The 50,848-nt window shown below is 73.8% G+C and carries 44 protein-coding genes; 17 read left to right on the top strand and 27 right to left on the bottom strand.

Annotated elements, in window-relative coordinates:
- Nucleotides 1-49: 49 nt before the first annotated feature.
- The 6 genes from ACFVU9_RS13965 to ACFVU9_RS13940 form a co-directional block, all read right to left on the bottom strand.
- A complete protein-coding gene (locus tag ACFVU9_RS13965) occupies nucleotides 50-493 on the bottom strand; it encodes an SHOCT domain-containing protein (RefSeq protein ID WP_380437542.1) in 444 nt (147 codons plus the stop codon).
- A 98-nt stretch (nucleotides 494-591) separates the two neighbouring features.
- The gene (locus tag ACFVU9_RS13960) at nucleotides 592-1,182 is read right to left on the bottom strand and encodes an NUDIX domain-containing protein (RefSeq protein WP_380498272.1); all 591 of its coding nucleotides are present in this window, start codon (nucleotides 1,180-1,182) and stop codon (nucleotides 592-594) included.
- Nucleotides 1,179-2,339 carry a type III polyketide synthase gene (locus ACFVU9_RS13955; protein WP_380437538.1) on the bottom strand — a complete coding sequence of 387 codons (1,161 nt, stop codon included), beginning with the start codon at nucleotides 2,337-2,339 and terminating at the stop codon, nucleotides 1,179-1,181. The genes ACFVU9_RS13960 and ACFVU9_RS13955 overlap by 4 nt, the downstream gene beginning before the upstream one ends.
- Nucleotides 2,340-2,464: 125 nt before the next feature.
- A complete protein-coding gene (locus ACFVU9_RS13950) occupies nucleotides 2,465-3,670 on the bottom strand; it encodes a cytochrome P450 (RefSeq protein ID WP_387593244.1) in 1,206 nt (401 codons plus the stop codon).
- 188 nt (nucleotides 3,671-3,858) lie between these two features.
- On the bottom strand, nucleotides 3,859-4,473 hold the full coding sequence (locus ACFVU9_RS13945) for a response regulator (RefSeq protein WP_380437572.1): 615 nt from the start codon (nucleotides 4,471-4,473) through the stop codon (nucleotides 3,859-3,861).
- A 98-nt stretch (nucleotides 4,474-4,571) separates the two neighbouring features.
- The gene (locus ACFVU9_RS13940) at nucleotides 4,572-5,399 is read right to left on the bottom strand and encodes a sensor histidine kinase (protein ID WP_380437535.1); all 828 of its coding nucleotides are present in this window, start codon (nucleotides 5,397-5,399) and stop codon (nucleotides 4,572-4,574) included.
- 138 nt (nucleotides 5,400-5,537) lie between these two features.
- Here ACFVU9_RS13940 and ACFVU9_RS13935 point away from each other — a divergent pair, with 138 nt between their 5' ends.
- The 6 genes from ACFVU9_RS13935 (at nucleotide 5,538) to ACFVU9_RS13910 (ending at nucleotide 13,057) form a co-directional block, all read left to right on the top strand.
- On the top strand, nucleotides 5,538-6,263 hold the full coding sequence (locus ACFVU9_RS13935) for an ABC transporter ATP-binding protein (RefSeq protein WP_380437533.1): 726 nt from the start codon (nucleotides 5,538-5,540) through the stop codon (nucleotides 6,261-6,263).
- A 73-nt stretch (nucleotides 6,264-6,336) separates the two neighbouring features.
- Complete coding sequence (locus ACFVU9_RS13930) at nucleotides 6,337-8,646, top strand: ABC transporter permease (RefSeq protein ID WP_387593239.1); 2,310 nt, start codon at nucleotides 6,337-6,339, stop codon at nucleotides 8,644-8,646.
- Between the two features lie 122 nt (nucleotides 8,647-8,768).
- On the top strand, nucleotides 8,769-9,704 hold the full coding sequence (gene hemC / locus ACFVU9_RS13925; protein ID WP_380437529.1) for a hydroxymethylbilane synthase: 936 nt from the start codon (nucleotides 8,769-8,771) through the stop codon (nucleotides 9,702-9,704).
- 148 nt (nucleotides 9,705-9,852) lie between these two features.
- Nucleotides 9,853-11,700 carry a protein kinase gene (locus tag ACFVU9_RS13920; RefSeq protein ID WP_387593236.1) on the top strand — a complete coding sequence of 616 codons (1,848 nt, stop codon included), beginning with the start codon at nucleotides 9,853-9,855 and terminating at the stop codon, nucleotides 11,698-11,700.
- A gap of 102 nt (nucleotides 11,701-11,802) precedes the next feature.
- Nucleotides 11,803-12,447: a class I SAM-dependent methyltransferase gene (locus ACFVU9_RS13915; RefSeq protein ID WP_380505306.1), complete on the top strand. Its 645-nt coding sequence runs from the start codon at nucleotides 11,803-11,805 to the stop codon at nucleotides 12,445-12,447.
- 79 nt (nucleotides 12,448-12,526) lie between these two features.
- Nucleotides 12,527-13,057, top strand: coding sequence for a hypothetical protein (locus ACFVU9_RS13910; protein WP_380505309.1), 531 nt, complete (start codon nucleotides 12,527-12,529; stop codon nucleotides 13,055-13,057).
- A 174-nt stretch (nucleotides 13,058-13,231) separates the two neighbouring features.
- On the opposite strand, the gene ACFVU9_RS13905 is transcribed toward ACFVU9_RS13910, so the two are convergent.
- Entirely contained in the window at nucleotides 13,232-13,837 is a 606-nt protein-coding gene (locus ACFVU9_RS13905; RefSeq protein WP_380437521.1) for a TetR/AcrR family transcriptional regulator, read from the bottom strand.
- Nucleotides 13,838-13,965: 128 nt separating this feature from the next.
- On the opposite strand from ACFVU9_RS13905, the gene ACFVU9_RS13900 reads away from it, so the two are divergent.
- Nucleotides 13,966-14,709 carry an SDR family oxidoreductase gene (locus ACFVU9_RS13900; RefSeq protein WP_387593231.1) on the top strand — a complete coding sequence of 248 codons (744 nt, stop codon included), beginning with the start codon at nucleotides 13,966-13,968 and terminating at the stop codon, nucleotides 14,707-14,709.
- Nucleotides 14,710-14,848: 139 nt separating this feature from the next.
- On the opposite strand, the gene ACFVU9_RS13895 is transcribed toward ACFVU9_RS13900, so the two are convergent.
- The 3 genes from ACFVU9_RS13895 to ACFVU9_RS13885 all read right to left on the bottom strand — a co-directional run bounded on the left by ACFVU9_RS13895 (nucleotide 14,849) and on the right by ACFVU9_RS13885 (nucleotide 18,686).
- Entirely contained in the window at nucleotides 14,849-15,481 is a 633-nt protein-coding gene (locus ACFVU9_RS13895) for a GNAT family N-acetyltransferase (RefSeq protein ID WP_387593228.1), read from the bottom strand.
- A 48-nt stretch (nucleotides 15,482-15,529) separates the two neighbouring features.
- Nucleotides 15,530-16,999, bottom strand: coding sequence for an SDR family oxidoreductase (locus ACFVU9_RS13890; protein ID WP_387593225.1), 1,470 nt, complete (start codon nucleotides 16,997-16,999; stop codon nucleotides 15,530-15,532).
- Between the two features lie 169 nt (nucleotides 17,000-17,168).
- Nucleotides 17,169-18,686: a carbohydrate binding domain-containing protein gene (locus ACFVU9_RS13885; protein ID WP_387593222.1), complete on the bottom strand. Its 1,518-nt coding sequence runs from the start codon at nucleotides 18,684-18,686 to the stop codon at nucleotides 17,169-17,171.
- A gap of 379 nt (nucleotides 18,687-19,065) precedes the next feature.
- On the opposite strand from ACFVU9_RS13885, the gene ACFVU9_RS13880 reads away from it, so the two are divergent.
- On the top strand, nucleotides 19,066-20,019 hold the full coding sequence (locus tag ACFVU9_RS13880) for an aldo/keto reductase (RefSeq protein ID WP_380505322.1): 954 nt from the start codon (nucleotides 19,066-19,068) through the stop codon (nucleotides 20,017-20,019).
- Between the two features lie 12 nt (nucleotides 20,020-20,031).
- On the opposite strand, the gene ACFVU9_RS13875 is transcribed toward ACFVU9_RS13880, so the two are convergent.
- From ACFVU9_RS13875 to ACFVU9_RS13860, 4 genes are all read right to left on the bottom strand, one after another.
- A complete protein-coding gene (locus ACFVU9_RS13875) occupies nucleotides 20,032-20,637 on the bottom strand; it encodes a GNAT family N-acetyltransferase (protein ID WP_380437509.1) in 606 nt (201 codons plus the stop codon).
- A gap of 104 nt (nucleotides 20,638-20,741) precedes the next feature.
- Nucleotides 20,742-21,425: a nitroreductase family protein gene (locus ACFVU9_RS13870; RefSeq protein WP_380437507.1), complete on the bottom strand. Its 684-nt coding sequence runs from the start codon at nucleotides 21,423-21,425 to the stop codon at nucleotides 20,742-20,744.
- 118 nt (nucleotides 21,426-21,543) lie between these two features.
- On the bottom strand, nucleotides 21,544-23,199 hold the full coding sequence (locus tag ACFVU9_RS13865; RefSeq protein WP_380437505.1) for an ABC-F family ATP-binding cassette domain-containing protein: 1,656 nt from the start codon (nucleotides 23,197-23,199) through the stop codon (nucleotides 21,544-21,546).
- A 173-nt stretch (nucleotides 23,200-23,372) separates the two neighbouring features.
- Entirely contained in the window at nucleotides 23,373-24,602 is a 1,230-nt protein-coding gene (locus ACFVU9_RS13860) for a trypsin-like serine peptidase (protein ID WP_380437503.1), read from the bottom strand.
- 571 nt (nucleotides 24,603-25,173) lie between these two features.
- On the opposite strand from ACFVU9_RS13860, the gene ACFVU9_RS13855 reads away from it, so the two are divergent.
- From ACFVU9_RS13855 to ACFVU9_RS13845, 3 genes are all read left to right on the top strand, one after another.
- Nucleotides 25,174-26,781: an ABC-F family ATP-binding cassette domain-containing protein gene (locus ACFVU9_RS13855; protein WP_380437501.1), complete on the top strand. Its 1,608-nt coding sequence runs from the start codon at nucleotides 25,174-25,176 to the stop codon at nucleotides 26,779-26,781.
- A 212-nt stretch (nucleotides 26,782-26,993) separates the two neighbouring features.
- A complete protein-coding gene (locus ACFVU9_RS13850) occupies nucleotides 26,994-27,206 on the top strand; it encodes a hypothetical protein (RefSeq protein WP_380437499.1) in 213 nt (70 codons plus the stop codon).
- 10 nt (nucleotides 27,207-27,216) lie between these two features.
- On the top strand, nucleotides 27,217-27,591 hold the full coding sequence (locus tag ACFVU9_RS13845; protein ID WP_380437497.1) for a toxin Doc: 375 nt from the start codon (nucleotides 27,217-27,219) through the stop codon (nucleotides 27,589-27,591).
- 51 nt (nucleotides 27,592-27,642) lie between these two features.
- Here the strand turns inward: ACFVU9_RS13845 and ACFVU9_RS13840 are convergent, their stop codons facing one another.
- The 5 genes from ACFVU9_RS13840 to ACFVU9_RS13820 form a co-directional block, all read right to left on the bottom strand.
- Entirely contained in the window at nucleotides 27,643-28,296 is a 654-nt protein-coding gene (locus ACFVU9_RS13840; RefSeq protein ID WP_380437495.1) for a Pr6Pr family membrane protein, read from the bottom strand.
- Nucleotides 28,297-28,446: 150 nt separating this feature from the next.
- On the bottom strand, nucleotides 28,447-29,118 hold the full coding sequence (locus ACFVU9_RS13835; RefSeq protein WP_380437493.1) for a response regulator: 672 nt from the start codon (nucleotides 29,116-29,118) through the stop codon (nucleotides 28,447-28,449).
- Between the two features lie 164 nt (nucleotides 29,119-29,282).
- On the bottom strand, nucleotides 29,283-30,554 hold the full coding sequence (locus ACFVU9_RS13830; RefSeq protein WP_380437491.1) for a histidine kinase: 1,272 nt from the start codon (nucleotides 30,552-30,554) through the stop codon (nucleotides 29,283-29,285).
- Nucleotides 30,555-30,570: 16 nt separating this feature from the next.
- Nucleotides 30,571-31,563: a hypothetical protein gene (locus ACFVU9_RS13825; RefSeq protein WP_380437489.1), complete on the bottom strand. Its 993-nt coding sequence runs from the start codon at nucleotides 31,561-31,563 to the stop codon at nucleotides 30,571-30,573.
- 163 nt (nucleotides 31,564-31,726) lie between these two features.
- Nucleotides 31,727-32,251 carry a GNAT family N-acetyltransferase gene (locus tag ACFVU9_RS13820; RefSeq protein ID WP_380437487.1) on the bottom strand — a complete coding sequence of 175 codons (525 nt, stop codon included), beginning with the start codon at nucleotides 32,249-32,251 and terminating at the stop codon, nucleotides 31,727-31,729.
- Between the two features lie 339 nt (nucleotides 32,252-32,590).
- Between ACFVU9_RS13820 and ACFVU9_RS13815 the strand changes: the two genes are divergently transcribed.
- From ACFVU9_RS13815 to ACFVU9_RS13800, 4 genes are all read left to right on the top strand, one after another.
- Nucleotides 32,591-33,769, top strand: a complete 1,179-nt coding sequence (locus ACFVU9_RS13815; protein ID WP_380437485.1) for a CaiB/BaiF CoA transferase family protein — start codon at nucleotides 32,591-32,593, stop codon at nucleotides 33,767-33,769.
- A 2-nt stretch (nucleotides 33,770-33,771) separates the two neighbouring features.
- The gene (locus ACFVU9_RS13810) at nucleotides 33,772-34,914 is read left to right on the top strand and encodes an acyl-CoA dehydrogenase family protein (RefSeq protein ID WP_380437483.1); all 1,143 of its coding nucleotides are present in this window, start codon (nucleotides 33,772-33,774) and stop codon (nucleotides 34,912-34,914) included.
- 133 nt (nucleotides 34,915-35,047) lie between these two features.
- A complete protein-coding gene (locus tag ACFVU9_RS13805) occupies nucleotides 35,048-36,262 on the top strand; it encodes an acetyl-CoA C-acetyltransferase (RefSeq protein ID WP_380437481.1) in 1,215 nt (404 codons plus the stop codon).
- Nucleotides 36,263-36,299: 37 nt separating this feature from the next.
- On the top strand, nucleotides 36,300-38,477 hold the full coding sequence (locus tag ACFVU9_RS13800) for a 3-hydroxyacyl-CoA dehydrogenase NAD-binding domain-containing protein (protein ID WP_380437479.1): 2,178 nt from the start codon (nucleotides 36,300-36,302) through the stop codon (nucleotides 38,475-38,477).
- Nucleotides 38,478-38,621: 144 nt separating this feature from the next.
- Here ACFVU9_RS13800 and ACFVU9_RS13795 read toward each other — a convergent pair whose 3' ends face one another.
- The 4 genes from ACFVU9_RS13795 to ACFVU9_RS13780 all read right to left on the bottom strand — a co-directional run bounded on the left by ACFVU9_RS13795 (nucleotide 38,622) and on the right by ACFVU9_RS13780 (nucleotide 43,173).
- A complete protein-coding gene (locus ACFVU9_RS13795) occupies nucleotides 38,622-39,377 on the bottom strand; it encodes a MerR family transcriptional regulator (RefSeq protein WP_380437477.1) in 756 nt (251 codons plus the stop codon).
- A gap of 215 nt (nucleotides 39,378-39,592) precedes the next feature.
- Nucleotides 39,593-40,627 (bottom strand): isopenicillin N synthase family dioxygenase, encoded by a 1,035-nt coding sequence (locus ACFVU9_RS13790; protein ID WP_387593210.1) that lies wholly within the window; start codon nucleotides 40,625-40,627, stop codon nucleotides 39,593-39,595.
- 468 nt (nucleotides 40,628-41,095) lie between these two features.
- The gene (locus ACFVU9_RS13785; protein ID WP_380437475.1) at nucleotides 41,096-41,755 is read right to left on the bottom strand and encodes a response regulator transcription factor; all 660 of its coding nucleotides are present in this window, start codon (nucleotides 41,753-41,755) and stop codon (nucleotides 41,096-41,098) included.
- Nucleotides 41,707-43,173 carry a histidine kinase gene (locus ACFVU9_RS13780; protein WP_387593207.1) on the bottom strand — a complete coding sequence of 489 codons (1,467 nt, stop codon included), beginning with the start codon at nucleotides 43,171-43,173 and terminating at the stop codon, nucleotides 41,707-41,709. Before ACFVU9_RS13780 ends, ACFVU9_RS13785 begins: the two co-directional genes overlap by 49 nt.
- A gap of 238 nt (nucleotides 43,174-43,411) precedes the next feature.
- Between ACFVU9_RS13780 and ACFVU9_RS13775 the strand changes: the two genes are divergently transcribed.
- Entirely contained in the window at nucleotides 43,412-44,122 is a 711-nt protein-coding gene (locus ACFVU9_RS13775) for an ABC transporter ATP-binding protein (protein WP_380437471.1), read from the top strand.
- Between the two features lie 100 nt (nucleotides 44,123-44,222).
- Nucleotides 44,223-46,610 (top strand): FtsX-like permease family protein, encoded by a 2,388-nt coding sequence (locus ACFVU9_RS13770; RefSeq protein ID WP_387593204.1) that lies wholly within the window; start codon nucleotides 44,223-44,225, stop codon nucleotides 46,608-46,610.
- A gap of 241 nt (nucleotides 46,611-46,851) precedes the next feature.
- On the opposite strand, the gene ACFVU9_RS13765 is transcribed toward ACFVU9_RS13770, so the two are convergent.
- From ACFVU9_RS13765 to ACFVU9_RS13750, 4 genes are all read right to left on the bottom strand, one after another.
- Nucleotides 46,852-47,613, bottom strand: coding sequence for a MerR family transcriptional regulator (locus tag ACFVU9_RS13765; RefSeq protein WP_387593258.1), 762 nt, complete (start codon nucleotides 47,611-47,613; stop codon nucleotides 46,852-46,854).
- Nucleotides 47,614-47,911: 298 nt separating this feature from the next.
- Entirely contained in the window at nucleotides 47,912-48,286 is a 375-nt protein-coding gene (locus tag ACFVU9_RS13760; protein ID WP_380437465.1) for a hypothetical protein, read from the bottom strand.
- 224 nt (nucleotides 48,287-48,510) lie between these two features.
- Nucleotides 48,511-49,725, bottom strand: a complete 1,215-nt coding sequence (locus ACFVU9_RS13755) for an SUKH-4 family immunity protein (protein ID WP_387593202.1) — start codon at nucleotides 49,723-49,725, stop codon at nucleotides 48,511-48,513.
- Nucleotides 49,726-49,818: 93 nt separating this feature from the next.
- The gene (locus ACFVU9_RS13750; RefSeq protein WP_387593199.1) at nucleotides 49,819-50,817 is read right to left on the bottom strand and encodes a hypothetical protein; all 999 of its coding nucleotides are present in this window, start codon (nucleotides 50,815-50,817) and stop codon (nucleotides 49,819-49,821) included.
- Nucleotides 50,818-50,848: the final 31 nt, after the last annotated feature.

Here is a 50,848-nt window from a genome sequence, read left to right as displayed (position 1 = left end):
CCCGCCGGCCCCGGCCGTTCCGCCGTTTCCGCTCACACCGGTCACACGCTCACACCAGGAGCTTGTCCTTGGCCCGCTGGTACTCCTCGGCGGAGATGAGGCCCTTGTCCTTCAGGTCCGCCAGCGTCGCCAGGTCGTCGACGTGGCTGCGCCCGGCGCCGTCCGCCGTGGCCCCGGAGGTCCCGGCCGCGTCCCGGATGTACGCCTGGACGGCTGCCTCGGCCTGCTGTGCCTGGGCGACGTCCCGTTTCCCCATGCCCTCGCCGCGCGCGATCAGGTAGGCGAGCACGCCGATCAGCGGCAGGATGATCACCAGGACCAGCCAGCCGGCCTTGCCCCAGCCGCTCAGGTCGTGGCTGCGGAAGATGTCCGTGATGATCTTGAACAGCAGGAAGAACCAGAGCACCCAGAGGAACAGCTCCAGCATCGTCCAGAAGATGTTGAGCACCGGGTAGTCCACGGCCAGCGAGGCGGCCAACGAAGAGGTGTCCATGGCCGAGTCATATCATCGCAAAACGGACGGTGCGCACTGCTGCTGGGCCGTTCCGGTGATCTTCGCCCGGGGTGGGAATACCGCTGCGGGACGCGGTCTCAGCCGAGCCCCGCCCGCCGCCGCAGCTCCACCGCGAGCCCGATCAGCTCGCCCCACCAGGCCTCGTGCGAGTCCACCAGGAGCCGCTGCGCCTCGGCCGCCGGCAGTGCGCGGACCTCGACGACCTGCTCGCCGTCCGAGGGGTTGGTCGGCGCGGAGTCCAGCGCGACCTCCGCCCAGCCCCACAGCCACGCCTTCTCCGGGTGCGGCTGCCAGGGCCGGTAGGGCGTCGGGTCGTCCGTGCGGCAGCGGTGCGCGCCGAGCCAGGCCGGCTCGCCGAGCAGCCGGGCGCCCGCCTCCTCCCTGAGCTCGCGCCGCAGGCAGTCGGCGACGGTCTCGTCCTGTTCGCGCGTGCCGCCGGGCAGGAACCAGTGGTCCCGGTCGTCCCGGCAGAGCACCACGCCGCCGTCCGCGAAGCCCACCAGGTGGATGTTGGTCACCAGGCCGTCCGGCGGCAGCTCGGTCGAGAACTGCGCGTCGTACCTCCCCCAGGCCCAGTACTGCGGCGCGTGCAACGCGGGGAAGAGCGCGGCGAGTTCGGCGGCTCTGGCGGAGGGGGCGGTGTCGGTGCGGTCCGTGGTATCGGTCATTCGGTGATCGTAGTGCCGGCCGGGAAACGGCGGGGGACACCGGGGTGGACGCGAGAGAGGTCGGCGGTGGCGATGGCGCGCGGCCGCCGGGGCTGCGCGACGCCGCGCGGCGCGGACACCCAACTCCCCAGCGAGATCTCGGCGGTGATGCCGGGACCGAAGCCGGCGATCAGCCCGTGGGTGCCGTCGGCCGCGCCGCCGTCGGCGAACAGCCGGGCGAGGGCGTCGAAGACGACGGCGCTCGCGATGTTGCCGCGCTCGGTCAGCGTGGCCCGGCTGTAACGGAACATCGCCGGTTCGAGGTTGAGGAAGTGGCACAGGTCGTCGAGGATGCGCGGGCCCCCGGCGTGGACGATGTAGAAGCCGAGCCCCGACACGTCCCAGCCGTGCTCGCCGGCCAGGCCGCGCAGGGCGGGTGCGAGCATCTCCATCGTGCCGGGCACGCGCCGGTCGAGCTGGAAGTGGAAGCCGGTGTCCCTGACCCCGTAGGAGATCCAGTTCTCGGTGTCCGGGACGAGGTGCGAGCCGTTGCGCTCGACCGACACCCCGGTGCCGCCGTGCCCGCGCATCACCACGGCGGCGACGGCGTCCCCGAAGAGGCCGTTGGAGAGCAGCGAGCCGACGCCGAGGTCGGTCGGCTGGTAGCACAACGAGCAGAACTCGCAGGCGACGATGAGCACGTTGGCGCCCGGGTAGGCGCGGCAGAAGTCGTGCGCGCGGTTGACGGCGGCGCCGCCGGCCGCGCAGCCGAGCTGGGCGATCGGCATCTGGCGGGTGTCCGGGCGCAGGCCCATGGTGTTGATGAGCCAGGCGGTCATCGACGGCATCATGAAGCCGGTGCACGACACGTAGATCAGGAGGTCGATGTCCTGGGCGCCCAACTGGGCGTTGCGCAGGGCCGCTTCGACCACCTCGGGGACGCGGCGCTTGGCCTCCCGCTCGTAGACGGCGTTGCGGGCGGTGAAGCCGGGGTGGCGCAGGGTCTGCTCGATGGGCTGGACCAGGTGCCGGGTCCGCACGCCGGTGTTCTCGATCAGCCGTAGCGCGAGGCCGAGTTGGGGGTGGCCGGCGTGCATCGCGCGGGCCAGGTCGAGGGTCTCGTCGAGGGTGATGACGTGCTCGGGCACGGCGATGGCGGGGCGGCAGAGTGTTGCCATGGGTACGCGGTCTCCCCTGGGTGGCCCGTGGGTGGGCCGACGGGCGGCCGGGCCCGGCGCGCGGGGCGGCCGGTGCCCGGTGGTGGTGGCGGTGGACGGACGGGCGCGCGCGGTGGCGCGGCGGGTCACCAGGCGAGCGGCAGGACCCGCGGGTAGCGCCAGATGGAGCCCGTCCGCCAGTCGAGCTCGGCCGGCGGCACGGCCAGGCGCAGCCCGGGGAACCGCCGCAGCAGCGTGCCGATGGCGACCTGGAGCTCCATCCGGGCCAGGTGGGCGCCGAGGCAGTGGTGCTGGCCGTACCCGAAGGTCATGTGGGTGGGCGCGCCGCGGTCGAGGTCGAGCTCGTCGGGCCGCTCGTAGAACGCCGGGTCGCGGTTGGCGGCCAGGTAGGAGACGTGCACCGGCTCGCCGGCCCGGACGAGCACCCCGCCCAGCTCGACGTCCTCGGTGGCGACCCGGGCGATGCCGACGCCCTGGCGGAACGGGATGAAGCGCAGCAGCTCCTCCAGGGCGCGGGGCAGGAGGTCGGGCTGGGCGCGGAGCTTGGCGAGCTGCTCGGGGTGGGTGAGCAGGGTGTAGGTGATGTTGCTGAGCTGGTAGGTGCTGGTGTCGTGGCCGGTGACCAGGAGCACCATCGCCATGACGGCGAGCTCGTCGTCGTCCAGCAGTTCGTCGCCGTCGCGGGCGATGGCGAGGGCACTGATCAGGTCCTCGCCGGGGGCGCGGCGGCGGGCGGCGGTCAGCTCGGTGAAGTAGGCGCGCAGCGCGGCCTTGGCGCGCTCCTGGCCCTCGCGGCCGTCCGGGCTCATGGCCATCATCGCGACGGCGTGGCCGCGCAGTTCGGCGCGGTCCTGCTCGGGGATGTCGAGCATCTCGCAGATGGTGGTGAGCGGGAGCCGGGAGGAGAGGAAGTGCACGAGGTCGGCGGGGGCGCCGTGTTCGGCCATCTCGTCGAGGTACCCGTCGACGATCCGCTGGGTGTGTGCCCGCATCCGCTCGACCTGGCGGTTGGTGAAGCCCTGGGCGACGAGGCGGCGCAGCCGGTTGTGGGCGGGCGGGTCCATCAGGTTGATCGCCTCGGCCTGGGCGATCGGGGCGGGCGTCATGCGGGGGAGGTCCCGCCCGATGCCGGCGGCGCGGCTGAAGCGGCGGTCGGTGGTGACGGTCCGGACGTCCTCGTAGCGGGTGGCCAGCCAGGCCTCGCCCTCGCCGTGCGGCAGCCGGATCCGGGCGACCGGGGCCTCGGTGAGCAGCCGCTTGAGGAGGGGGTCGAACTCCAGGCCTTCGGTGTGGTTGAAGGGGCAGTCCCACACGGGGGCGGAGGTAGTCACGGGCCGATCCAAAGGCTGAGGGTGATGCCGCCCGGAGGGGGATGACCCGTCCGGGCGCGGACATGCAGATGTTCCCCCATGGGCTGGCAAAAATGTGGTGGAGGAGGCCAGTTACCTCGAACGAGTTAGATAGATGATTTTCGTGCGAATCACGGGAGTTGAGCGCGACGGTTCGCAACCCGGCCCGCTCACCGCCCCCTTGGGGTGACCAGGCCGGTCTCGTACGCGAGGACCACGGCCTGGGCCCGGTCGCGCAGGTCGAGTTTGGCGAAGATCCGGGCCACGTGCGTCTTCACCGTCGATTCGCTGAGCGTCAGTTCGCGCGCCAGCTCGCCGTTGGACAGTCCGCGGCCCATCAGGGTGAGCACCTCCACCTCGCGGGGCGTGAGCGGTGCGAGGTCCCGGTGCACGGTGGCGGCGCCCGCGTCGGCGGGGGCCGTGCCGGAGGCGAAGCGCTCGACGAGGCGGCGGGTGATGGAGGGCGCGAGGAGGGCGTCGCCGGTGGCCACGAGGCGGACGGCGGCGGCGAGGTGGGCGGAGGTGACGTCCTTGAGGAGGAAGCCGCTCGCCCCGGCGGCCAGGGCCGCGTACACGTAGTGGTCGAGGTCGAAGGTGGTCAGCATGACGACCCGGCAGCCGGGCACCAGCGCGAGGATCCGGCGGGCCGCCTCCAAGCCGTCCGTGCCGGGCATCCGGATGTCGAGGAGCGCGACGTCCGGCCGGTGCGCGACGGCGGCGGCCACCGCCCCGGCGCCGTCGGCGGCCTCGGCGACCACGTCGATGCCGCGCGCGGTGAGGATCATGCGGAAGCCGGTGCGGACGAGCTCCTGGTCGTCGGCGATCACGACGCGCGGGCGGCGCTCGGCGCTCCCGGCCACCGCCTCCTCCGGGGGCGGGGCGCTCACGGCCGGTCCAGCGGGATGCGCGCGCGGACCCGGAAGCCGCCGCCCAGCCGGCGCCGGGCGTCGAAGTCCCCGCCGTACACGGCGACGCGCTCGCGCAGGCCGAGCAGCCCGCGCCCGGCGCCGTCGGCCGCCCTGGCGGGCGCCGTGCCGCCGGAGAGCACGCTGGGCCCGCGGTTGAGCACCTCGACCCGCAGGTAGTGGTCCGCGTAGCGCACGGTCACGTCCGCCGTCACCCCGTCCCCGTGCTTGAGCGCGTTGGTGAGCGCCTCCTGGATGATCCGGTACGCCGTCACGTCGATGCCCCCGGGCAGCGGGCGCGGCTCGCCGGAGACGCGGACCTCCACCGGCAGGCCGGCGAAGGCGAAGCGGTCGATGAGCGGGCCGAGCCGGGCGAGGCTCGGCTGCGGCGCGAAGCCGTCCGGGTCCTCCTCCTCGGAGCCGTCCGCCGCCGGAGCGAGCAGGCCGAGCAGGTGGCGCAGTTCGGTCATGGTGTCGCGGCCGGCGGCCTCCACGGCGGCCATCGCGGCGGCGGCCTCCTCGGGCATGGTGGCGAGGACCTCGCGCGCGGCGCCCGCCTGCACCACCATCACGCTCACGTTGTGGCTGACGATGTCGTGCAACTCGGCGGCGATGCGCGCCCGTTCGGCGTCGACCGCGGTCCGCGCGGCGCTCTCCCGCTCGCGCTCCAGCAGCCAGCCGCGCTCCCCGACCGCCGCCCGGTGCAGCCGCCGCGCCCGCGCGAGCGCCACGCCCAGCCAGCCGGCCGCGCCGGCCGATCCGCCCGCCGCGGCGAGCGCCGCCCACTGCCACCCCGTTCCCCACACACCGCCAGCTTCCCAGCCCGGGGCGTGATCCGCATCATCCGGGGGTGCCGGTCCCGTACATCCCCGGTACTACCGCCCCCGACGGTTACACCCCAGGTGGGACGCGGTGCCCGGGCCGCCCGCCTACCGTCGTCGTCCATGAGAAACGTTCACGACGGGACGTCCGGACCCGGCGGCGCGCAGGCCGTCGTCGAGCTGTCCGGGGTGCACAAGGAGTTCGGCGACGCGCGGGCCCTGGACGGGGTCGACCTGACGATCCGGCCGGGCGAGGCGGTGGCCGTGATGGGCCCCTCGGGCTGCGGCAAGTCCACCTTGCTGAACATGGTCGCCGGCCTGGACCGGCCGACCTCGGGCACCGTCCGGGTGCACGGCCAGGACCTCGGGCGGCTGGACGAGACCGGGCTCGCGCTGTTCCGGCGCCGCCACGTCGGCATGATCTTCCAGTTCTTCAACCTCATCGACGACCTGCCGGCCCTCGACAACGTCGCCCTCGCCGCCCAGCTGACCGGCACCACCGCCAAGCAGGCGCGCCGCCGGGCCCTTGAACTGCTCGACGAGCTCGGCGTCGCCCACCGCAAGGACACCTACCCGGCCACCCTCAGCGGCGGCGAGCGCCAGCGCGTCGCCGTCGCCCGGGCCCTGATGAACCGCCCGGCGCTGCTGCTCGCGGACGAGCCGACCGGCGCCCTGGACAGCCGCTCGGGCGAGCAGGTGATGGACCTGCTGATCGACCTCAACCAGATCGGGCAGACCCTGCTGATCGTCACCCACGACCCCGACCTGGCCGCGCGCTGCGCCAGTCGGCTGGTGGAGATGGCGGACGGCCGGGTGGCGCGGGAGCGCTCGCTGGAGGCGTCGTCGTGAGCGAGCAGAGCGAGCGAACGGACATGAGGTGCGTGCGCCGGTCATCGGCTGCCGAGCGGAGCGGGGTGGGCGCATGAGTGGAGCCGTGTGGCGGGCCTCCCGGGCGGCGGTGAAGCGCCGCCGGGTGCAGACCGTCGTGATCGGCCTGGTCGTCTTCTGCTCCACCGCGACCGTGCTGCTCGCCCTCGCGGTGATCAGCGCTGCCCGGGCGCCGTTCGACACCGCCTTCGAGGCCGAGCGCGGCGCGCACGTCACCGCCCTCTTCGACCCGGCCGAGGCCTCGCCGGAGCAACTGGCCGCCACCGCCCACCGGCCGGGCGTCGAGGCGGCCGCCGGGCCCTTCGACCAGGCCGTGGTGACCATCCCCACCGAGTGGATCGGCCACGCGCGGGGCCCGCTGACCCTGGTCGGCCGGGCCGACCGGGCCGGCCCGGTGGACCGGGTGCGACTGCTGGCCGGCCGCTGGGCCGACGCACCCGGCGAGGTGGTCGTGAACAACCCGGCCGGGGGCGCCGCGGCGAAGTTCGTCGGCACGCCGCTCACCACCAGCACCGGGCTGAAGCTCACCGTCGTCGGCTTCGCGACCGGCATGAGCCAGTCCGCCGGCGGCTGGGTCACCCCCGAACAGGCGGCCGCCCTGCACCCCACCGGGCGCCAGATGCTCTACCGCTTCACCGACGCGGCCACCGAGCAGCAGCTCACCGCTTCGCTCGCCGGTGCCACCGAGGGCCTGCCGAAGGACGCCGTCGCCAGCGCGCAGTCCTACCTGGTGCTCAAGCGGGCCTTCTCGGCGGGCGCCGACGCCTACCTGCCGCTGATGACGGTCTTCGGCGTGCTCGGCCTGGTCGTCGCCGCGCTGATCGTCGGCAACGTGGTGAGCGGCGCGGTGGTCTCCGGCTACCGGCACATCGGCGTGCTGAAGTCGATCGGGTTCACCCCGCGCCAGGTGGTGGTGGTCTACCTGACCATGGTCTCGGTGCCCGCGGTCGTCGGCACCGTCCTCGGCACGGCGGCGGGCTGGGCGGCGTCGTTCCCGATCCTCCGGGCCGCCTTCAGCGGGATCTCGACCGGCACCGCGGTGATCGAGCCGGCCGGGTGGCTGCCCGCCGCCACCGTGATCGGCGTCCCGCTGCTGGTCGCCCTCGCCGCCCTCGTGCCCGCCTCGCGCGCCCACCGGCTCTCCGCCGCCCAGGCGATCTCGGCCGGCAGCGCGCCGCGCAACGGCCGCGGGCTCGGGATCCAGCGGTGGCTGAGCGGCACCCGGCTGCCGCGCGCCGTCAGCCTCGGCCTCGGCCAGCCCTTCGCCCGCCCCGCCCGCACCGCGCTGACCATGGCGGCGATCGTGCTCGGCGTGGTCACCGTCACCGTGACCACCGGGGTGAGCAGCACCCTGGCCAGGACCCTGCCCACTCCCGACCGCAAGACCCACGTCGTCGTGGCGACCGCCGGCTTCTCCGGCAGCGGGACCGAGCCCCGGCTGACCCCCGAGCAGACCGAGGCGATGCTCCGCGCCACCCCCGGCGCCGAGCGGGTCTCCGTCCGCGGGCTGGTCCGGCTCGGCGTCCTCGGCCAGCCCCAGCTCGTCTTCGCCGACTTCTACGGCGGCGACGACGCGGTCGACCAGCGGCGGCTCCAGGCGGTCGAGGGCCGCCCGGCGACCGGGCCGAACGAGATCGAGGCCGGTCCGGGCTTCCTCGACCAGCACGGGGTCAAGCTCGGCGACCGGCTCACCCTGGTCCTGGACGGCGCACGGACCACCGTCACCATCGTCGGCGAGGAGAACGAGGGCAACGCCAACGCGATCTCCTCCAACGACGCCACCAGGGCCCTGCTCACCCCCGACCCGCACGTGGTCGAGTACGACGTGCGGCTCGCCGACGGCACCGACGCCGAGGCGTACCTGAAGGCGGTCACGGCCGCCGACCCGAGCCTCTCGCCCTCGGTCTACGCGGCGGGATCGGACGGGGGCATCGTCGCGATCCGGACCTTCAGCACGACGTTCACCGTCCTGCTGTCCGTCGTCGCCGCGCTCGGCGTCTTCAACACCCTGCTGCTCACCATCCGCGAACGCCGCCGCGACCTCGGCACGCTGAAGTCGATCGGCATGACGCCCCGGCAGGTCGTCGCCATGACGGTCACTTCGGTGGCCTGGCAAGGCGTGGCCAGCGGAATCATCGGCATCCCGGTCGGGATCCTGGTGCACCGGCTGATCGTGGAGAACGTCCGGCTCATCGACTTCCCCGAGCGGACGATCGACGTCTGGGGCGCCCCGCTGCTGGCCGGCCTCGCCCTGGCGGGCGTCGCGATCGCCGTCCTCGGCGCGCTCGTCCCGGCCCGTGCGGCGGCCCGGCTGCCGATCGCCGAGGTGCTCCACAACGAGTAGGGACATCGCCGAGGTGCTCCACAACGAGTAGGGACGGGGACCGGGCGCCCGCGGGCTTCCTCCGGATTGCGGCACTTGAGACGCCGTCACCGAGGTCGCGCGCGGGCGCCTATCATCGCGCCATGGCCACCGCTGAGCTGATCCGCATCGTCTCCCGCTCCTCGCCCATGGCACTCGCCCAGGTCGAGCGCGTCCGCGCCGAACTCGCCGTCGCGCACCCGGGGTTGCGCACCGAGGTGGTGCCGGTGACCACCTCCGGCGACCGGTGGACGGGCGACCTCGCCCGGCTCGGCGGCAAGGGCGCGTTCACCAAGGAGGTGGACGCCGCGCTGCTCGCCGGGGAGGCCGACGTCGCCGTGCACTGCCTCAAGGACGTGCCCGCCGACCGCCCGCTGCCCGCCGGCACCGTCTTCGCCGCCTACCTGCGCCGCGACGACATCCGCGACGCCCTCGTCCACCCCGGCGGCCTGACCCTCGACGAGCTGCCGCCCGGCACCCGGATCGGCACCTCCTCCGTCCGCCGGGTCGCCCAGCTCGCCGCCTCCCACCCGCACCTGGTGTGCGTGCCGATCCGCGGCAACGCCAACAGCCGGCTCGCCAAGCTCGCCGCGGGCGAGGCGGACGCGCTGCTGCTGGCCGTCTCCGGGCTGGAGCGGATCGGCGAGTCGGCGCGCGTCACCGAGGTCCTCGGCGTCGACGCGATGTGCCCGCCGATCGGCGCGGGCATCCTCGTCCTGCAGTGCCGCGAGGACGACGAGGCCACGATCGCCGCGGTCGCCGCGCTCGGCCATCACGACACCTGGCGCGAGGCCACCGCCGAGCGGATGTTCCTGCACGTCCTCCAGGGCCACTGCAACAGCCCGATCGCCGGCTACGCGCACGCCGAGCCGGACGGCCGCCTGTCGATGCGCGGACGGGTCTTCAGCCCGGACGGCAAGCAGGTGCTGGACGCCCACGAGTGGGCCGGCGCGCTCACCCCCGAGGACCTCGGCACCTCGACGGCCCTGGCCCTCAAGCGGCAGGGCGCCCACGAGCTGATCGCGGCGATCCCGCACTGAGGCCCCCGCGCCGCCCGGCCGATCTTCTTCACGGAACGGTGACAGCTTTTCCATACGAGTGACACCTGCCATGATGCGGGTGCACCGTAGGGGAGTTGACGATCAATCGGACGAACGTGCGGACACGCCGGGGGTGGACGTGGAGGCCTTGAGACCCACCGATCCGACGACGGTCGGCGGCCGGTACCGGCTGCTGGCCCGGCTCGGCAGTGGCGGGATGGGGGTCGTCTACCTGGGGCGGTCCCCGGGCGGACGGCTGGTCGCGGTGAAGTGCGTCCACTGGGACCTGGCGACGGACCCGGAGTTCCGCCGCCGCTTCACCCGCGAACTGGAAGCCGTCCGGCGGGTCGGCGGCTTCCACACCGCGCAGGTCGTCGACGCCGACCCGGACGGTGACCCGCCGTGGCTGGTCACCGCGCACATCGCCGGGCCCTCCCTGGAGGCGGCCGTCGCCGCGCACGGACCACTGCCCGAACCGGCGCTGCGGGTGCTCGGCGCCGGCCTGGCCGAGGCGCTGGAGGCGATCCACCGGGCCGGCCTGGTGCACCGGGACCTCAAGCCCTCCAACGTCCTGCTGAGCGAGGACGGCCCGCGGGTCATCGACTTCGGCATCGCCCGGGCCCTGGACGGCGCCTCCATCACCCGCACCCAGGTCGTGCTCGGCACGCCCGGCTACATGGCCCCCGAGCAGATCGCGGGCGGCGTGGTCGGCCCCGCCGCCGACGTGTTCGCGCTCGGCCGGGTGCTCTGCCACGCGGCCGGCTGCTCGCCCTGGGGCACCGGGGACCCGCAGGTCCTGCTCTACCGGATCATGCACAGCGAGCCCGACCTGTCCGGCGTGCCCGAGCAGCTGCGGCCCGTCGTCGCCTCCTGCCTGGCCCGCCACCCGGTCGGCCGGCCGGCCCCCGCCCAGCTCGTCGCCGTACTCGGGCCGCCCGAGTACGGCGGGGCGAGCGGTTCGTGGCTGCCGGAACCGCTGCGGGCGCGGCCCGCCGTCCCGGACACGCCGTGGGTGGAGCCGGCGGCCGCCCCGCCGCCGCCCGCGGCTCCGCCGCTCGCCGCACCGCCCGTCACCGCCCCGCCCGTGCCGCCGCCCGCGGTCGGCCGGACGCCGACCGTGTTCTCCAACGTGCCACCGCCCGGCGGGGGTCGACGCCGGGCCAGGCCGTGGCTGCTGCTCCCCGCGGTCCTCGCGCTCGTCGCCGCGGCCGTCGCCGTGCCGCTGTACCTCCAGCGCGACACCCCCGACACGCGCGACACGCACGACCTCGGCAACGGCTTCGTCGTCGCGACCGACGACGGCAGGCCGCCCGACTGCGTCAACGGCGGGGTCAACGGCAACGCGGGAGGCCCGGGCCCGGCCGAGACGACGGGCCCCCCGAGCCCGCCGGCCGACCTGCCGGGCATCCCGGCCCTCGCCGCCCCGGCCGACAACGCCACCGTCGAACAAGGCGCCCCGGTCACCCTCAGCTGGACCAAGACCGGCGCGGTGACCAGGGTCCTCACCAAGGCCGGCGACGGCCAGTGGCGCGTCTCCGGCTCGTTGACCTCCGCCGACTGCACCTTCACGCCGACCACTCCGGGCCTCTACCAGTGGGCCGTGGACAGCGCGACCAGCGCCTCCCAGAAGGCCGCCAGCGGCATGAGCGGCGTCCGCTACCTGTACGTCAAGCCCCCGGGCGGCAGCTCGGTGAACCAGCTGGCGCACGTCCCCTCCGCGCCGATCCTGGTGTTCCCCGCCTCCCGGGCGGTGGTCCGTGCCGGGCAGCCCGTCCAGCTGTCCTGGGCGGCATCCGGCACCAGCTCCCAGGTGGACCTGCTCCTCCCGAACGGCACGTGGCAGAACCTCCCGTGGCAGGCCGCGACGTCGTACACCTGGGTCCCGACGAGCCCGGGCACGTACCTGTGGAGCGTCTTCACCTCGAACGGCTCCAACTGCGGCGCGTTGGTCTGCGTCAGCGGATCGAGCGAGCAGCGGTACCTGACCGTGCAGTGAGCGCCCGTCAGCCGGCCGTCCGGCCCCAGCACGCTCGAACCGAAACGGTCCGGCCGGGACTTGTGCTTCCTCCTGTCGCTGTCGCGCGGCAGGATCGGGCGCATGACCGAACCCGCCCACCTCGCCGCCGTCCGCGCGTCCTACAACGCCGTCGCCACCGATTACGTCCGACTCGTCATCCCGCCCGAGGAGTTGGACCCGGTCTCGCGCGCGATGCTGGCCGCCTTCGCCGAGCTCGTCCGGTCCTCGGGTGGTGGGCCGGTGGCGGATCTGGGGTGCGGGCCCGGGCGGGTGGCGGCGTACCTGGCCGGGCTCGGGCTCGACGTGTTCGGGGTGGACGTGTCGGACGAGATGGTCCGGCTCGCCCGGCTCGCGCACCCCGGACTCCGGTTCGTGCGGGGCTCGATGGGAGCGCTGGAGGCCGCGGACGGCGGTCTCGGCGGCATCCTGGCCTGGTACTCCGTCCATCACACGCCGCCCGCACAACTGCCCGCGCTGTTCCGCGAGTTCCGGCGCGTGCTCCGCCCCGGGGGTCGGCTGCTGCTCGGCGGCCACGTGGGGGACGTCCATCTGCGGCCGGCCGAGGGGTACGGGCACCCGGTGTCGTACGAGTCCCATCTGGTGCCCGTCCCGCGGCTCGTCGAGCTGCTCACGCTCGACGGATTCACCGTCACCACGCGCGTGGAGCAGCCGCATCCGTCGCGCGCGGATCGTTCGTACGTCTGCCTCCTGGCGGACGCCGGATAGCTCTCGTGGGGGAGGGGGTCCGGCCGGGTTCGGCCGGGTGGACGACGTCCGGGCCCGGGGGCGCCGCGAGAGTGGAGCCATGGCGATCACGATTCCCCTGGGCGACACCGAACGACCCGTGCAGCGTTGGGCCTTGTGGCTGGCGAAGGCCCTCCCGTTCGTCGTGCTGCCGCACTGTCTGTGGCGGCTCCCCTTCGCGGCCGGCTTCGAGATGGGCACGATCGACCCGAGACGGCCGCCGATGCCCTGGTGGGCGCCGGGCTACGTGGTCGGGCTGAGCGTGCTCACCGAGGCGCTCTGCCTGCTGACCCTCGGTCTGGTCGCGGGGTGGGGCGAGGTCTTCCCGCGCTGGGTGCCGTTCCTCGCGGGCCGCCGGGTGCCGCCGCTCGCGGCCGCCGGGCCCGCCGTGGTGGGCGGGCTGGTCCTGGTGGGGCTGTTCGACCTCCAGCCGCTCGCGTGGACCGGTGTGGTCGACGAGGTCGGCTACCGGAACGGCTGGTGGCTGGCGCTGGCCCGGGTGTGCGTCGGCCCGGCGATGCTGTGGGGCCCGATCGTGCTGGCCCTGGCCTTCGCGTACTACCGCCGCCGCCGGCCCGTGGGCGTCCGGTAACCGCCGGGGCGCCGGCCACCGGGGTACCGGCCGCCGGAGTACTGGCCACCAGAGTACTGGCCGCCGGGGTGCTGGCCACCGGGGTGGTGGCCGCCGGAGTACTGGCCGCCGGGCTGGTGTGCGCGGGAAGTCGGACCGGCCGACTTCCTGCGCACGCGTCGTTCGCCAGCGCCGCTACTGCGCCGCCCCGGCGACCAGCGATGCGGCGAGCCGGTCGGCGGCGTCGGCGTCCAGGGGGGCGTGGCCGAGCAGGAACCGGTACCAGAAGACGCCGTAGACCTGGTCGACGATCAGGTCGAGGTCGGCGTCCCCGCGGAGCTGGCCGCGCTCGCGCCCGCGGGCGAGGAGCTCGCGCAGGGCCGTCCGGCGGGTCGCGGTGAAGGTCTGCATCAGGTCGGCCAGGTGGGGGTCGCGGGCGGCCTCGCGGACGAGGGTGCGCAGGGCGGAGGCGGTGGTGTCCTGCTGGGCGGCGTTGAAGGTGGCGGCGACGAAGGCGCGCAGGTCGGCGCGGAGGTCTCCGGTGTCGGGGCCCGCGACGTCCTGGTCGGCGCGGTCGGAGAGGGCGTCCAGGAGGACGGCGCCCTTGGAGGGCCACCAGCGGTAGACGGTCTGCTTGCCGACGCCGGCGGTGCGGGCGATGGCGTCGATGGTCACGGGCGTGCCGTGGGACTCGGCGAGGAGGCGCAGGGCCGCGTCGAGGATGGCCCGGTGGGCGGCCTCGTTGCGGCGGCGTCCGGTGTGCGGGCGGGCGGCGCCTGGCTGGGGGTCCGTCGCGTTCATCGGTCGTCCTCTCGTCCTGCGGTCGTCCCGGCTCCAGCTGTCTGGGTCCTCCATTGACAAGACTAACAGTCTCGACGATCATCATTACCGGAACGGACAGTCTCGACAAGCCGGAAGGAAGCACCACCATGAACACCACGTCGGACCTCTTCGCCGGACAGCGCGTCGTCGTGATGGGCGGCAGCTCGGGCATCGGCGAGGCCGCGGCCACCGCGTTCGCCGCCGACGGCGCGGAGGTCGTGATCACCGGACGGGACCGCGGGCGCCTCGACGCGGCCGTCGCGCGGATCGGCGGCAAGGCCACCGGCGCGTCGGTCGACGCGACGGACACCGCCGCCGTCGCGGCCTTCTTCGCCGGGGGCGGCACCGTCGACCACCTGGTCCTCGCCGTCAGCGGTGCGGCCGGCTCCGGACCGTTCGCCCGGCTCGACCTGGCCGACCTCGCGCACGGGTTCGACGCCAAGTTCTGGCCGCAGGTCCGGGTCCTCCAGGCGGCCCTGCCGCACCTTCGGGCGGACGGCTCCGTCACGCTGATCACCGCCGCCTCGGCGCGCGCCGCGATCCCGGGCACCGCCGGACTGGCCGCCATCAACGGCGCGCTGGAGGCGATGGTGCCGCCGCTGGCGGTCGAGCTCGCGCCGCTGCGGGTCAACGCGGTGTCGCCCGGCGTGGTCGACACCCCGTGGTGGGAGCGCGTGCCCGAGGGGCAGCGCAAGGCGCTGTTCGACGGCCTCGCCGCCACCACGCCGGTCGGGCGGGTCGGCCGTCCGGAGGACGTGGCCCGCGCGATCCACATGCTCGCGGCCAACACCTTCGTGACGGGCGTGGTCCTCGACTGCACCGGCGGCGCCAACCTGGCCACCGGCCGCTGAGACGGCGGCTCGGGCGTGGCGGTCGGGTGCGACGCTCAGGTGTGGCTCGTGGGGGTGTTCGTCGAGTGTGCCGGTCGGGTGCGGAGGCCGGGTGCGGAGGTCGGGTGTGGAGGTCGGGTGTGCCGGTCAGGTGTGCCGGTCAGGTGCGGCGGACGAACCCGGCCATGAGGCCCCGCAGTTCCCAGCCGAGCGAGGCGTACAGCGCCCGCCCCTCCTCCGTCGCGCCGAGGGCGGCCGTCTCCGCGCCCGCGTCGAGGGCGGCGTCGGTCAGCAGCCGCATCACCGCGCTGCCGAGCCCGCGGCGCCGGTGGGCCCCGTCGGTCTCGATGCGGTCGAACACCGCGAGCGCGCCGTGCACCCCGGTGTGGCCGCCGGCCGCGAACTCGCCGTCCGGGGTGAGGAGTCGGGCGTACGCCACGCCGTTGCCGCGCTCGACCTCCGCCGTGTAGCCGGCGGGCAGGCGGACCTCCTCCCGGCGCAGCACGGTCGTCATCATCAGCTCGTCGGCGTTGCGCTCCCAGGCCGGGCCGAGCAGGCAGAGGGCCGCCTCCGGCTCGACGAACCCCTTGATCCGCGCGTACGGCCGGTCGGCGGCGGCCGCGGCGGCCCGGACGCTCCGCTCGTCGGTCCGCAGCAGGACGTGCCGCACGGACTCCCTGCCGCGTCCGACGTCGACCCGCAGCCCCCACGGCACCTCGACCGGCGTCGGGCAGCGGCGGGCCGCGGCCAGCCCGTGCACCCAGGCGTGCGTCAGTTCGTTGTCCGGCGCCATGCGTTCCCCCCGATGCGGCGATCCTGATCGCCGCAGCCTATCCCGGGGTCACCACGCGGCCTCCCGGTAGTCCTTGAGGAACACCCCCGACACCGGGGAGCCGGACTCGCCCCGGACGATCGGGTCGTAGACGCGGGCGGCGCCGTCGACGATGTCGAGGGGCGTGCGGAAGCCCCGGTCGGCGATCCGGGCCTTCTTCGGGGCCGGGTTCTCGTCGGTGATCCAGCCGGTGTCGACGGCACACATGTGCACGCCCTGGCGGGCGAGTTCGGCGGCGCTCGTGCGGGTGAGCATGTTGAGGGCGGCCTTGGCCATGTTGGTGTGCGGGTGGCCGCCGGTCTTGTTGGCGACGGCGAAGCGGCCCTCGACGGCGGTCACGTTGACGACGTAGCGGCGCGGGTGCGGGGAGGCGAGCAGGAGGGGGAGCAGGCGGTCGCAGAGCAGGGCCGGGGCCAGCGCGTTGACCAGCTGCGTCTCCAGCACCTCCGCCGGGTCGAGCTCGCCGAGCCGGGCGGACCACGAGTTGCCGGGGGCGAGGTCGGGCAGCAGGCCGGCCTCGTCGGGCAGGGTGAGCAGCCCGTGCGCCGCGGCCGGGGCGGGGTCGAGCTCCGCGGCGGGCCAGGCGGCGGTGAGCGCGGGCATCGGCCGGAAGCCCGGGGCGTGCGCGACGGCGCGGCGGTCGGCGGCGGGCAGGGCGTCGTGCTCCCCGGCGGCGAGCAGCGCGTACGACTCGGGCGGGCGGCGCAGGGTCTGCGCGGCGTTGTTGATCAGGATGTCCAACGGCTGTCCGTCGGAGCGCAGTTGCTCGGTGAGCCCGAGGACCTGGCGCGGGTCGCGCAGGTCTATCCCGACGACGGTGAGCCGCTCCCACCACTGCGCGCTGCCCTCGGCGGCGCGGAAGCGGCGGACGGTGTCGTGCGGGAAGCGGGTGGTGACCGTCAGCTCGGCGCCGTCGCGCAGCAGCATGAGCGCGAGCTGGAAGCCGATCTTGACCCGGCCGCCGGTGAGCAGCGCGCGGCGCCCGCGCAGGTCGGTGCGGAGGCCGCGCCGGGCGGTGTTGTCGGCGGCGCAGTCCGGGCAGAGCATGTGGTAGAAGCCGTCGACCTCGCGGTACTGCTGTTTGCAGACGTAGCACCGGCGCGGTGTGCGCAGCTCCCCGACGGGTCGGCCGGTCGGCTCCCCGCTGGCCGGGGCGAGCGGGGCGTCCTCGCGTCGGTCGAGGGCGCCGGTCGCGGTGGTGGCGAGCAGGGCGGCGTCGGCGTCCCGGACGGCCTGCTTGGCCTCCTGACGGCGGCGCTTGCGGCTCTCCATCACGAAGGAGCTGAGCTGTCGCTCGGCGTGCAGGCGGGTGCGGTCGTGGGGCGGCAGGTCGCGCAGGCGGCGCAGGGTGCGGCCGAGGGCGGCGAGTTCCTCGGCGGTGACGGTCTCCGCGGCGCTGCCGGCAGCGGCGCCCGCGGCGCCGCGGCCGGTGGCCCGGTCGTGTTGGTGGTCTTCCGTTCGAATCGTCCGGACCGTCATGTCCGCCCCCTTGTGGTCGTGCCGTGGGTCGGACTGTAACGGAGGGTCGCATGTGATGTGACTTCAATAAACCGGGGTGCGAGCCGGCCGGGTGCGAACGGTGGGGTGCGAACGGCGGGGGGCCGGTGGCCGTTCGGCCCACCGGCCCCCGCCGCAGGGAATCCCCTGGTCAGCCCGCGTACTTCGCGAAGATCTTGGCGAACTCGTACGGCTGCTGCGGGATGTTGGTGCACTTGGACAGCGAACCGCCGGTGCACGCGTTGGCGTCCCGGGTGGCGTCCCAGAAGGCCAGCAGGCCGAGGTGGTTCTGCTGGGCGAAGGTCACCAACTGCTGGGCGGCCGCCTGGTTGTAGACCTGGTGGTCGTCGTTCTCGCCGATCATCGGGGTCACGCCGACCGCGGCCCACAACTGCGCGTCGGTCTTCGCCGGGTACAGCGCCTTGAGCTGGCCGAACAGGGCCTGCGCGGCCTGGACGGCGGCGTTGCCGTAGTCGGTGCCGGAGCGGTAGTAGTCCATCGCCATGATGTTCACCAGGTCGACGCTCACGCCCGCGTCCCGGGCCGACTTGACGATGGCGACGCCGTCGGAGGTCAGGCCCTCCGGCAGCACTGGCAGGGTGAACGACACCTTGAGGCCCGGGTTGGCCTGCTGGAGCTTGGCGAGCGCGGCCGAGCGGCGGTCGTTGGAGGCGGTGTCGGCGATCGCCGCGCCCTCGATGTCGAAGTCGACGTAGCGCAGGTTGTAGGCCTTCACCACGGCGTCGTACTCGGCGAACAGCGAGTCCACGGTGCTGCAGGCGGCGGCGAGTTCGGTGCCGCTCGCGCCGCCGAAGGAGAGCTTGACGTCGCCGCCGGCCGCGCGCAGCGCGTCCACCTGGTCCTTGGCCCAGCCGGTGCGCGGGTCGTAGGCGTTGAACCAGCTGGCCTTGCAGCCGACACCGGTCACGAAGCCCATCGTGTAGCCCTTGAGGTTGCCGGACTTGGCCATGTCGGGCATGGACGGCGTGGGCCAGGCGCCCATGTCGATGTAGGGGGCGACCGGGAGGGCGACGTTCGGCGGCGGGGTGCCCGGTCCGCCGGTCGGGGTGCCCGTCGGGGTGCCGGTGGGCGTCACGGTCGGCGTGGCGGTCGGGCTGGGGCCTCCGCCGCCGGGGCCGGTGAGGGTGACGTCGTCGGCGAGGTAGGCGCCCTGCCCGTACCAGCCGTGCAGGTAGACGGTGACGCTGGTGGTGCTCGGGCCGGTGGTGAAACCGGTCGACAGCTGCTGCCAGCCGGTGCCGCCGGGGGTCCAGGTGGCCGGGTCCGTGACGCCGTTGCCGGTGGCGCCGAGGTACACGTACTGGCCCTGCACCCAGGCGCTCAGCGAGTACGTCGTGTTGGGCTGCACGCTGACGGTCTGTCCGCACTGCGCGGTGTCGCTCGCGCTCGCCGCGCCCTTGAGCGCGTAGGTGCCGCCGTGGGCACCGGAGTTGACGACGCTTCCGGTACCGGCGGAACAGCTCCACGGGTTCAGCGAGCCGCTCTCGAAGCCGGCGTTGGCGAGCAGGTTGGTGTCGGCGGCGCCGGCGTTCCCGGCGAGGGCGGCGAGGCCGCCGGCCGCGAGCGCGGTGGCCGCGGCGAGGCTCAACAGCTTGGTGCGGCCCGGGGACCGGCGGTGCGCGGGGGCGTCGTGGGGCGCGGTGGGCATGGGGGTGCCTCTCGGGGACGGTGGGCCGCCCGTGCCGCACAGGTGGGGGCGCGGGCGGGCGGCCGACTGGGGGCGTGGTCCGGTGCGGGGGAGCTGTGTGTGGGGGAGCTGCGTGGGGTGCTGAGGATCAAACTGGACTAGACCAGCTGTGCACGTCAAGCACTTCCCCGGTCCCGGGGGCCCGCCGTGAGCAGGTTTAGGACGCGTTTAAGGAGACGGCTCCGCACGGTTCCGCACGGGCCCGGAACCGTGCCGCGCTTGACCTTGAGTGCACTCCAAGGTGGAGGCTGTTCCCCGTTGGCCCGCTGAGCAGGTCGGTCCGCTGGGCCACGGGAACCGGGCCACCGGAACTGAGCCACCAGATCGGAGAACCGTCATCATGCGTACCGCCCCGTTCGGACTCAACGGCCCGGAGATCGGCGTCCTCGGCCTCGGCTGCATGGGGATGACCCACGCCTACGACGTGGGGAACCGGGACGACGAGAAGTCCGTCCAGGTGATCCGCCAGGCGCTGGACCTCGGCGTCACGCTGATCGACACGGCCGACATGTACGGGCCCTACACCAACGAGGAGGTGGTCGGCGCCGCCCTCGCAGGCCCGTACCGCGAGCGCGCGTTCCTCGCCACCAAGGTCGGCATCGTCCCGGGCGGCAGCGGCCAGGGGGACCGCAACGGGCGCCCCGAGCACGTGCGGCGATCGATCGACGAGAGCCTGCGCCGTCTCGGCACCGACCACGTCGACCTCTACCAGCTGCACCGGGTCGACCCGGCCGTCCCGATCGAGGAGACCTGGGGCGCCTTCGCCGAGGTCGTCCAGGCCGGCAAGGCGCGGCGGATCGGCCTGTCCGAGGCGACCGTCGAGGAGATCAAGCGGGCTCAGTCGGTGCACCCGGTGGCCTCCGTGCAGTCCGAGCTCTCGCTCTGGACCCGGGACGCCCTGGCCGACGTCCTGCCGTACACCGAGGAGCAGGGCATCGCGTTCCTGCCGTTCTCGCCGCTCGGCCGCGGCTTCCTGACCGGCAGCATCTCCTCCTTCGACGAGCTGCCCGCCGACGACTTCCGCCGCCGGCTGCCGCGCTTCCAGCAGGACGCGCTCAAGGCGAACCTGGCGCTGGTCGCGAAGGTCAGGGAGGTCGCCGAGCGGATCGGCGCGACGCCCGCGCAGGTCGCGCTGGCCTGGACGCTGGCGCAGGGCCGGTACGTCTTCCCGATCCCGGGCACCCGGACCCCGCGCTACCTGGTGGACAACGCCGGCGCGGCCGACGTCGTGCTCTCCGCGGCGGACCTCGCCGAGCTGGACGCGATCCCGTCGGCGACCGGCGGGCGCTACTGAGCGGCCCGGATCCTACCGCTCCTTGACCCACACCTGCTGCCGTCCGGTCTCCGCCGGGGCCCGGACGGCGGCGTCGGCGATCCGCTCCAGCCGGTAGCCGAGCTTGCGCGGGACGGCCGCGCTGGCGCCGTTCGCCTGGTCGCAGCGGATCTCCACCCGGGCGATCCCGGGCAGCGCCAGCGCGGCCGAGGTCAGCGCCCCGGCCCCGGTGGTCGCGATGCCGCGGCCGACGTGCCGGGCGCTCACCCAGTAGCCGATCTCCAGCGCGCCGGGGCCGATCCGGCCGTGCAGGCCGAACGCGCCGATCACGCTGCCGGGTTCGGCGTCCAGTCCGACCAGGTACATGAAGTCGGTGCCGGCGTCCCAGGCCGCCGTTCCGGCCCTGGTCAGCCGGGCCGTCCTGGCCCGGCTCGGCGCCTCGGCCGCCCACTCCAGCCAGGGCCGCAGGTGGTCCAGGTTGGCGCGGACGGCCTTGGTGAGCGCGGCCGTGTGTGTGCTGAGCCGACGGTGCAGCGAGACGCCGCCGGCCAGCCGCAGCAGCTCCGGGGGCCGGCCGGCGGTGGCCTCGCCCGGCGCCGCCGGGTGGTGGTCACAGGACCGTGGCTGTGCGTCGCTCATGACGGCGATTATGTCCTTGGCCAGGACCTGTCACCAGCGGCGTCCGCCGTGGACCGGAAGCACGCGGGAGGCGGACGTCCGCGGCCCCGCGGTCGCGGGAGCGCTCAGAGCCGCACGAGCACCTCGTCGAGCTCCTTGCGCCGCAGGTCCGGCACGCGCGCCCCCTCGGCCGGGTAGCCGACCGGGATCACGTACGCGGCGCGCTCCTCCGCCGGGCGCTCGCACACCTCGTTCAGGAACTTCATCGGGCTCGGCGTGTGGGTCAGCGTGGCCAGTCCGGCCTGGTGCAGCGTGGCCAGCAGCAGCCCGACCGCGATGCCCACCGACTCCTTCGTGTAGTACGGGCGCGGCGAGCCCGGCCCCTTGTGCACCTCGAACACGACGATCACCGCCGGCGCGTCCTCCAGGAACGGCTTGTGCCAGTCGGTGCCGATCGGCGCCAGCGCCGTCAGCCACTCCTCCGAGGCCCGGTGCGCGTAGAACTCGCGCTCCTCCGCCTCGGCGGCCTCGCGCAGCCGCCGCTTGCGCTCCGGGTCGGTGATCACCACGAACCGCCACGGCTGCACGTGCGCGCCGCTGGGCGCGGTGTTGGCGGTGCGGACCGCCCACTCGACCACGCCGTCCGGGATCGGGCGGGTGGAGTAGTCGCGGACGGTGCGGCGCTGCGCCATCACGTCGTGGAACGACCTGCTGCGGGCCTCGGCCTCGTGGGCCGGCACGGTCATCGGGGTGTGCGGGACGGTCGGGTGGGCCGTCTCCGCCACTGCGCTCTCTGCACTCTCAACCATGGCGGACAGCACAGCACATGACGGTTCCGCCGGGAAGAGGTCGAGACCAATCCCGGCGGAACCGCCAAGTGCCGCGTGTCGTGCGCGCCGTGCTGCGCCCGGCCCGGACGTGCAGCTGCTACAGCTCGTGCACCCGTCCGTCCCGGACCTCCAGGCGCCGGTTCACGGTGACGGTGTCCAGCATCCGCCGGTCGTGCGTGACCAGCAGCAGCGTGCCGGTGTACGACGCGAGCGCGGACTCCAGCTGCTCGATCGCGGGCAGGTCCAGGTGGTTGGTGGGCTCGTCCAGCACGAGCAGGTTGACCCCGCGCGCCTGGAGCAGCGCCAGCGCGGCGCGCGTGCGCTCGCCGGGGGAGAGGGTGGCGGCCGGGCGCAGCACGTGCACCGCCTTCAGGCCGAACTTGGCGAGCAGCGTGCGCACGTCCTCCGGCGACAGCTCCGGTACGGCGGCGGAGAACGCCTCTACCAGCGGCTCCCCGCCCAGGCTGTGCTCGTTCTTGAAGATGTGCCCGCGCGCCTGGTCGACCTCGCCGACCACGACGCCCGAACCCAGCACGGCGCTGCCGCCGTCGAGTTCGAGCCGGCCGAGGAGGGCGGCCAGCAGCGTGGACTTGCCCGCGCCGTTGGCGCCGGTGATCGCGACCCGGTCGGCCCAGTCGATCTGCAGGTCCACCGGGCCGAAGGAGAAGTCGCCGCGGCGGGCGACGGCCGCGCGCAGGGTGGCGACGACGGAGCCGGAGCGCGGCGCGGTGGCGATCTCCATCCGCAGCTCCCACTCCTTGCGCGGCTCCTCGACCACGTCCAGCCGCTCGATCATCCGCTGCGTCTGCCGGGCCTTGGAGGCCTGCTTCTCGGTGGACTCGGTGCGCTTCGCCTTGGCGTTCTTGTCGTTGTCGCCGCTCTTGCGGCGGGCGTTGCGGACGCCGTGCTCCATCCAGTTGCGCTGCATCTGGGCGCGCGCCTCCAGCGAGGACCTGGTGTCGGCGTACTCCTCGTACTCCTCGCGGGCGTGCCGGCGGGCGACCGCCCGCTCCTCCAGGTACGCCTCGTAGCCGCCGCCGTACAGGTTGACCTGCTGCTGGTGCAGGTCCAGCTCCAGCACCTTGGTGACCGTCCGGGCCAGGAACTCGCGGTCGTGGCTGATCAGCACGGTGCCGGCGCGCAGGCCCTTCACGAAGGCCTCCAGCCGCTCCAGGCCGTCCAGGTCGAGGTCGTTGGTGGGCTCGTCGAGCAGGAAGACGTCGTAGCGGGAGAGCAGCAGCGAGGCGAGGCCGGCCCGGGCGGCCTGGCCGCCGGACAGCGCCGTCATCGGCAGGTCGAGCGAGACCTTCAGGCCGAGCGAGTCGGCGACCTCCTCGGCGCGCTCCTCCAGGTCGGCGCCGCCGAGGTCGAGCCAGCGGTCCAGGCTGGTCGCGTACGCGTCGTCGGCGCCCGGGCGGCCCTCGACCAGGCCCTCGGTGGCCGCGTCCAGCTCGGCCTGCGCGGCCGCGACGCCGGTGCGCCGGGCCAGGAAGTCGCGCACCGACTCGCCCTCGCGCCGCTCCGGCTCCTGCGGCAGGTGGCCGACGTTGGCGCTCGCCGGGCTGAGCCGCAGCGAGCCCGCCTCGGGGGTGTCCAGCCCGGCCAGCAGCCGCAGCAGGGTCGACTTGCCGGCGCCGTTCACGCCGACCAGGCCGATCACGTCGCCGGGGGCGACGACCAGGTCCAGGCCGGAGAAGAGGGTGCGTTCGCCGTGGCCGGCGCTGAGGTCCTTGACTACGAGTGTGGCGCTCATGATGGGGCCGATTCTACGGAGCCGCGGGCCCCGGGCGGAAAACACCGGGGTCGCGGCTGTTCCCAGCCACGGCCCCGGTGCTCACTCGCCTGGACGTTCATGCGTTCAGGCGCTCGGCTTGCTCCCGCGCGGCGCTACTTCGTGGTGCTCCTGCGCGGTGCTGCTTCGTGGTGCTACTTCGTCTTCTTCGAGATGTAGTCCAGCGCCTTGGCCGCGACGTCGTCCAGGTACGGCCCGGCCTCCCAGGTGTTGTCCTCGCCACCGATGGAGGTGTCCGAGACCAGCACCTGCTTGCCGTCCTTCATCGCGAACCAGCCGCCGCCGCTGTCACCGCCGGTGCCGTTGCAGCCGGAGGTCAGCATGGCCGGGCGGGACGGGTCGATGGTGCGGCGGGCCGGCTTCGGGCCGTCGCAGTGGTCCAGCTCCATGCCGTCGAACGGCTTGGCGGCCGGGTAGCCGTAGCTGCTGACCGCGGTGATCTGGTCGCGCGGGGCGTTGAACCAGACCGGCACGGAGCCGCCGACCGTCTCCTCCAGCGACTTGCCGCCGCCGTCCGGGTTGGCGACCCGGACGATGCCGAAGTCGTACTGGCTCCACGGGCCGCCGCTCTCCGGGTCGGCCTCGCCGGCCCAGGTCGGCGACACGATGCCGGCGGTGGCGCCCCACTCGCCGAACGGCTCGGCCTGCGCCAGCGAGCCCTGCTTGCCGCCGCTGAGCACGCCGTTGCTGTTGAAGGCCGGGGCGAAGACGATGTCGGTGTGCGACTTGCCGCCCTTGCCGCCGTGCAGGCAGTGGCTCGCGGTCCACACCAGGTTGCTCTTGCCCGGGTTGGCCGGGTCGGAGATCACGGTGCCGGAGCAGACGTACTCCTGGGTGCCGTCCATGAAGAACAGCTTCCCGTTGACGTTCAGGTTCTTCGCGAACGGGTGCTGGACCGGCTTCATCTGGACCAGGGCCGGCTTCGGGTCGTTGCCGCCGTCGGCCGGCGGCTGGACCGGGGCCTGCGAGGTCGGCTGGGCCGGTGCCGGCGCGGCGCCGGTCGGGGCCGGGGCGGTCGGCTGGCCGGTGGGCTGGTTGCCCAGGCCCGGCTTGACCGGCTTCGCCTTCAGGATCTTCTGCAGGTCCCAGTAGCCCTTGACGGCCGGGGTGATGACGTTGGCCTGGGCCCACTTCTCCCAGTCCTCGGGCTTCCACTTCTTGATCTCGTCGACCGTCGGGAGCTTGATCGGCGCGGCGCCCGGCTTGGCCGTGTCGCCCGCCGCGGCAGCGGTGGTGGGCGCCGCGGTCTGCGCCCCGGTCGAGCTGTCGCTGTTGTCCGGGCCGCACGCCGAGGCCAGCACCATCGTCAGCGCGACGACGGAGGCGCCCAGGGCGGCACGGGTGGTCCGGGATATCGATGACATCGTGTTCTGTTCCCCCTGTGAATGAACGCCATACGGCCCGATCCGCGGGTACGGCCGCGAGGGCCGCAGGTATGGCAGGTGAGGAGTCTGCCATGCCGCATAAGGGCTTTCTCACGTCCGCCCCCGACTGCGACGAGGCTGTCACGGGATCGGCACCGGATCGGCACCTCGGCATTGCCGCCTTCGCCGGCGCCGGTCCCGCGGCTCCGACGCCGGTCCGCGGGGCGTACGGAAATTCGGTTGCGGAGCGGTGCGCGGGGTCCGTAGCGTCGTGTCCGTCAGTCACCCGAACAGGAGCAGGCCGTTGAACTACTGAGGTCCCAGGACACCGCCCCGCCGCGCAGGCCGCTTCGCCGCGCGGTGTGCGTCATGGTGTGCGACCTCGGTCACGGCCCCTGTGGTTCCCCACGGCTCGTGCGGCGTTCTTCTCAGCTGTCCTCCGCCGCGTTCTGCCGTTCTCCGCCGCTTCCCGCCGTTTTCCGCCGAGCCCTTTCGCGCCCTTCCGCACCCGCGGTGTCTCCCCGTGTTGCTCACCCCGTTTCTCCACCAGCAACCAACCGGGAGGCCGACCATGGCACAACCCACCACCGCCGTCCTCTGCACCGACCTCGACTTCGAGTGGCCCGACGGCAAGTCCGTCCTCGACGGCTTCCAGCTCGCCGTCGGCCCCGGCCGCACCGGCCTGATCGGGCTCAACGGCGCCGGCAAGTCCACGCTGCTGCGGCTGATCGCCGGGGACCTCACGCCCTCCGGCGGCACCGTCCGCGTCGCGGGCGAACTCGGCTACCTGCCGCAGGGGCTGACGCTCGACACCGCCCTGCGCGTGGACGAGGCGCTCGGCGTCCGGGCCGCCCGCGAGGCCCTGCACGCCATCGAGTCCGGCGACACCGCCCAGCACCACTTCGACGCCGTCGGAGACGACTGGGACGTCGAGGAGCGCGCCCGCGCCACCCTCGACAAGCTCGGCCTCCAGCGGCTCGACCTCGACCGCACCACCGGCGAACTCTCCGGCGGCGAGGCCGTGTTGCTGCGGCTGGCCGCCTTGCTGATGCGCCGCCCCGACGTCCTCCTGCTCGACGAGCCCACCAACAACCTCGACCGTGCCGCCCGCGAGCGGCTCTACGAGACGGTGGCCGGCTGGCGCGGCGTCATGCTGATCGTCAGCCACGACCGCGAACTGCTCGAACACGTCGACCAGATCGCCGACCTGCGCGACGGCCGGATCACCTGGTACGGCGGCAACTTCACCGAGTACGAGCGCACGCTCGCCGCCCAGCAGGAGACGGCCGAGCGGCTCCTGCGCAACGCCGAGGCCGACGTCCAGCGCCAGAAGCGGGACCTCGCCGACGCCCGCATCCGGCTCGACCGCAGCGCCAGCTACGGCAAGAAGCGCTCGGTCACCCGCAACGACCCGCACATCTTCGCCGGCATGCTCAAACGCCAGGGCCAGGAGACGGCGGGCCGGCTCACCGGCATGCACACCGAGCGGCTGGAGGAGGCCAAGCAGCGGCTCACCGCCGCCGAGGAGGCGGTCCGCGACGACGCCGAGATCCGGATCGACCTCCCGCGCACCGCCGTCCCGGCCGGTCGCACCGTGCTCACCCTGCAGAAGGTCCGGCTGCCCAACGGCGCCACCGCCGACCTCGACCTGCGCGGCCCCGAGCGGATCGCGCTGGTCGGGGGCAACGGCAGCGGCAAGACCACCCTGCTGCGCACCATCGCGGGCGAACTCGTCCCGCCGGCGGGGGAGGTCACCACGCCGGTGCCGCTGCGCCACCTGCCCCAGCGGCTCGACCTGCTGGACGACGGGCTCACCGTCGCGCAGAACGTCAAGCGGTTCGCCCCCGCCGCCGGGGACAACGCGATCCGCGCCCGGCTCGCCCGCTTCCTGTTCCGCGGCGGGCGGGCCGACCAGCCGGCCGTCACGCTCTCCGGCGGCGAGCGGTTCCGGGCCACCCTGGCCGCCCTGCTGCTGGCCGACCCGCCGCCGCAGCTCCTGCTGCTCGACGAGCCGACCAACAACCTGGACCTCGCCAGCGTCCGCCAGCTCACCCAGGCGCTCGCCGCCTACCAGGGCGCGCTGATCGTGGCCAGCCACGACCTGCCGTTCCTGCGCGGCCTCGGTCTCACGCGGTGGCTGGAGCTGGACGGGGAGCTGAGGGCGGTGGCCCCGATGTAGCCGTGGCCTGCTCCCGCCCACCGATGTTGTTCCTCGTCCGACAGCACACGGCGGGCCGGGCTCAGGGCCGAGTCCTTGAGCCCGGCCCGCTCGTCGGGGGTGAACACCGGCACCCGCGGGTCCGGCGGGACGCCCGGACCGTCGAAGCCGTCCTTCCGCGCCGTGGTGCGGTCCGGTGTTCAACTGCCTTGGGAGCCAGTAGCATCGGGGTCATGCCAGCGCTCAACATCGAGTACACCGAGCACGAGCTCGCCGCGATCCGGGCGGCGGCGGCCGCGGACGGGAAGAGTGTCAAGGCGTACGTGCACGACCTGAGCGTGCGGGAGCAGCAGCGGCGGGTCTTCGTCGATCACGCGGTGTCCTTCTGGAAGGAGCACCGCGCGGAGTTCGACGCGGCGTTCCCGGAGGACGCGCCCGCCGCGTGAGGGGGCGGGCGTGACGGTGTTGCACGTCGATCTGCGCTGGCTGCTGGACGTCCAGGAGCACGCCTCGCCGGAGGACCTCAGCGTGCGGGACTACTCGGCGCTCCAGGCCGCCGTCGCGCGACACCGGGTCAACACCGCGCAGCTCGGGCACGAGGCCGACGCCGCGTGGTGCGCCGCGACGCTGATGCACACGATCGTCCTGCTGCGGCCGCTCCCGGTGCGCAACAACCTGTACGCCTGCATGACCACGGCCGCGTACATGCATGCCGCCGGCGAGGGCGTCGACCCTCCGTACGGGGCGCTGGTGGAGCTGGCCCGGGACGTCGCCGAGGGCCGGGCGGACGTCTACACGGCGGCCGACCGGATCCGCTCCTGGCGGATCTGAGCACGCGTGGGCGGATCCCACGAGTGATCGACCGGCCGCCGGGGTTCGGTGCTACGCCTCGGTGGCGGCGGGCCGCAGCTTGCCCGCGACCAGCGTGCCCAGCCGGTCCAGGCCGACCACGGCCGCGCCGAGCACGACGAACTCGACCGTCAGCATGCCGATCTGACCCCACACGTAGCCGTATCCCTTGGTCGTCGGGTCGAAGAAGAAGTACGGGTACTTCAGCGGGAAGTCGGCGAACAGCGCGTTGCGGGTGAGCACGATCGCCGCGTACCCGAGCGGGAAGGCCAGCCAGAGCGGGATGTCCCGCCAGGCGGAGGCGTTGCGGGGCTTGAGCAGCAGCCAGTCGGCGACCACCATCAACGGCGTCACGTAGTGCAGGAAGAACGACGACCAGTGCGCCAGCTTGTCCGGCCCGTCGACGAGCCCCGGCAGCGGGTTGGCGCCGTGCTGGAGCAGGATGTGCGAGACCAGCCCGGTGATGACGATGTACAGCGTGGCGGCGCCGCGCAGTCTGGGCGCGGGCGCGTCCACGGTGCCGCGCTTGAGCATCCAGTAGGCCGCGCCGATGAAGTAGCCGAGCACGATGACGTTGCTCTGTACGGTGAAGTACACGAGCGACGCGTTGCCGAGCGTCAGACCGAGGAATGCCGACAGCGCGATGCCCATGCGCCACCACAGCGCCGGGCGGGTCCGGACTGACATGCGGCCACCAGTTCGTTTCAGGCGATACGGGAGGTATCGGACGGGCAGGGGATCGAAGCACTCTACTCGCAGGTAGTGGCCGGATGAAAGAATCGTTCCTGCGTGGAGGGCGCTGAGCGGCTCAGCCGGGGAGCGCGAACCCCGAGCGGCTCAGCCGGGGAGCACGAATCCCGACTCGTACGCCGCGATCACCGCCTGGGTGCGGTCCCGGGCGCCGAGCTTCGCGAGCACGCTGCCGACGTGGGTCTTCACCGTCTCCTGGCTGACGACCAGCTCCCGCGCGATCTCCCCGTTGTTCAGCCCGGTGGCCATCAGCCGCAGCACCTGGGCCTCGCGCTCGGTCAGCCGCCCGATCGGCCCCCGGTCCGGGGCGGCGGCGCCGCGGGCGGCCGCGGGCGCGTGCCGCAGGGCGAGCTCCCGGACGGCCGCCGGGAACAGCAGCGAGTCCCCGCGGGCGACCAGCCGCACCGCCTGCACCATCTCCTCGGCCCGCGCCCGCTTCAGCAGGAACCCGGCGGCACCGGCCCGCAGCGCGTCGTACACGTGGTCGTCGTGCTCGAAGGTGGTCACGACGAGGATCCGCGGCGGCTCGGCCATCCCGCCGACCAGCTGTTCCGTCGCCCGGATCCCGTCGATGCCGGGCATCCGGACGTCCATGAGCACGACGTCCGGCCGCAGTTCGCGCACCAGTGGCACGACCTCGGCGCCGTCCGCCGCCTCGCCGACGACGTCGAGGTCCGGCTCGGCGTCGATCACCACCCGCAGGCCCATCCGGACCAGCCGTTCGTCGTCCGCGATCACCACGCGGATGTTCCCCGTCATCTCGTCTTCCCCGTCGGTTGGTTGGCGTTCGGTCGGCGTTCGGTTGGCGTCTGGGTGGCGCTCGGTCGGCGTCGGTCGGTGTCGGTTCGCATCGGTCGGCGTCCGGTGGGTGTGTGGTCGATGTCCGGTGTCCGGTGGCTGATCGGCCGGCGTTCCATCCGTTCCTACCGGCCGGCGGGCAGCCAGACGGCCAGCCGCCACGCCGTGCCGTCCCCGGTCGGCCCCGCCTCGCTGCCGCCGCGCAGCGCCGCCGCCCGTTCCCCGATGCCGCGCAGCCCGCGCCCGCCGCCGGGGCGGCTGGGGCGCGCGGAGCCCAAGGGGTTGGTCAGTTCGATGTCCACCCGGCCGTCGGCCAGGGCCACCCGCAGCGCGGCCGGCGCGGGCCCGGCGTGCCGCAGCACGTTGGTCAGGCCCTCCTGGACGATCCGGTACGCCTCGCGGGAGACCGCCGGCGGGAGCCGGTCCAGGCCGGGGGAGAGCTCGGCGTCGACCCGCACGCCGGTGCGGGCGAGCTGACGCAGCAGGTCGTCCAGCCCGGTCAGGGTGGGGCCGGCGGGTCCGTCTCCGGTCTCCTCCTCGCGCAACAGCCCGAGCACGGTGTCGAGTTCGGCGACGGCGGCCCGCGCGGTCTCCTCGATCGCGGCCAGCGCCTCGGCGGCGAAGTCCGGGTCGCTGCGCAGCACCCTGGCCGCCGCCGAGGCCTGGATGCCGACGGCGCTCAGCGCGTGCCCGACCGAGTCGTGCAGTTCCCGGGCCAGCCGGTTGCGCTGGGCGAGCACGGCGGCCCGGCGTTCGGCCACGGCCAGCCGTTCCTCGGGGGTCGGGCCGAGCAGGACGGGCGCCCAACGCGCGAGCAGCGCGCCGCACGCCGCGTTGGTGCCGGCGATCAGGGCCAGGACGGCCAGGCCGAGGGCGACGCCGGTGAGCATCCAGCCGGGAAAGCCCCGCTCCCAGTAGTGGGTGAGGTCGTTGACCCCCGGGAAGTCGAAGATGAGCACGACCGCGAACGGCGCCCCGGCCAGCGTCATCCCGGCGACCACCCCGCCGAGGAACAGGTGCAGCACGTACCAGCCGGCCGCGCGGCGCCGGGCCGCCCACGACCGGGCGGGGCCGGTGGCCAGCGCCTCGGGCCGGTCGGGCGTGCACAGGGCCCGCGCCGCCGCGCTCTCCAGCGTGCGGACGGTCGGCAGCAGGGCGGTGACGGCGGCCATCGGCAGCGAGGTGCCCACCGAGAGGAGCTGGAGCAGGAGTTGGCGCAGGTGGGACTGGTTGTTGTTGAGCGCCCCGAACAGTACCTGCGACAGCAGCCAGTACGGCATCAGCAGGGCGCCGCCGAGTACCAGGTGCACCCAGCGCAGCCGTGCCCGTCGTCCGAACAGCGTCTCCGCCGTCCGCCGGATCCGCCCCTGCCGCTGCGCCCGCGCGCCCGTTTTCACCTGCCCGCCCCCGTGGTCACGCGCGCGACTCTACGGCAGGCGACGGCCTTGCGGCGGCGGCCGCCGCCCGTTCGGTCAGCGCCATCGCGCCCGCCGCCAGGGCCAGCAGGCCGGCCACGACCTGCCCGGCCTCCACCAGGACCATCAGCCCGGGCACCGCGTGAGGCAGGTCCGGGACGGTCGTCGTGCTTCCGAACGCCACCAACTGCCAGGCGCCCCAGGCGAAGACCGACCCGGCCGCGGTCCACGCCACCGCGAACGGCGTCCGCAGCCGCCGCCCCGGCCCGATCCGGAATACCAGCACCAGCAGGGCACCGGCGGAGGCCACCGCCATCAGCGCCGTCACCGCGTCCATCGTCGCGATCGACCTGCTGCGCTCCTCGGCCCACTGCAGCGGCAGCCCGACCGTCCCGCCCGCCGCCCAGTACGCCCGGACCACCGCGACGCCCAGCCCGAGCAGCGCGGCCACGCCCGCGAAGACGCGCTGCACGACGAGCGTGGGGGAGTCCGGCAGGTCGCCGATCCGGTCGTGCAGCAGGCCCGCCCAGCGCCGGCGGGCGTACAGGACGAAGGCGAGGATCAGTGCCACGCCCTGCACCGAGAACCCGCCGTACACCAGCCCGAACACCCAGCCCGCGAGGCCGTCGTCGGCCTGCTGCGCCGCGTTCTGGTGCTCCGGGCCGAGCACCAGCCCGGCGATCAGTGTCACCGGCACGGCCACCAGGATCGTTCCGAGCAGCCCGGTCGCCACCCACATCGGGAACGCCACCAGCCCGGCCCGCACCCGTCGGCCCCACGGCCGGACGAAGGTGAGCGCGAGTGCCAGGGCGATCGCGTCCATCCCGAAGGTGATGAGGTTGAGCAGCCAGAGCTTGTCCATGGAGCCCGGGTCGCGCACGCCGACCTCGGACCCGCTCAGCCAGAGCGACTTGAGCGTCAGGTAGGGCACCGTCGAGGCCATCGCGACTCCGGCCGCGACGCCCCGCACCACATCCTCTTTGTTCCTCATGCCCCTACGGTCGCGCCGGGGGCGGGGGCGGCACGTCGGTCCTGGAAACGATCCCCCTCCCCCTGGCGGGGGATCCGGCAACGGGGTCCTGCGCCAGGGGGAGGGGAGGGGGGAGAGGGAGGGTGAGGGGAGGTGAAGGGGCGGGGTGGGGCGGGGTGGGGTCTCAGGGCATCCGGTGGATCAGGCGCTCCTCGTGGTCGACCCTGCCGTCCGGGTCCGGGACCAGCCCGAGCCGCTCGGCCAGCCGCCGCGACGGCAGGTTGTCGGCACGGATCAGCGCGGTCACCGGCAGGCCGGGGAACCGGGGCAGGGCCTCCGCGAGCGCGGCCCGGGCCGCCTCGGCCGCGTACCCGAGCCCCCAGGCGGCGGGCCGGAACCGGTAGTAGAGGTTGAACACCGGCTCGTCGTCCAGCGTGTGGAAGCACACCCCCGCGAACCCGATCACCACCCCCGGCTCCTCGCGCGTCGCCACCGTGCAGTACCCGACCCCGTCCCGCGTCCACTGCGCCACGAAGCCGTCCAGCATCGCCCGGCTCTCCGAGCGCTCCCGGTGCGGCCCGTGCGGGTTGTACCGGTTGGTCTCCGGATCCCCGTGAACGGCGAACACCGCCTCCACGTCGTCGTCCTGCGGCCGCGTCAGCAGCAGCCGTCCGGTCTCGGTGACGATCGTGCGTCCGGCAACGGTCATGACGGTTCCCCCGTGTCATCCGTAATAGATCCAGTGCACCCTAGACCATTACCCCCGTCGTCCGCCTCACGGAATCGGCTCACATCCGACCGCCTCGCCCCCGGCCGGGTGGTGAAGTCCGGGTTCCCCCTGCGTGGCTCACATTTTCCCGGTGCGGAGGGGGTGCCCCTCGCAGCGCGAAGACGTTATTGGGTAGCGCCGTCAGCGGGCGGAGGGACTCTCCGTGGTCGTCGCGGCACGGGGGGGTTGGGGTGTCGAGGTCTTGTTACCGGCGGGTCGCTTCTCTATCATCGCGAGTGTTACAGCTTTACTGTCAAACCCCGAAGGGTTCTGCAGCCAGTGCGTGACACCAGTGGTTCCCAGGCCTCGGGTGGCGGTCCGTTGGCGGGTGTGCGGGTGGTCGAGCTCGCGGGGATCGGCCCCGGGCCGTTCGCCGGCATGTTGCTCGCGGACCTCGGCGCCGACGTGGTGCGGGTGGACCGGCCCGACCCCTCGCCGCTCGGCATCGACCCGGCGCGGGACGTCACCAACCGCAACAAGCGCTCGGTGCTGATCGACCTCAAGTCCCCGGACGGGCCTGCCCGGGTGCTCGACCTCGTCGAGCGGGCCGACCTGCTGATCGAGGGCTACCGGCCCGGGGTCGCCGAGCGGCTCGGCGTCGGCCCGGACGCCTGCCTCGCGCGCAACCCCGCGCTGGTGTACGGCCGGATGACCGGCTGGGGGCAGGAGGGGCCGCGCTCCGCGCAGGCCGGACACGACATCGGCTACGCGGCGGTCGCCGGCGTGCTCGGGCTGGTCGCCGCCCCCGGCGGGGCCGAGGAGGCGCCCGGGATCCCCGCGAACCTGCTCGGCGACTACGCGGGCGGCTCCCTCTACCTCGTCGTCGGCCTGCTCGCCGCCCTGCACCACGCCCGCGCCACCGGCACCGGCCAGGTCGTCGACGCGGCGATCGTGGACGGCGCCGCGCACCTCGGCAGCATGCTGTGGGGCCTGCTCGCGGCCGGCCACTGGCAGGACCGCCGGGGCGTGAACCTGCTCGACGGCGGCGCCCCCTTCTACGCGGTCTACCGGGCGGCGGACGGCGGTCACCTCGCCGTCGGCGCGCTGGAGCCGCGCTTCTACGCCGAGTTCGCCCGCCTGCTCGGCCTCGGCCCGGACGCGCCCGGCCAGCACGACCTCGCCCGCTGGCCCGAACTGCGCACCCTGATCGCCGAACGCTTCGCCACCCGCACCCGCGCCGAGTGGGAGGCCGTCTTCACCGGCTCCGACGCCTGCGTGGAACCCGTCCTGACGCTGCGCCAGGCCGTCTCCGACGCCCACCTGGCGGCGCGCGGCACCTACGTCGAGGCGGACGGCGTCACCCAGCCCGCCCCCGCCCCGCGGTTCTCCGCCACCCCCGGCTCGCTGCGCCGCCCGCCGGCCAGGCCCGGCGCGCACACCGCCGAGGTGGCCCGCGACTGGGACGTGCCCCTCCTGAGCCCCGACCCGGACAACTCCGCAGCAGAACAAGGAGCGTAGCGTTGCAGCGCGACATCTTCACCGAGCAGCACGACGACTTCCGGGACACCGTCCGGTCGTTCCTCGCCAAGGAGGTCCTGCCGCACTACGACCGCTGGGAGAAGGCCGGCATCGTCGACCGCTCCGCCTGGCTCGCCGCCGGGCGGCAGGGGCTGCTCGGCATCGCCGCCCCGGAGGAGTTCGGCGGCGGCGGCGCCCCGGACTTCCGCTACGCCGCGGTGCTGGCCGAGGAGTTCGCGCGCGCGGGCGTCCCCGGGCTGGCGATCGGGCTGCACAACGACATCATCGGCCCCTACCTCACCTCGCTCGCCACCGAGGAGCAGAAGCGCCGCTGGCTGCCCGGCTTCTGCAGCGGCGAGATCATCACCGCGATCGCGATGACCGAGCCCGGCACCGGCTCCGACCTCCAGGGCATCCGCACCCAGGCGGTCGACCAGGGCGACCACTACCTGCTCAACGGCGCCAAGACCTTCATCTCCAACGGCATCCTCGCCGACCTCGTGATCGTCGTGGCCCGCACCACCCCCGAGGGCGGCGCGCACGGCCTGAGCCTGCTCGTCGTCGAGCGCGGCACGCCCGGCTTCGAGCGCGGCCGCAACCTCGACAAGATCGGCCAGAAGTCCCAGGACACCGCCGAACTGTTCTTCGAGGACGTCCGGGTGCCGAAGGAGAACCTGCTCGGCGAGCTCAACGGCGGCTTCGTCCACCTGATGCAGAACCTCGCCCAGGAGCGCCTCGCGATCGCCGTCGCCGCGATCGCCGGAGCCGAGTACCTGGTCGAGATCACCACCGACTACGTCAAGCAGCGCGAGGCCTTCGGCCGTCCGCTCGCCAAGCTCCAGCACGTGCGCTTCGAGATCGCCGAGCTCGCCACCGAGTGCGCCGTCACCCGGGCGTTCGTCGACCGCTGCATCACCGAGCACAATCGCTACGCTCTCACCCCGGCGGACGCCTCGATGGCCAAGTGGTGGGCCACCGAACTGCAGAAGCGCACCGCCGACCGGTGCCTCCAACTGCACGGCGGGTACGGGTACATGAGTGAGTTCCCGGTCGCCCGGGCGTTCACCGACGGGCGCATCCAGACCATCTACGGCGGCACCACCGAGATCATGAAGGAGATCGTCGGCCGCTCCATCCTCGGCTGACGCCCTTCCGTCCGGCCTCCGGCCCTCCCGGATCTCCCGGTTCTCCTCGTCCTCCGGCCCCTAAGCCCTGAATCCCCTAAGCCCCGAAGCTCTGAAGTCCCGAAGTCCTGAAGCCCCGAAAGGCGTTCCCACCGTGACCACCGAAGCGTACGTCTACGACGCGATCCGCACCCCGCGCGGCCGGGGCAAGGCCACCGGCTCGCTGCACGGCACCAAGCCGATCGACCTGGTCGTCGGCCTGATCCACGAGCTGCGCGGCCGCTTCCCCGACCTGGACCCGGCAGCGATCGACGACATCGTGCTCGGCGTCGTCAGCCCGATCGGCGACCAGGGCTCCGACATCGCCCGGATCGCCGCCATCGCGGCCGGCCTGCCCGACACCGTCGCCGGCGTGCAGGAGAACCGCTTCTGCGCCTCCGGCCTGGAGGCCGTCAACCTGGCCGCCGCCAAGGTCCGTTCCGGCTGGGAGGACCTGATCCTGGCCGGCGGCGTGGAGTCCATGTCCCGGGTGAAGATGGCCTCCGACGGCGGCGCCTGGTTCGCCGACCCGATGACGGCCTACGAGACCAACTTCGCCCCGCAGGGCATCGGCGCCGACCTGATCGCCACCATCGAGGGCTTCTCGCGCACCGATGTGGACGCCTTCGCCGCCGAGTCCCAGGCCCGCGCCGCCAAGGCCCAGGCGGACGGCCTCTTCGACCGCTCGGTCGTCCCGGTGCGCGACCGCAACGGCCTGGTGGTCCTGGACCGCGACGAGTTCATCCGCCCCGGCACCACGGTCGAGACCCTGGCCGGCCTCAAGCCCTCCTTCGCCCAGATCGGCGACGCCGGCGGCTTCGACGCCGTCGCGCTGCAGAAGTACCACTGGGTCGAGGCCATCGACCACGTCCACCACGCCGGCAACTCCTCCGGCATCGTGGACGGCGCCGCGCTGGTCGCCATCGGCAACCGCGAGGTCGGCGAGCGGTACGGGCTGCGCCCCCGCGCCCGGATCGTCTCCGCCGCCGTCTCCGGCTCCGAGCCGACCATCATGCTCACCGGCCCCGCCCCGGCCACCCGCAAGGCCCTCGCCAAGGCCGGGCTCACCGCCGCCGACATCGACCTCGTCGAGATCAACGAGGCCTTCGCCGCCGTCGCACTGCGCTTCATCCGCGAACTCGGCTTCCGCCACGACCAGGTGAACGTCAACGGTGGCGCGATCGCGCTCGGCCACCCGCTCGGCGCCACCGGCGCGATGCTGATCGGCACCGTGATCGACGAACTGGAGCGGCGCGACCTGCGCTACGGCCTCGTCACCCTGTGCGTGGGCGGCGGCATGGGCATCGCCACCGTCGTCGAGCGCATCTGACCTCCCCGTTCCTCGGATCCCCGGAGACCCTGACCTCATGAGCGACACCACCACCATCCGCTGGGAGCAGGACCAGGACGGCGTGGTCACCCTCGTCCTCGACGACCCCACCCAGTCCGTCAACACCATGAACGACGCCTTCACCGCCGACTTCGACACCGTCGTCGAGCGGCTGGCCGGCCTCGCCGCCTCGGACGAGCTGCGCGGCGTCGTCGTCACCTCGGGCAAGAAGACCTTCTTCGCCGGGGGAGACCTCCGGATGCTCTCCGCCGCCCGCCCCGAGGACGCCGCCGCCGTCTTCGAGAAGTCGATGCGGCTCAAGCGCGCGCTGCGCACCCTGGAGACCCTCGGCAAGCCGGTCGTCGCGGCCGTCAACGGCAGCGCCCTCGGCGGCGGGCTGGAGATCGCGCTCGCCTGCCACCACCGGATCGCCCTGGACACCCCCGCCAGCCGGATCGGCCTGCCCGAGGTGACCCTCGGCCTGCTGCCGGGCGGCGGCGGGGTGGTCCGCACGGTGCGGCTGTTCGGCATCGCCGACGCCCTGCTCAAGGTGCTGCTCCAGGGCCGCCAGTACCGCCCGGCGCAGGCGCTGGAGCAGGGCATCGTCCACGAACTCGCCGCCACCCCGGAGGAGCTGACGGCGAAGGCGCGGGCCTGGATCGCGGCCAACCCGACCGCCGTCCAGCCCTGGGACGTCAAGGGCTACAAGATCCCCGGCGGCACCCCGTCGACCCCGGCGCTCGCCGCCAACCTGCCCGCCTTCCCGGCCAACCTGCGCAAGCAGCTGGCCGGCGCGCCCTACCCGGCCCCGCGCAACATCCTCGCCGCCGCCGTCGAGAGCTCCCAGGTGGACATCGACACGGCCATGGTGATCGAGGCCCGCTACTTCACCGAGCTGGCCTGCGGACAGACCAGCAAGAACATGATCCAGGCCCTGTTCTTCGACATGCAGGCCGTCAACTCGGGCGCCGGCCGCCCGAAGGACGTCGAGAAGCGGACGGTCCGCAAGGTCGCCGTGCTCGGTGCGGGCATGATGGGCGCGGGCATCGCCTACGCGTGCGCCAAGGCCGGCATCGAGGTCGTGCTCAAGGACGTCAGCGTCGAGGCCGCCGAGCGCGGCAAGGCCTACAGCGCGGGCCTGCTGGACAAGGCCGTCGCCCGGGGCCGCTCCACCGAGGCCAAGCGCGACGAGCTGCTCGCCCGGATCACCCCCACCGGCGACCCGGCCGACCTGGCCGGCTGCGACGCGGTGATCGAGGCCGTCTTCGAGAACACCGAGCTCAAGCACAAGGTGTTCCAGGAGATCGAGGGCGTCGTCGCCCCCGACGCGCTGCTCTGCTCCAACACCTCCACCCTGCCCATCGGCGTGCTCGCCGAAGGCGTGCAGCGCGTGGGCGACTTCATCGGCCTGCACTTCTTCTCGCCGGTCGACAAGATGCGGCTGGTAGAGATCATCCGCGGTCCGCAGACCGGCGACGAGGCCCTCGCCCGCGCCTTCGACCTCGTCCGGCAGATCGACAAGACCCCGATCGTCGTCAACGACTCGCGCGGCTTCTTCACCTCCCGGGTGATCGGCCAGTTCCTCAACGAGGGCGTCGCCATGGTCGGGGAGGGCATCGAGCCCGCCAGCATCGAGCAGGCCGCGGCCCAGGCCGGCTACCCCGCCAAGGTGCTCTCGCTGGTGGACGAGCTCACCCTCACCCTGCCCCGCAAGATCCGCGACGAGTACCGCCGCGCCACCGAGGCGGTCGGCGGCACCTGGACGCCGCACCCGGCCGACGCGGTCGTCGACCGTATGGTCGACGAGTTCGGCCGCCCCGGCCGCAGCGGCGGCGCCGGCTTCTACGAGTACGGCGAGGACGGCCGGCGCGGGCGGCTCTGGCCGGGGCTGCGCGAGCACTTCACCCGCGCCGACGCCGAGGTGCCCTTCGAGGACCTCAAGGAGCGCATGCTGTTCAGCGAGGCGCTCGACTCGGTGCGCTGCCTGGAGGAGGGCGTCCTGACCTCCGTCGCCGACGCGAATGTCGGCTCCATCCTCGGCATCGGCTTCCCGGCCTGGACCGGCGGTGTGTTCCAGTACATCAACGGCTACGAGGGCGGCCCGGCCGGCTTCGCGGCCCGGGCCCGCGAGCTCGCCGCTGCCTACGGCGAGCGGTTCGCGCCGCCCGCGCTGCTGGAGCGGATGGCGGCGGAGGGGCGGACGTTCTCCGACTGAGGACTCCGACCGGGGACTCTGCCAGGGGTCTCCGGCTGAGGACTCTGCCGGGGGTCTCCGCCTGAGGTGCGCTGCCTGAGGCGGAGGTCCTCCGCCTCGCGGGCGCTTCCCGAGGTGCGCCCCCCGGGTGCGCCGACGGATCCGTCAGTCCTGGGCGGGTGGGGCCGTGTCACGCACGGCCTCACCCAACTCCTCGCGCAGCGACCGCTGGAACGCCGTCACGAGCGCCTGCGCCACCATCGGCTGGATGTGGTCGGTCAGCGCCTTCATCCGCACCAGATCGTCCGGTGCGGGTTCGCTCTCCCGATAGGGCTTCCACACCGTCTCCCGGAAGAGCCGGTGCAACTCCCGGGCCGTGGCCCGGCTGTGCTCCAGCACCACGGCCCGGGCGGCCAGCAGCGTCTCCAGCGGGATCGGCACGTCCAGGATGCGCACCCCCAGCGGGAGCAGCCCCGGATCCACCCGGAACACCTCCGGGTCGGCCGTCCGTTCCAGCGCCCCCATCGCGAGGAGCCGGTCCACCTGCTCCTCGGACAGCTCGCGCCCGGCCCGGCGTTCCAGTTGCTCCCGTCCGACCTCCTCGGCAGCCTCCGGGGTCCAGGAGGCCACCAGCGCGCGGTGGATGGCGAGGTCCAGCGGCGTGCTGTCCTCCGGCAGACGGGCGAGGTAGCGCTCGATCGCGGCCAGCGTCAGCCCCTGTCGCTGCAACTCCTCGATCAGCCCCAGCCGGTCCAGGTGCGTGACGCCGTACAGCCCGACGCGGCGCGGCCCCAACTCGGGCGGCGGCAGCAGCCCCTTCGTCCCGTAGAACCGGACGGTCCGCACCGTGACCCCGGCCCGCGCCGCCAGCTCGTCCACCGTCAGCCGGACCTCACCCGCCACGGCCCCGTGCTCCCCCATCCGCCGCCTCCCGCTGCGCTGGCACACTCATGCTGTAACAGCAGCAGTGTGACAGTGCCCGCCCCGCCGGTCCACCGCGTCCTTGAGCGCTGTCGACCCGGATCACTGTCGATCCGGGACACTGCCGATCCGGGACACTGCCGCTCCGGGGCCCTGCTGTTTTGGGACGTTGCCGCTCTGGGGCACGCGACCGGCGGGGCGGGGCGACGGCCGGTTCAGCGGGAGGCGGTCTCCGCCAGGCCGGGGTGGTGGCGGCGGGTGACCTCAGGATGGGCCCTTGTGTACCCCTTCCACTCGTTTTGCCCGAATTCGGCGAACAGCGGGTTGTCCGGGTCCTCGGTCGCGCCGGGGGCGTGGTGCGCGAGCGGGAAGTCGAGCGGCTCGATGTGGGCGTCGAGGCGGGGGTTGTAGAAGAACGGCACCGAGTAGCGCTCGTGCGCTCCGGGCGGGCTGACCACGCGGTGGCTGGTGGCCTTGAGGTAGCCGTCGGTGGCGACCTCCAGCAGCTCGCCGAGGTTGACGACGAAGGCGCCCTCCAGCGGCGGGATGTCGAGGAAGGTGCCGTCCGGGCGCTCGACCTGGAGCCCGCCGACGGTGTCCTGGAGGAGCAGCGTGATGAAGCCGTAGTCCTTGTGCGCGCCGACGCCCTGGCCGGCGCCGTCCGGGGCGGTGCCGGGGTAGCGGACGAGCTTGAGCCGCAGGTGGGGGTGGCCGGCGAAGGCGGCGTCGTAGAAGTCGGGGCGGGCCCCGATCGCGGTGAGGAGTTCGTGCAGCAGGTGGCGGGCGACGGAGCCCAGGCGGTCGATCCACCCGAGGGCCGCGGTGCGCAGCTCGGGGAGCGCCGTGGGCCACTGGTTCGGACCCTCCAGCCACCAGTACGGCGGCTCGCCCCGGCCGGGGACGTGCGGGGGCAGCTCGGCACCGATGTCCAGCTGGTCGCGCCAGTCCTGGCTGCCGCCGGTGCGCTCGTCGCCGGTGCGGGTGTAGCCGCGGTAGTGGGGGGAGTTCAGGTTGCTCACGGCGAGCCGGTCGGCCTCGGGGAGGGCGAAGAAGGCCCGCATCGCTTCGGTGAGAGCGGCCGTCTCGGCCGGGGTTATGCCGTGGCCGACGAGCTGGAAGAAGCCGACGCCGGTGGCGGCGGCGCGGAGCTCGTCGTGCAGGCGGCGGCGGTCCTCGGGACCGCCGTCGGCGAGCGAGAGGTCGATCACCGGGAGTGACTGGAGGTGGGACAGGGTGTGCTGCTGCGTCATGGGTGACATCCGCTGGGTCTCGTCCCGGCCGGTCCCGGTGGTCGACCGGGGGAGGGCGGAGCGGTGGCCTGGTGCGGCGCGTGCTCCGGGTGCCGGGTGGTGGTGGCGGCCCGGTTGGGGCCGCCCTGAGGGTGGTGGCGCGAGGTTCAGCCGGAGCGTCGACAGGACATGCTCGTCACGCGGAGCAGGTCCACGTGGCGACGACGAACAAGGATGAGCACGTCACCAGCCTAAATGACCCGTTCTGTGTCGGGCGAGCCCCCTGCGGCGGAGGGCTCGTCCCCACTTCTCTACTTCTCTGTGCTCTTGTCAAGGAGCCGTTCTCTCGGCCGGGCGGTCCTCAGGCGCCCGGTGCTCGGTCGTGGGACATCTGGTCGTCGGCTCGCCGGCGGTCGGATCGGCGGCAGTCGGGTCGCCAGCAGTCGGGTCGCCAGCAGTCGGGTTCTCGGTGGTTCGTTTCTCGGTCGTTCAGTTCTTCTCCCCGTTGTTGAGGAAGGCGAGGACGGCCAGCACCCGCCGGTTGTCGTCGTCCGAGGGCTGGAGGTCGAGCCGGACGAAGATCGACGCCGTGTGCTTGGCGACCGCGCGCTCGGTGATCACCAGTTGCTGGGCGATCGCGGCGTTGGAGCGGCCCTCGGCCATCAGCGCGAGCACCTGCCGCTCGCGCGGGCTGAGGGTCGCGACCGGGCCGGCCGAGGAGTTGTGGGTGAGCAGTCGGGTGATCACCTCCGGATCCATCGCGGTGCCGCCCTGGGCGACCCGCCGTACCGCGTCGATGAACTGGGCGCCGTCCATCACCCGGTCCTTGAGCAGGTAGCCGATGCCCCCGGTGCTGCCGCCCGCCAGCAGCTCGCGGGCGTATAGCTGCTCGACGAACTGGGAGAGCACCAGCACGGGCAGCCCCGGGTGGGCCTGACGGGCCGCCAGGGCAGCGCGCAGCCCCTCGTCGGTGAAGCCGGGCGGGAGCCGTACGTCGACCACGGCGATGTCCGGCCGGTCGGCGGCCACCGCGGCGAGCAGGTCCTCACCCGTCTCCACGGCCGCCGTGACCTTCATGCCGTTGGCTTCCAACAATCGGGTCAGCCCGTCCCGGAGGAGGAAGAGGTCTTCGGCGATGACAACGCGCACGGGATCTCCAGGTTCACGATGGTCGGACCGCCCGGCGGGCTGCTGATCGCGAGCACCCCGTCGAACGCGGCCAGGCGGCGTTCGGTACCGCTGAGGCCGGTGCCCCGGGACGGGTCGGCGCCGCCGCGCCCGTCGTCGGTCACCGATATCCGCAGCAACCCGTCACTGTGCCCTATCTCGATCCACACGTGTGAGGCGCCCGCGTGTTTCACCACGTTGGCCAGCAGCTCGCTGACCGCGAAGTAGGCGGCGGACTCGACCGGCGCCGGGGGGCGGCCGGTCAGTGTGCCGGCGAAGGTGACCGGCAGGGGGAGGTCCAGTGCCGTGGCCTGGACGGCGTCGGCCAGGCCACGGTCCGCGAGCACCGGCGGGTGGATGCCGCGGACCAGGTCCCGCAGCTCGCCGAGCGCCTTGACCGAGGAGAGCCGGGCCTCGGCCAGCAGGGGGCGCAGCGCCACCGGGTCCTCCACCAGCTGGTCGGCGACGGTCAGCAGCATGCCGAGCGCCACCAGCCGGGCCTGGGCCCCGTCGTGCAGGTCCCGCTCGATGCGGCGCAGCTCGGCGGCGCCGGCGTCGATGGTGTCCGCCCTCGTCCGGGTCAGATGGCTGACCTGGCGGGCCAGTTCGGCCCGCCGGGAGGGCCCGAGCAGGAGGCGCGCGGCCCGCTCGTGCAGCCGCAGGACCGGAGGGGCGGCCCAGAGGGCGGCCACCGGAGCGACCCAGAGCCCCATCATGTAGACGACTCCCAGGTGGACCAGGGGGCCGTTGCGCCCCAGGACCTCCAGCGAGACCGGGGCGAGGACGACGAACGCGGCGGTGAACAGGTAGGCGAGCCCGCTGAGGGCCGTCCAGGCGAGGTCCCGCCAGGTCGCCGGGTCGGTCAGCCAGCCGCCGGACAGCAGCCGCTGCCACGGATCGGTGCCGGCGGCGCGGCGGTACGGCACCGGGACCGGGCGGCCGCTCCACTTCCCGACGACGCGCCTGGTCTCCGCCGCGACCCAGCGCGCGCCGAGCACTCCGAACACGAGCATCGCCGGGGCCAGCCAGAGCGAGCCGGAGCGGCCGCCGGGCGCCGCGCCGCCGTACAGGTGGGTGGCCATCACCGCGAGCGCGCCCGGTGCGGCCAGGGCGGCCCCGACCGCCCGGCCCCCGCCCCCGGTGGCCCAGCAGAGGGCCCAGAGGGCCACCGGCCCGAGCGGCACGAGCAGGATCAGCGGCCCGCCCGGCGAGCGCCCGCCCGAGTCGTCGGGGCCGAGCAGCGCGGCGGCCAGCAGGACCGGCCCGGCCGCCAGCGAGACCAGCCCGGTCACGCCCAGCGTGACCGCGTAAAGCGCTCGTACGCCGGCCACGACGGTGCCCTCTGCCCGCGCGGTGGCCCGCGTCACCACGTTCGTGTTCGTCCCGGCATCGGTCCTCATCCCGCGCCTCCTCTCCGTACGGCGGCCCGCAAGCCCCCCGGTCGATCGGTCGGCAGCCAGTCTGCAGCGCCGTCCACCTGCGGCGCTCTAGGTCTGAACCCCGAAAACCAGGTGTATCTGAATACACCTCAGAGATGCCGCCTAGACAGCTGTCCGGACCCGGGCCCCGGTTCGTAGCGTCGTGTTCCGTCAGTCGGCACCGGCCTTCCGGTGCCGGACCCCGAGCAGTGGAGGGCCCGTGAGTACGCCGATCATCCAGATCCGCGGCGTCGGCAAGACGTACGACCGATCCGACGCCGCCCGTGCCGCGCTGGCCGGGCTCGACCTCGAGGTGGGGGCCGGCGAGGCGCTGGCCGTGCTCGGCCGCTCCGGCAGCGGCAAGTCGACGCTGCTCAACCTGATCGCCGGGCTCGACCGGCCCAGCGAGGGCGGCGTGGTGGTGGACGGCGTCGCTGTGCACGAGCTCGGCGAGGCCGCGCTGGCCGAGTACCGACGGACGCGGATCGGCATGGTCTTCCAGTTCTTCAACCTCCTGGACGACCTGAACGTCGAGGACAACGTGCTGCTCCCGGCCCAACTGGCCGGGATGCGGCGGGAGAAGGCCCGGGCCCGGGCCGGTGAGCTGCTGGAGCGGCTCGGGGTGGCCCGGCACGCCACCGCCTTCCCCGGCCGGCTCTCCGGCGGCGAGCGCCAGCGCGTCGCGGTGGCCCGGGCGTTGATGAACCGTCCGCCGCTCCTGCTGGCCGACGAGCCGACGGGGGCGCTCGACTCGGCCTCGGCCGCCGACGTCCGGAGCCTGCTCACCGAACTCAACGCGGAGGGCCAGACGATCCTGTTGGTCACCCACGACACCGCGCTCGCCGACGCCTGCGCGAGCCGGACGATCGAACTGCTCGACGGCCGACTCGTCCGGGACACCGCGGCGCCCGTCACCGGAGGTGTGCGGTGAGCCGGCGGTGGGGTCACCCCCGACCGGGGGCCGGAGGAGAGCGGAGAACGGGACGGCGCGGGTGGGCGATCGCCCCTGCCGACGGAAGGGAGGTGGGCGCATGAGCGCGCTGAGCAAGGTGGTTCGGGCCGGGGTCGGGCGCAAGCGGGTGCAGACGCTCGTCATGGTCCTCACCACGATGATGTCCGTGACGGCGTGCATCCTCGCGATGGGGCTGCTGGTCGCCGCGCAGGGGCCCTACCAGCGCTCCTTCGCCGACCAGCGCGGCGCACACCTGAACGTGCTGTACGACCCGGCCAAGGCGACTCCCGCGCAGCTCGCGGCGACCGAGCACGTCCCCGGTGTGACGGCCTCGGCCGGCCCCTACCCGGCGGTCACGGTGCAGGCGCGGTCCGGGCCGGACACCCGGATCCCGCCGCCCGGGAGCCCGCTCCCGCCACTGACGCTGGTCGGCCGGGAGCAGGGCGGTCCGATGGACGACCTGCACATGCTGATGGGCCGGTGGGTCGCGGGCCCCGGTGAGGTGGTGTTCCTGGACGGCCACTCGCCGTTGGCCGTCGGCGACAGCATGGCCTTCCCCGACCTGCCAGGCAGGCCGACCCTCAAGGTCGTCGGCATCGCCTCCTCCGTCTCCTGGAGCGCGGACGGCTGGGTCGCCCCCGGGCAGGTCCCCGCGCTGACCGCGCCCGGTATGGTGCCCGCCCAGCAGTACCTCTACCGCTTCGCCCACGCCGCCACCGACGCCGAGGTCGATGCGGATCACGCCGCGCTCGTCGCCGCGGCGCCGCCCGGCGCGCTCACCACGGCCACCTCCTACCGACCGGCGCAGGCGGAGGCCAACCGGACGGCGGCGACCTTCGTCCCGTTCGTGACGGCCTTCGGGGTGCTCGGCCTGGCCATGTCGGTGCTGATCATCGGGGTGGTGGTCAGCGGCGCCGTCAGCGCGGCGACCCGGCGGATCGGCATCCTCAAGTCGCTCGGCTTCACCCCGGCCCAAGTGGCTCGCGCCTACGTCGGCCAGGCGCTGATCCCCGCCGGGATCGGCACCGCGCTCGGCGTGCTCGGCGGGAACGTGCTCTCCGTCCCCGTCCTCGGGCTGGCCCACAAGGCCCTGCACGGCGGCCTGCTCGGCATACCGCTCTGGGTGGACCTCGCGGTGCCGGCCGTCGCCCTGGCCGCCGTGGTGGCCACCGCACTGGTGCCCGCCCTGCGCGCCGGCCGGCTGCGCACGGTCGAGGCGCTCGCGGTCGGCCGCACGGCGCCGGGCGCCAAGCGGGCCACGGCCCGCGGCGGCGGTGCGGCGGGCTCGGGCCCGGTGGCCGCGGTCCAGCGGCTGATCGGCCGACTGTCGCTGCCGCGTGCCCTGAGCCTCGGGCTGGCGAGTCCGTTCAACCGACCTGGCCGCTCGGCGACCACCGCCGCCGCCGTGGTGCTCGGCACCGCAGGGGTCACGCTCTGCGTCGGCCTCACGCTCTCGCTCACCGGCTTCCAGGAGGGCCTGACGGCCGAGCACGCGGGCAAGGTCGTGGTGGAGGCCCCGATCGACGGCTCCGTGAAGGTCCCCGACCACGTGGACGAGGCGGCCGTGGCCGGGGCGATCGACACCCGCCCCGGCACCCGGGCCTGGTACAGCACCGTTCCGACCTCGGTCGCGGTGGCCGGGAACACCGCCCGCTCCGAAGTGGTGGCCTTCTCCGGCGACGCCTCCTGGAGCGGCTACCAGATGGTCTCGGGCCGCTGGTTCAACGGCCCCGGCGAGGCGGTGGTCGGCTCCGGCTACCTCCGGGCCAACCAGGCGAAGGTGGGCGACACCATCACCCTCACCGACCAGGGGCGCTCCACCCCGGTTCGGATCACCGGTGAGGTGCTGGCCACCAACGACCTGGTCTTCGTCGACCGGGCCGCGCCGACCGCGCTGGGCTCGCCCGTCCACGCCGAAGCGATCGCCTACCACATCGACCTCACCGCCGGCACCGATGCCAAGGCGTACGCGGACGGGCTCGACGCCGCCGTCCGGCCACTGGGCCTCGGCGCCGAGCCCGGTGGGACGCACCTCAACCTCGTCGTCCTCGCGATGAACACCCTGGCCGGGACACTGACCCTGCTGCTGATCGCGGTGGCCGGCCTCGGCGTTCTCAACACGGTGCTGCTGGACACCCGCGAACGGGTGCACGACCTCGGGGTGTTCAAGGCGCTCGGGATGTCGCCCCGGCAGACGGTCGGCATGGTGCTCACCTCCGTCTGCGGGAGCGGGCTGGTGGCCGGGCTGGTCGGAGTGCCGATCGGGATCCTGGTGCACCACTGGGTGATGCCGGCCACGGCGAGCGCCGCCGGGGTCGGGGTGCCCGAGGCGGACCTGGCCGTGTTCGCCCCCTCGGTGGTGGGGCCGCTGATACTCGGCGGCCTGGTGCTGGCGCTGATCGGCGCCCTCCTGCCCGCGACCTGGGCGGCCCGCACCCGGACGGTCACGGCGCTGCGCACCGAGTGAGGCCGCCGCCGGGCCGGGAGGTCGCTGCTCGGGGCGGCCGGAGCGGCGGCCCGGCCCGAGCAGCGTCCCGCGGCCGTGGCCTGCCACCGACCGCCCCAGACCGGCCCCAGACCGCCCCACCGCGCCGACCGCCCTGACGGCCCTGACCGGCCATCATCGACCGTCCTGACCTCCTTGACCGTCCTGATCAGCCGTGGCCTTCCACCGGCTGCCCCGACCGGCTGTTACCCGCAGGACCGGCTCAGGAGAGCCGCGCCGCCGCGTAGGCCTCCATGGCGGCCCGCTGGTAGGCGGCCAGGCCCGGGGCGACGGCCTCGTAGACGGCGTGCCACTGCTCGTGCTCCACGCAGGACCGGGCGATCGCGAGGTACTCCTCGACGGGGACCGGTCGGAGCGCGATGAGGGCCCGGTACTCCGTGTCGATCTTGGTCTGCACGGGTTCGGCGTCGGCCGGGAGGCCGTCCGTCATGAACTCGGCGAGCCGGATCATCTGCGCGGTCCGTTCGCGCTGGCCGGCCTCGACCTCGGCCGGGGACATCGTGGCGGTCGCCCGCAAGGCGGCCTCCGCGTGCTCGGGGAAGTCGCGGAGGCTCTCCGCGACGTCCGTGGGCTGGATGCCCTCGAACAGGTTCTCCGGGCGGTTGATGCTGGTCATGGGTGTGCCGTCCTTCCTGGATCGTTCCAGTTCGGCGATCGTGCGGGAGACGGTGGTGGCCAGGCCGTCCAGCCGGTCCCGCTCGGCGACCAACCGGTGGTGGTGGCCGCGCAGGGCCTCCAGTTCGTCCACCTGCTCGCCGAGGATCCGGGCGATCTCGGTCAGCCCGACGCCCAGTGCCCGCAGCACGAGGATCTGCTGCAGATGCAGCAACTGCCGCTCCTCGTAGTAGCGGTGACCGTTGGAGCCGATCCACGCCGGGGGCAGCAGCCCGATCTCGTCGTAGTGCCGCAGGGTCCGGGCGGTGACGCCCGACATCCGGGCGACCTCCGCGATCGGCCAGGCCATGGCCGCCTCCTCCAGGTTGTGTTCCCGCACGTTCGCCGTTCCCGGGCCGGTTGCTCCGGCCCTGGTCACGACGGTAGGAGCTGCCGTTGCGGCAACTTCAAGTCGGCGACGCTGCTTCGTGGCGGCGGTGTCGTTTCAGGGCGTCGTTTCAGGGCGCCGCTTCGAGCGGTCCGCCGTCCGCACGAGTGTGGGGACCGCCTGCCGAGCCGCACCACCGGCGCACCTGGCGAGACGTCAAAAACGTTCTCCAAAACGTCTGAAGGAGGAATTCGTCCGCGCCTACCAGCTCCGTCGGCGTCTACCAGCCCCGCCCGTGTCCCACCTGCCACTCAGCCCCGGGCAGCGGGTGCGGACGGCGGACCCGCGCCAGGGCGGTCAGGGCCCACACTGCCGTCGTCAGCAGTGCGTAGAAGAGCAGCAGTGCCCAGAACGGCGTGGTGGACACACTCCCGTCCTCGAACCGGCACCACGCGTCGGGCGGGAGCCACGAGGCGCCCGTCTCCAGCAGCTGTCCGCTGCCGGTCACCAGGCCCCGCTCGCAGCGCTCCGCGAAGTCCAGTGACCGTGCGTACAGCACCCCGTACACGACGCCCGCGCCGACGAGCGACAGTGCCGCGCCGACGCCGAGCAGGACCGCCCGTCTTCGCGCGGTCGCCGTACGGATGTTCGTCACCGAGGCAGCGTACCGGCCTGCGAGCAGGCACGACCGGTTCGCCGCAGGGTGTGCCTCGGATTGTGCGGCGCAGCGTGTGGCAGGGCGCGGAGCAGGACGTGCGGCGGGGCGGCCACCCTTCGTGTTCGCACCGCCGCGGGGCCGCTCCCGCAGGGCGGCCGCGAACCCCGTGACGGCGGCCCCCAAGGCCCGGGTTCACCCCAGCCGCCGCCCAAGGCCCGGGTTCACCCCAGCAGGCCGCCCATGTGCGCGTCCTCGGCGAGCAGCCGCCACGACCGCCCGGGCGCGAACGCCTCCGGGTCGAGGGCCTCGACCACGCCGTCGACGGCGGTGCTCAGCAGCGACTGCGGGTCGAACACCGCCCAGGTGTCGCGGCCCAGGCCGTAGTCCCAGCGCTCCCACTCGGCGCGCATGCGCTCGTACGTCCACAGCGAGTAGAGCAGGGCGGAGAGGTCGCGGTTGAGGTAGGCCTCGGGTTCGCCGTCGTCGTACCAGTCGGGCAGCTCCAGCAGGCCGGTCGCGCCGTCCAGCGCGATCACGAGGTCCGTCGGCCAGTGCCCGAGGGCGACGAAGTCGCGCTGGTAGGGGCGCTCCTCCTCGCCGTCGAAGTACTCCGGGTACGCCTCGCCCATGGTGACCAGCGGTTCCTCGGACACCCCGAACATCGCCCCGCCCAGCGGCAGGCCGATCCCGGTCAGCAGCCGGCGCGTCGGCTCGTGCACGAGGCCGGGCGGCAGTTCCTCGGGACGGTAGCGGTGCACCAAGCCCTCGTCCGTCAGCGTCGCGATCTCCGCGACCAGGTCCGCGCCGATCTCGTACGCGGGCCCGTCCGGGCCGCCGGGCAGCGCGCCCCAGCCCAGGGCCCGCACCAGCAGCGTCGTGCCCCAGTGCGCGGGCGGGACGTCCGAGCGGCCGAACAGCCCGGGGTCGAGCTCCCGCAGTCGGCGGTCCGCCGCCGCCATCACCTCGGCCACGACGGCCGGACCGCGCCGCCCGTCCAGCGCGTCGGGCCGGCGGGCGGTCTCCGCCACCGACTCGACCTCCCGCACCATCGCGGCCAGCGCGGGCAGGTCGGAGGCCAGGAGGTCGCGGTCCAGGTGCTCGCCCGACGGCTTCGCGAGGAACACCTCGCCGGTGACACCGTCCAGCAGCACCGTGTTCCCGGCGCGCGCGAACGGTGCGCAGTACTCCGTCTCGCCCAGCACGAACAGCGGCCCGGCCGCCTGGGCTCCAGCGGCCGGAGCCCCGGCGGCCTCCGCCAAGGCGGACGGTTCCGCAGACGACGACAGCTCCACCGACTCCAGCGGTCCGTCCCCGAAGCGCCCGAAGTCCAGGAACGCCCCCGTCCGCGGCAGGCCCTCCCGCTCCAGGAACTCCCGGCTCCCCGTGTGCACCACCCCGGCCGGAAGCTCCCCGGCCATCACCAGCCCGTACCCCACGAGCCCACCACCCTCCCCGTACGACCCCCGACCACCCCGGCTGACCACCCCGACCCTAACGGCCGTCGCCGACACCCCCGCACCGGGCCCGCACTACACCCGTGATCCGTCGTCCACGTTCCACCGGACCGGCAGGTCGCCGTCGCAGAACACGCACACGAAGGAGCCCTCGCGGACGATGTTGACGCCCCGGCAGCCCGGGCAGCGCCGGAACACGATCCCGTGCGTGAAGCCGCCCGGGCGGCGCACGCCGATCCGCTCCAGCGCCGCGGCGACGGCAGGCCAGGACACGACGTCCGGACAGTATCCGGTGGACTGGTTGCTGACCTCCTCGGCCGTCCAGCCGTCGAAGCCCGCGTCGTCACCCCGCTCGAAACGGACCTCCCCGGCGCTCAGCACCAACTCGCCGCCCGCGCAGACCACGTGCTCACTGCGGCGCGGGGCGAGGCGCAGGAAGCCGGCGAGGTCGACGACGAAGGTGAACGGTTCCGCGAGCTCCGCGGCGGTCCGTTCGCCCAGCCAGTCGGCAAACTCGGGCTCCGTCCGCACCAGTTGCCCACCCGGTCCGCCGCCACCCCACAACTCCGGCGGTCCTACGTACCGGTACGCCCGCCCCGGGCCGGTCGACACCTCGGCCGGAACGCCGTGATCCCGCAGCAGCAGACCCAGGACGGTCATCTCGGCCTCCGTCCCGACCAGGCCGAAATCACGGAACTCGCCGAGCAGTTCACGCGCCCGACCGAGCGGGACGGCCCCGTCGCCCTCCGGGAGCGCCGGGGAAGCCCGAAAGGTCCGGAACACCCGCAGTGCCGCCACCGCATCGACCGAAGCCCCGACCGGCCGCAGCCGGAACGGCCCGTGCGCGGTCAGCAGCGCCTCCCGGACGGCCTCCGGCGCCGGCTCCGGCCCCGCGTGCTCGCACCAGGCGGCGCCGCAGTCCCGGCAGGACCCTTCGGAGTCCCACCACAGCTCCCAGTCCGGGCCTCGCCCCTGCCTAGGCCCCCGCTCCTGGACGAACTGTCGCACCCACCGCGTAGCCGTGCCCCCGCACCCGTCGCAGCGGGCGGCCAGTTCCACGCCCTGCATCGTCATGCCGGGAAGCCTAGGTGTTCTGTCCCGTGAG

Origin of the sequence: Kitasatospora sp. NPDC057936, assembly GCF_042887525.1 — a bacterium.
Classification (GTDB): domain Bacteria; phylum Actinomycetota; class Actinomycetes; order Streptomycetales; family Streptomycetaceae; genus Kitasatospora.
Note: the sequence above shows the minus strand (reverse complement) of the source record. Positions and strands in the feature narration are given on the sequence as shown.

Excerpts from the sequence above, each read along its gene's own strand:
- ACFVU9_RS13965 (WP_380437542.1), bottom strand. The coding sequence starts at position 493 with ATGGACACCTCTTCGTTGGCCGCCTCGCTGGCCGTGGACTACCCGGTG.
- ACFVU9_RS13960 (WP_380498272.1), bottom strand. The coding sequence starts at position 1,182 with ATGACCGATACCACGGACCGCACCGACACCGCCCCCTCCGCCAGAGCC.
- ACFVU9_RS13955 (WP_380437538.1), bottom strand. The coding sequence starts at position 2,339 with ATGGCAACACTCTGCCGCCCCGCCATCGCCGTGCCCGAGCACGTCATC.
- ACFVU9_RS13945 (WP_380437572.1), bottom strand. The coding sequence starts at position 4,473 with ATGATCCTCACCGCGCGCGGCATCGACGTGGTCGCCGAGGCCGCCGAC.
- ACFVU9_RS13935 (WP_380437533.1), top strand. The coding sequence starts at position 5,538 with ATGAGAAACGTTCACGACGGGACGTCCGGACCCGGCGGCGCGCAGGCC.
- ACFVU9_RS13930 (WP_387593239.1), top strand. The coding sequence starts at position 6,337 with ATGAGTGGAGCCGTGTGGCGGGCCTCCCGGGCGGCGGTGAAGCGCCGC.
- hemC (WP_380437529.1), top strand. The coding sequence starts at position 8,769 with ATGGCCACCGCTGAGCTGATCCGCATCGTCTCCCGCTCCTCGCCCATG.
- ACFVU9_RS13915 (WP_380505306.1), top strand. The coding sequence starts at position 11,803 with ATGACCGAACCCGCCCACCTCGCCGCCGTCCGCGCGTCCTACAACGCC.
- ACFVU9_RS13910 (WP_380505309.1), top strand. The coding sequence starts at position 12,527 with ATGGCGATCACGATTCCCCTGGGCGACACCGAACGACCCGTGCAGCGT.
- ACFVU9_RS13905 (WP_380437521.1), bottom strand. The coding sequence starts at position 13,837 with ATGAACGCGACGGACCCCCAGCCAGGCGCCGCCCGCCCGCACACCGGA.
- ACFVU9_RS13900 (WP_387593231.1), top strand. The coding sequence starts at position 13,966 with ATGAACACCACGTCGGACCTCTTCGCCGGACAGCGCGTCGTCGTGATG.
- ACFVU9_RS13895 (WP_387593228.1), bottom strand. The coding sequence starts at position 15,481 with ATGGCGCCGGACAACGAACTGACGCACGCCTGGGTGCACGGGCTGGCC.
- ACFVU9_RS13890 (WP_387593225.1), bottom strand. The coding sequence starts at position 16,999 with ATGACGGTCCGGACGATTCGAACGGAAGACCACCAACACGACCGGGCC.
- ACFVU9_RS13885 (WP_387593222.1), bottom strand. The coding sequence starts at position 18,686 with ATGCCCACCGCGCCCCACGACGCCCCCGCGCACCGCCGGTCCCCGGGC.
- ACFVU9_RS13880 (WP_380505322.1), top strand. The coding sequence starts at position 19,066 with ATGCGTACCGCCCCGTTCGGACTCAACGGCCCGGAGATCGGCGTCCTC.
- ACFVU9_RS13875 (WP_380437509.1), bottom strand. The coding sequence starts at position 20,637 with ATGAGCGACGCACAGCCACGGTCCTGTGACCACCACCCGGCGGCGCCG.
- ACFVU9_RS13870 (WP_380437507.1), bottom strand. The coding sequence starts at position 21,425 with ATGGTTGAGAGTGCAGAGAGCGCAGTGGCGGAGACGGCCCACCCGACC.
- ACFVU9_RS13865 (WP_380437505.1), bottom strand. The coding sequence starts at position 23,199 with ATGAGCGCCACACTCGTAGTCAAGGACCTCAGCGCCGGCCACGGCGAA.
- ACFVU9_RS13860 (WP_380437503.1), bottom strand. The coding sequence starts at position 24,602 with ATGTCATCGATATCCCGGACCACCCGTGCCGCCCTGGGCGCCTCCGTC.
- ACFVU9_RS13855 (WP_380437501.1), top strand. The coding sequence starts at position 25,174 with ATGGCACAACCCACCACCGCCGTCCTCTGCACCGACCTCGACTTCGAG.
- ACFVU9_RS13850 (WP_380437499.1), top strand. The coding sequence starts at position 26,994 with ATGCCAGCGCTCAACATCGAGTACACCGAGCACGAGCTCGCCGCGATC.
- ACFVU9_RS13840 (WP_380437495.1), bottom strand. The coding sequence starts at position 28,296 with ATGTCAGTCCGGACCCGCCCGGCGCTGTGGTGGCGCATGGGCATCGCG.
- ACFVU9_RS13835 (WP_380437493.1), bottom strand. The coding sequence starts at position 29,118 with ATGACGGGGAACATCCGCGTGGTGATCGCGGACGACGAACGGCTGGTC.
- ACFVU9_RS13825 (WP_380437489.1), bottom strand. The coding sequence starts at position 31,563 with ATGAGGAACAAAGAGGATGTGGTGCGGGGCGTCGCGGCCGGAGTCGCG.
- ACFVU9_RS13820 (WP_380437487.1), bottom strand. The coding sequence starts at position 32,251 with ATGACCGTTGCCGGACGCACGATCGTCACCGAGACCGGACGGCTGCTG.
- ACFVU9_RS13800 (WP_380437479.1), top strand. The coding sequence starts at position 36,300 with ATGAGCGACACCACCACCATCCGCTGGGAGCAGGACCAGGACGGCGTG.
- ACFVU9_RS13795 (WP_380437477.1), bottom strand. The coding sequence starts at position 39,377 with ATGGGGGAGCACGGGGCCGTGGCGGGTGAGGTCCGGCTGACGGTGGAC.
- ACFVU9_RS13790 (WP_387593210.1), bottom strand. The coding sequence starts at position 40,627 with ATGACGCAGCAGCACACCCTGTCCCACCTCCAGTCACTCCCGGTGATC.
- ACFVU9_RS13780 (WP_387593207.1), bottom strand. The coding sequence starts at position 43,173 with ATGAGGACCGATGCCGGGACGAACACGAACGTGGTGACGCGGGCCACC.
- ACFVU9_RS13770 (WP_387593204.1), top strand. The coding sequence starts at position 44,223 with ATGAGCGCGCTGAGCAAGGTGGTTCGGGCCGGGGTCGGGCGCAAGCGG.
- ACFVU9_RS13765 (WP_387593258.1), bottom strand. The coding sequence starts at position 47,613 with ATGGCCTGGCCGATCGCGGAGGTCGCCCGGATGTCGGGCGTCACCGCC.
- ACFVU9_RS13750 (WP_387593199.1), bottom strand. The coding sequence starts at position 50,817 with ATGACGATGCAGGGCGTGGAACTGGCCGCCCGCTGCGACGGGTGCGGG.